This is a genomic window from Desulfosarcina sp., from assembly GCF_055467485.1.
The window spans coordinates 1-57671 of sequence record NZ_JBUOIV010000016.1; the positions used below are offsets into that span (position 1 = coordinate 1).

At 58.9% G+C, this 57671-nt stretch carries 45 protein-coding genes; 28 read left to right on the top strand and 17 right to left on the bottom strand.

Annotated elements, in window-relative coordinates; translation table 11 throughout:
• Positions 1-184 precede the first annotated feature (184 nt).
• The 7 genes from ACZCED_RS09800 (at position 185) to ACZCED_RS09830 (ending at position 8874) form a co-directional block, all read left to right on the top strand.
• Positions 185-1108: a hydroxymethylglutaryl-CoA lyase gene (locus tag ACZCED_RS09800; protein WP_462971899.1), complete on the top strand. Its 924-nt coding sequence runs from the start codon at positions 185-187 to the stop codon at positions 1106-1108.
• A gap of 165 nt (positions 1109-1273) precedes the next feature.
• Positions 1274-2848 (top strand): HD domain-containing phosphohydrolase, encoded by a 1575-nt coding sequence (locus ACZCED_RS09805; protein WP_464860705.1) that lies wholly within the window; start codon positions 1274-1276, stop codon positions 2846-2848.
• 268 nt (positions 2849-3116) lie between these two features.
• Positions 3117-3998, top strand: a complete 882-nt coding sequence (locus ACZCED_RS09810) for a hypothetical protein (protein WP_464860706.1) — start codon at positions 3117-3119, stop codon at positions 3996-3998.
• Positions 3995-5989, top strand: a complete 1995-nt coding sequence (locus ACZCED_RS09815; protein ID WP_462971896.1) for a transglycosylase domain-containing protein — start codon at positions 3995-3997, stop codon at positions 5987-5989. The genes ACZCED_RS09810 and ACZCED_RS09815 overlap by 4 nt, the downstream gene beginning before the upstream one ends.
• Positions 5990-5994: 5 nt before the next feature.
• A complete protein-coding gene (locus tag ACZCED_RS09820) occupies positions 5995-7458 on the top strand; it encodes an SPOR domain-containing protein (protein WP_464860707.1) in 1464 nt (487 codons plus the stop codon).
• Positions 7459-7561: 103 nt separating this feature from the next.
• Positions 7562-8584, top strand: a complete 1023-nt coding sequence (locus tag ACZCED_RS09825) for a GGDEF domain-containing protein (RefSeq protein ID WP_462971894.1) — start codon at positions 7562-7564, stop codon at positions 8582-8584.
• Between the two features lie 65 nt (positions 8585-8649).
• Complete coding sequence (locus ACZCED_RS09830) at positions 8650-8874, top strand: hypothetical protein (RefSeq protein WP_462971893.1); 225 nt, start codon at positions 8650-8652, stop codon at positions 8872-8874.
• A 118-nt stretch (positions 8875-8992) separates the two neighbouring features.
• Here ACZCED_RS09830 and ACZCED_RS09835 read toward each other — a convergent pair whose 3' ends face one another.
• Positions 8993-10639 (bottom strand): fatty acid--CoA ligase, encoded by a 1647-nt coding sequence (locus ACZCED_RS09835; RefSeq protein ID WP_462971892.1) that lies wholly within the window; start codon positions 10637-10639, stop codon positions 8993-8995.
• A 184-nt stretch (positions 10640-10823) separates the two neighbouring features.
• Entirely contained in the window at positions 10824-11111 is a 288-nt protein-coding gene (locus tag ACZCED_RS09840) for a hypothetical protein (protein ID WP_462971891.1), read from the bottom strand.
• Between the two features lie 210 nt (positions 11112-11321).
• Between ACZCED_RS09840 and dmeF the strand changes: the two genes are divergently transcribed.
• Both dmeF and ACZCED_RS09850 read left to right on the top strand, forming a co-directional pair.
• Positions 11322-12263, top strand: a complete 942-nt coding sequence (gene dmeF, locus ACZCED_RS09845; RefSeq protein WP_462971890.1) for a CDF family Co(II)/Ni(II) efflux transporter DmeF — start codon at positions 11322-11324, stop codon at positions 12261-12263.
• A gap of 60 nt (positions 12264-12323) precedes the next feature.
• On the top strand, positions 12324-12905 hold the full coding sequence (locus tag ACZCED_RS09850) for a DJ-1/PfpI family protein (protein WP_462971889.1): 582 nt from the start codon (positions 12324-12326) through the stop codon (positions 12903-12905).
• 289 nt (positions 12906-13194) lie between these two features.
• Here the strand turns inward: ACZCED_RS09850 and ACZCED_RS09855 are convergent, their stop codons facing one another.
• From ACZCED_RS09855 to ACZCED_RS09870, 4 genes are read right to left on the bottom strand one after another with little or no spacing between them, the layout of a single operon-like run.
• Entirely contained in the window at positions 13195-14250 is a 1056-nt protein-coding gene (locus tag ACZCED_RS09855) for a transporter substrate-binding domain-containing protein (RefSeq protein WP_464860708.1), read from the bottom strand.
• The gene (locus ACZCED_RS09860) at positions 14247-14486 is read right to left on the bottom strand and encodes a hypothetical protein (protein WP_462971887.1); all 240 of its coding nucleotides are present in this window, start codon (positions 14484-14486) and stop codon (positions 14247-14249) included. Before ACZCED_RS09860 ends, ACZCED_RS09855 begins: the two co-directional genes overlap by 4 nt.
• A complete protein-coding gene (locus ACZCED_RS09865; protein WP_464860709.1) occupies positions 14483-16225 on the bottom strand; it encodes a sigma-54 interaction domain-containing protein in 1743 nt (580 codons plus the stop codon). The genes ACZCED_RS09860 and ACZCED_RS09865 overlap by 4 nt, the downstream gene beginning before the upstream one ends.
• Complete coding sequence (locus ACZCED_RS09870; protein WP_462971885.1) at positions 16222-17802, bottom strand: ATP-binding response regulator; 1581 nt, start codon at positions 17800-17802, stop codon at positions 16222-16224. Before ACZCED_RS09870 ends, ACZCED_RS09865 begins: the two co-directional genes overlap by 4 nt.
• 351 nt (positions 17803-18153) lie before the next feature.
• Between ACZCED_RS09870 and ACZCED_RS09875 the strand changes: the two genes are divergently transcribed.
• From ACZCED_RS09875 to ACZCED_RS09895, 5 genes are all read left to right on the top strand, one after another.
• Positions 18154-18885: a GntR family transcriptional regulator gene (locus ACZCED_RS09875; protein ID WP_464860710.1), complete on the top strand. Its 732-nt coding sequence runs from the start codon at positions 18154-18156 to the stop codon at positions 18883-18885.
• A complete protein-coding gene (gene trpB / locus ACZCED_RS09880) occupies positions 18878-20104 on the top strand; it encodes a tryptophan synthase subunit beta (protein ID WP_464860711.1) in 1227 nt (408 codons plus the stop codon). Before ACZCED_RS09875 ends, trpB begins: the two co-directional genes overlap by 8 nt.
• Positions 20097-20864, top strand: coding sequence for a tryptophan synthase subunit alpha (gene trpA / locus ACZCED_RS09885; RefSeq protein ID WP_462971882.1), 768 nt, complete (start codon positions 20097-20099; stop codon positions 20862-20864). Before trpB ends, trpA begins: the two co-directional genes overlap by 8 nt.
• A gap of 17 nt (positions 20865-20881) precedes the next feature.
• Positions 20882-22060, top strand: coding sequence for an iron-containing alcohol dehydrogenase (locus ACZCED_RS09890; RefSeq protein WP_464860712.1), 1179 nt, complete (start codon positions 20882-20884; stop codon positions 22058-22060).
• 424 nt (positions 22061-22484) lie between these two features.
• On the top strand, positions 22485-22661 hold the full coding sequence (locus tag ACZCED_RS09895; protein ID WP_462969515.1) for a hypothetical protein: 177 nt from the start codon (positions 22485-22487) through the stop codon (positions 22659-22661).
• Positions 22662-22707: 46 nt separating this feature from the next.
• Here the strand turns inward: ACZCED_RS09895 and ACZCED_RS09900 are convergent, their stop codons facing one another.
• Positions 22708-22938, bottom strand: a complete 231-nt coding sequence (locus ACZCED_RS09900) for a KH domain-containing protein (RefSeq protein WP_462969514.1) — start codon at positions 22936-22938, stop codon at positions 22708-22710.
• A 640-nt stretch (positions 22939-23578) separates the two neighbouring features.
• On the opposite strand from ACZCED_RS09900, the gene ACZCED_RS09905 reads away from it, so the two are divergent.
• From ACZCED_RS09905 to ACZCED_RS09925, 5 genes are all read left to right on the top strand, one after another.
• Entirely contained in the window at positions 23579-24961 is a 1383-nt protein-coding gene (locus ACZCED_RS09905) for an efflux transporter outer membrane subunit (protein WP_462969513.1), read from the top strand.
• 19 nt (positions 24962-24980) lie between these two features.
• Positions 24981-26237 carry an efflux RND transporter periplasmic adaptor subunit gene (locus tag ACZCED_RS09910; RefSeq protein ID WP_462969512.1) on the top strand — a complete coding sequence of 419 codons (1257 nt, stop codon included), beginning with the start codon at positions 24981-24983 and terminating at the stop codon, positions 26235-26237.
• A complete protein-coding gene (locus ACZCED_RS09915) occupies positions 26230-29364 on the top strand; it encodes an efflux RND transporter permease subunit (RefSeq protein WP_464860713.1) in 3135 nt (1044 codons plus the stop codon). Before ACZCED_RS09910 ends, ACZCED_RS09915 begins: the two co-directional genes overlap by 8 nt.
• A 20-nt stretch (positions 29365-29384) precedes the next feature.
• On the top strand, positions 29385-30080 hold the full coding sequence (locus ACZCED_RS09920) for a YkgJ family cysteine cluster protein (protein WP_462969510.1): 696 nt from the start codon (positions 29385-29387) through the stop codon (positions 30078-30080).
• 134 nt (positions 30081-30214) lie between these two features.
• Complete coding sequence (locus ACZCED_RS09925; RefSeq protein WP_462969509.1) at positions 30215-30613, top strand: DUF2914 domain-containing protein; 399 nt, start codon at positions 30215-30217, stop codon at positions 30611-30613.
• An 87-nt stretch (positions 30614-30700) separates the two neighbouring features.
• On the opposite strand, the gene ACZCED_RS09930 is transcribed toward ACZCED_RS09925, so the two are convergent.
• The 8 genes from ACZCED_RS09930 to ACZCED_RS09965 form a co-directional block, all read right to left on the bottom strand.
• Positions 30701-31537, bottom strand: coding sequence for a nitrilase-related carbon-nitrogen hydrolase (locus tag ACZCED_RS09930; RefSeq protein ID WP_462969508.1), 837 nt, complete (start codon positions 31535-31537; stop codon positions 30701-30703).
• Complete coding sequence (locus ACZCED_RS09935) at positions 31534-31929, bottom strand: secondary thiamine-phosphate synthase enzyme YjbQ (protein WP_462969507.1); 396 nt, start codon at positions 31927-31929, stop codon at positions 31534-31536. Before ACZCED_RS09935 ends, ACZCED_RS09930 begins: the two co-directional genes overlap by 4 nt.
• Positions 31930-32103: 174 nt before the next feature.
• Entirely contained in the window at positions 32104-32421 is a 318-nt protein-coding gene (locus ACZCED_RS09940; protein ID WP_462969506.1) for a TusE/DsrC/DsvC family sulfur relay protein, read from the bottom strand.
• Between the two features lie 170 nt (positions 32422-32591).
• On the bottom strand, positions 32592-33437 hold the full coding sequence (locus tag ACZCED_RS09945; RefSeq protein WP_462969505.1) for an FAD/NAD(P)-binding protein: 846 nt from the start codon (positions 33435-33437) through the stop codon (positions 32592-32594).
• A 15-nt stretch (positions 33438-33452) separates the two neighbouring features.
• A complete protein-coding gene (locus ACZCED_RS09950; RefSeq protein ID WP_462969504.1) occupies positions 33453-34517 on the bottom strand; it encodes a 4Fe-4S dicluster domain-containing protein in 1065 nt (354 codons plus the stop codon).
• 74 nt (positions 34518-34591) lie between these two features.
• On the bottom strand, positions 34592-35539 hold the full coding sequence (locus ACZCED_RS09955; protein ID WP_464860714.1) for a 4Fe-4S dicluster domain-containing protein: 948 nt from the start codon (positions 35537-35539) through the stop codon (positions 34592-34594).
• Between the two features lies 1 nt (position 35540).
• Positions 35541-35972 carry a hydrogenase iron-sulfur subunit gene (locus ACZCED_RS09960; protein WP_464860715.1) on the bottom strand — a complete coding sequence of 144 codons (432 nt, stop codon included), beginning with the start codon at positions 35970-35972 and terminating at the stop codon, positions 35541-35543.
• Positions 35973-36051: 79 nt separating this feature from the next.
• The gene (locus ACZCED_RS09965; protein ID WP_464860716.1) at positions 36052-39096 is read right to left on the bottom strand and encodes an FAD-dependent oxidoreductase; all 3045 of its coding nucleotides are present in this window, start codon (positions 39094-39096) and stop codon (positions 36052-36054) included.
• A gap of 399 nt (positions 39097-39495) precedes the next feature.
• Between ACZCED_RS09965 and ACZCED_RS09970 the strand changes: the two genes are divergently transcribed.
• From ACZCED_RS09970 to ACZCED_RS10010, 9 genes are all read left to right on the top strand, one after another.
• A complete protein-coding gene (locus ACZCED_RS09970; RefSeq protein ID WP_464860717.1) occupies positions 39496-41193 on the top strand; it encodes a sigma-54 interaction domain-containing protein in 1698 nt (565 codons plus the stop codon).
• A 394-nt stretch (positions 41194-41587) separates the two neighbouring features.
• A complete protein-coding gene (locus ACZCED_RS09975; RefSeq protein ID WP_464860718.1) occupies positions 41588-42970 on the top strand; it encodes a sigma-54 interaction domain-containing protein in 1383 nt (460 codons plus the stop codon).
• Between the two features lie 282 nt (positions 42971-43252).
• Positions 43253-43750 carry an NADH-quinone oxidoreductase subunit NuoE family protein gene (locus ACZCED_RS09980; protein ID WP_462968067.1) on the top strand — a complete coding sequence of 166 codons (498 nt, stop codon included), beginning with the start codon at positions 43253-43255 and terminating at the stop codon, positions 43748-43750.
• The gene (locus tag ACZCED_RS09985; protein ID WP_464860719.1) at positions 43743-45644 is read left to right on the top strand and encodes an NADH-ubiquinone oxidoreductase-F iron-sulfur binding region domain-containing protein; all 1902 of its coding nucleotides are present in this window, start codon (positions 43743-43745) and stop codon (positions 45642-45644) included. Before ACZCED_RS09980 ends, ACZCED_RS09985 begins: the two co-directional genes overlap by 8 nt.
• Positions 45645-45685: 41 nt before the next feature.
• Positions 45686-46291 carry a 2Fe-2S iron-sulfur cluster-binding protein gene (locus ACZCED_RS09990; protein WP_464860720.1) on the top strand — a complete coding sequence of 202 codons (606 nt, stop codon included), beginning with the start codon at positions 45686-45688 and terminating at the stop codon, positions 46289-46291.
• Between the two features lie 15 nt (positions 46292-46306).
• On the top strand, positions 46307-48739 hold the full coding sequence (locus tag ACZCED_RS09995) for a hydrogenase iron-sulfur subunit (RefSeq protein WP_464860721.1): 2433 nt from the start codon (positions 46307-46309) through the stop codon (positions 48737-48739).
• A gap of 428 nt (positions 48740-49167) precedes the next feature.
• Positions 49168-50103 carry a tRNA (adenosine(37)-N6)-dimethylallyltransferase MiaA gene (miaA, locus tag ACZCED_RS10000; protein ID WP_464860722.1) on the top strand — a complete coding sequence of 312 codons (936 nt, stop codon included), beginning with the start codon at positions 49168-49170 and terminating at the stop codon, positions 50101-50103.
• Positions 50104-50334: 231 nt separating this feature from the next.
• Positions 50335-50718, top strand: a complete 384-nt coding sequence (locus ACZCED_RS10005; RefSeq protein ID WP_464860723.1) for a response regulator — start codon at positions 50335-50337, stop codon at positions 50716-50718.
• An 87-nt stretch (positions 50719-50805) separates the two neighbouring features.
• Positions 50806-53982 (top strand): PAS domain-containing hybrid sensor histidine kinase/response regulator, encoded by a 3177-nt coding sequence (locus tag ACZCED_RS10010; RefSeq protein WP_464860724.1) that lies wholly within the window; start codon positions 50806-50808, stop codon positions 53980-53982.
• A gap of 65 nt (positions 53983-54047) precedes the next feature.
• Here ACZCED_RS10010 and ACZCED_RS10015 read toward each other — a convergent pair whose 3' ends face one another.
• Both ACZCED_RS10015 and ACZCED_RS10020 read right to left on the bottom strand, forming a co-directional pair.
• Complete coding sequence (locus tag ACZCED_RS10015; RefSeq protein WP_462970220.1) at positions 54048-55220, bottom strand: sensor histidine kinase; 1173 nt, start codon at positions 55218-55220, stop codon at positions 54048-54050.
• Positions 55213-57543: a PAS domain S-box protein gene (locus tag ACZCED_RS10020; protein ID WP_462970221.1), complete on the bottom strand. Its 2331-nt coding sequence runs from the start codon at positions 57541-57543 to the stop codon at positions 55213-55215. The genes ACZCED_RS10015 and ACZCED_RS10020 overlap by 8 nt, the downstream gene beginning before the upstream one ends.
• Between the last annotated feature and the right edge of the window lie 128 nt (positions 57544-57671).

The following is a 57671-nucleotide window of genomic DNA, read 5'->3' on the forward strand; positions in this document are numbered from 1 at the left end:
AGTCGGAAGTCGGAAGTCGGAAGTCGGAAGTCGGAAGTCGGAAGTCGGAAGTCGGAAGTCGGAAGTCGGAAGTCGGAGGGCACAGGGCGCTAGCGTCTGTCGTTGTGGCATACTTTTAAAATGACCGATCTTCCCTGCGCATTCCGGGATCCGGATTGTACCTGAACTATTCTTTGGAGGACCTGTGGACAAGTCGATGCCCGATGCCGTGACCCTGGTGGAGGTGGGGCCGCGCGATGGCTTCCAGTTCGAAAAGAGCGTGGTGCCCACCGACCGAAAACTGTCCGTGATCGCCCGGTTGGTTGCCGCCGGGCTGAAACAGATCCAGGTGGCCTCTTTCGTTCATCCGCGAAAGGTGCCCCAGATGGCCGATGCCGATTCATTGATCAGGCAGCTTCCCCTTAAGGACGGCGTGGTCTACACGGCATTGGTGCTCAACCGGCGGGGGCTGGACCGGGCCGTGGCCTCGGGTATCGCGGCCGTGGAAATCTCCCTTTCCGCCAGCGACGCCCACAGCCGCAAAAATGCCGGCATGGCCCATGTCGACGCACTGGACCAGGGGCTGCGCATGATCGATCAGGCGATATCCGCCGGCCTTCACGTGCGGGCCAGTGTCCAGTGCGCCTTTGGCTGCGTGGATGAAGGGCGGATCCCCGCTGCCCGCATTGCCGGCATTGTCCGCCGGTTCGTCGATCACGGGGTTCATGTGCTGGCCCTGGCAGACACCACCGGTATGGGATCGCCGCCGTTGGTCGAAGCGGTCCTGGATGCGGTGCTTCCCCTGGCCGGCCGGTCGCCCCTGGCGCTGCACCTTCACGACACCCGCGGCCTGGGGCTGGTTAACCTGATGGCCGCCTTGACATACGGCGTTTCGATTTTCGACACCGCCCTGGGCGGAATGGGCGGATGCCCATTTGTTGCTGGCGCAGCCGGCAATATCGGCACCGAGGACACCGCCCACCTGCTGGAACGGTTAGGGGTTCACACCGGTGTCGACTACCGCCGGGTGGGTGCCGTCTCGCGCGAGATGGAGGCGTTTTTCCAAAAATTCTTTCCCGGCCGGATGCATCGAATGACCGCCTTTCCCCCCCCGCCCGAATCGATTTAAAACGGATTGCCCCGCCTCTCCTTTTTTTTCAGAATCCCTTTAGTTTGAAATCGGCCTGCCGATATCTGGAACATATCGGGCAGATGACTTTAGCGGGCACAGCCAAACAGCGGCCGGGTTCCGGATTCAGATACATTCATGGAAGATCGATCGACGATGACGCCAATGACAGACGCACCCAAAGAGACCTTATTGTTTGTGGACGACGAGGAAAGCATTCTGGAGGTGGCTTCGGAATATTTCATGGCAAAGGGGTACCATATCCTGACCGCTGAAAATGGCCGCCTTGCCGTCGACATCATCGAAAATGAAAAGATCGACTGCTGCTTCACGGACATCAACATGCCCGAAATGGACGGGCTGGAACTGGCCGAGTACATTCGCAAGGTGGACAACACCATTCCGGTGATCATCATGACCGGTTATCCGTCCCTGGACAACACCATCCGAACCCTGAAAAACGGTGTGGTCGACTTTCTGATCAAGCCGGTGAACCTGAATCAGCTGGAAATCTGTGTCAAACGGGTGCTGCGGGAGCGCCAGCTGTTTATCAAAAACATCTTTCTGACCCAGGAGGTGGAGGGCAAACACCGGATCGAGACGCTCAATCGGGAGCTGACCTACAAAGTCGAGGAACTCAACACCCTCAACCGGATCATGACCGATTTTGCCACCATCGATTCCAGCTTCGATCTGTTCAAGCGGGTGGTCGACCTGTCCACCGAACTGACCCATGCTGACGAAGCCTGTTTTTACGTGATCAACGAGGCGATTCAGCGACCGGTGCAAGTGGCCCGGTCCGTTGCCGGCGGAAACGGCGGGCCGCCGAAGCAGTCAGGCCGTCCACCCGTTTCAGGTGAAGCCGGTCAGGGTGCCTGCAGTCTGGATATCAGCCAATTGGTCCTGGACAATTGCGAAGAGGACAAGCCCCTGCTGATCCATGAAAACAGCAACATCAAAGGGATTCCCGAAGCCATCCGGTCCCTGATGCTGGTTCCGCTGAACATCCGTAAAAAGGTTTTCGGCATGCTGGCCGTGTCGTCGCTGAACGGGGATGTCCGGTTTTCGGAAAAAGACCTGTATTACATGTCATTCATGACCAACAAGGCGGCTTATGCCATCGAAAACGTCGCCCTTTACGAAAACATCTACGAGAACCTGCTGGCCACCTTGTATGCCTTCGTCGGGGCCATCGAAGCGCGTGACCCCTACACCGAGCAGCATTCCAACCGGGTCACCCGAATTGCCATCGCCCTGTGCCGGGCCCTGGGCGGCAGCCAGGAGGAGCAGGACATCCTGAACGTCGCCGGCCAGCTTCACGACATCGGGAAAATCGGTATCCGGGACGACATTCTGCTCAAGCCGGGCCGCCTGACCGACGAAGAGTTCCGCGCCATCAAGGAACACCCGGTCATCGGCGCCAATATCGTCGAGCGCTTGGGATTGTGGGACAGGGAAAAGACCATCATCAAATGTCACCACGAGCGGTTTGACGGCAAAGGCTACCCCGACGGCCTGGCCGGCGAACAGATTCCCATGCTGGCCCGGATCCTCTCCGTTGCCGACGTTTATGATGCCATCGCCTCCGATCGTGCCTATCGCAAGCGGATGGAAGAGGCCAAGATTCTCGAGATCATGTACGGCGGCTCCGGCACCCAGTTCGATGAACGCGTCATCGATGCCTTCCGGTCGCTCTACGACCAGGGCGTTCTGAAGGCGATCAACGACGCCACGCCTTGATGCCGTGCGCCGGTCCCCACGCAAAAATAGTGCCCGCAGCGGGTCATCACCGGCGGCCGCCCCTTTCCCCAGACCGGCCGACAACCTGATTTCGACCGTTTAACCGGGCATTGCATTCCCTTTTCTCCCTCTTTATCATTTGATCCGAATGGTGTAAAAGGCTGAGCATCACGAAACAGACCCATGAACGCCGGATTGCGGCGGTCGTGTAAAACGCTAAAGGTGCCTTATGCCGGCCTGGTCGGAGCCACAGGATCTGAAGACATGGATGGCGCGGGGGCTGAGCCTCCGGGGAACCGTCCTGTTCCTTTCCGTGCTGGCGATTCTGATTTCCGAAGTGCGCTTCAGCTGGGTGGAGATTCTGGTGGGACGCTATCTGGCGGTTACCAACAGCCACCGGCCGGAATCGGGCAACGTTTGGGAGCAGGGCCGCCTGAAACAGGTCGCCACCCAGACCCTGGAGCAGATGGTGACCCAACAGCTCACCGCCCAGCGTGAAGCCCGCGAGGCCAGCTCGCTGGCCCAGCTCATCGATGGCCTTTCCCCCTCCCAGGGGGCCATGATATCCGCCGAGCAGTTTAAAAGCCTTTACACACAGATCCCCGAAGCCGCCGCCCGGAACCTGTTTTCACCCATCCTCATGCTGCGCATCAGCGCCGAAAAGAGCTGGGACCGGGTGTATATGGAACGGGAAAACGGCCAGGTGGGCATCTACCTGCTGGATCGCGGAAACAATGTGCTCAGCTACAAGACACTGACCGACCAGCAGCTCAAATCCGCCGGCACCGAACCGCACATCCTGACCGGAACCCTGGACGAGCATGCGGAGTTTGTCGGCCGCATCTATCCGGCGGATCGGTTTTTCATGGCCCTGGACACCCTTTCCCCGGAGACCCAGCGGGGAGTGCTTTCCCAGCCGGGGACCCTGCTGTCCGCCCAGGGGACGCCCCTGCGTGTGGGGGTCAGCGATGAAGTCGAGGCCGATTTGATTCGTATCGGCATCGAGATGGATACCCCCCAGGGGCGGCAGGTCTTGCTGGCCATGGGGCAGGAGTGGGCCGTCTGGCAGGTTCGCATGCTGCTGGAGCCCCGGCTTTCCAAACCGCCGTCCAGCAAGGCGCGCTGGCCGCTCGGCCGGGAGGATCCATGACCGTCCCGCTGCGTTTTTTCCGGGCCCTGACCGCCTTTATCTACCTGGCGGCGGCGGCCGCGGCACTGGCCGGAATGGGGCTGTTCTGCCTGTTCCTGGTGGCGGTCGGGGACCTGCCCCGGGTTCCCGAACCCATCGGTCGCATCAACGACACACCGGCCACTGAAATTTTCAGTTCCGACGGCCAGCGCATTCTGACCATCGGGGGACGGGAAACGGTTGCCCTGGATGATGTCTCCTACCCGTTCATCCAGGCCATTCTCGCCACCGAGGACCACCGGTTCTGGGAACATCGGGGCGTCAACAAGATACGAACCGTCAAGGCCCTGTGGATCACCTTGTTCGAACCGGGAAAAATTCAGGGGGCATCCACCATCACCCAGCAGCTGGCCAAGAACCTGTTTTTCAGTTTCGAGCGCACCTGGCTGCGCAAGTTTCGGGAATTGCTGGTGGCCCTCCAGATCGAAGCCCAGTTTTCCAAACAGGAGATCCTGGAGGCGTACATCAACCAGATCCCCTTTGGTGTCGGTGCCTACGGCATCGGCGAGGCGGCGCGTACCTTCTTTGGCAAATCGGCCGGTGAACTGAACCTGGCCGAAGCGTCCCTGTTGGCCGGGTTGCCCAAATCTCCAACCCGGTACAATCCCTTTCGTTACCCCGAGCGGGCGCGGGCCCGGCAGCAAGTGGTGTTGAATCGAATGGTCACCGCCGGGATGATCAGCCGCGAAGAGGCCGTTGAGGCCGAAGCCGTGTCGATCGACCTGCGCACCCAGGGCCGGTCGCTGCGGGTGGACAGCTATTTCCTTGACGCGGTGATGAAATCGCTGGAGGAGACCTACACCCCTGAAGTCGTCTACCACGGCGGTCTGCGGGTCTACACGACCCTGGACGCCGGCATGCAGCAGCAGGCCGAAGCAGCCCTGCAGCAGGGGATTTTTGAGCTGGAGTCCCAGATGGACCTGACCGGCCGGACCGAAGACACCGTGGTGGAAGACGACAACGGGCTGCAGGGCGCGCTGGTGGCCGTGGATGTCAATACCGGGGCGGTGAAGGCCTTGGTGGGCGGGCGGGATTTCTTTCAAACCCCATATAACCGCGCGTTGCAGGACAACCGGCAGCCGGGCTCCGGCTTCAAACCATTCCTTTACTACGCGGTGCTGGAAAACCTGGACAAGACGCCGGCCGATGTGATGGTCGACCAGCCGGTTTCGATTCCCGTGGCCGGCAAACCGCCATGGAAGCCGCGCAATTTCAAGCGCACCTACGACGGCCCCATGGTGATCAAAAAGGCTTTCACGGAGTCGGTGAACACCGTTGCGGCGCAACTGGTTTCCGACCTCGGCCCCGAAGCGGTGATCCACACCGCCCGGCGCTGCGGTATCAGCAGCCCCTTGAACCCGGTCTATTCCGTGGCGCTGGGCACCTTCGGGGTCAGTCCCCTGGAGATGGCCGCCGCCTATGCCACCTTTGCCTCGGGAGGCGTGCGGCACCCGCCTTACTGGATCCGCCGGGTCGAGGATGTGAGCGGCCGGGTGCTGGAGGAGCACATCATCACCGGTGAACGGGTTTTGAATGAATCGATCAATTTTCAGCTGGTGGACATGATGAGCGGCGTCATCGACTCCGGTACGGGAAATGTGGTCCGGCGAATGGGCTTTGTCCTGCCGGCGGCCGGTAAAACCGGCACCACCAACGATTACAACGACGCTTGGTTCACCGGTTTTACCCCCAACCTGAGCACATCGGTCTGGGTGGGGTTTGACCGGGGCCAGGGCATGCGGGATAAAAACGGAGCAGGCATTACCGGCGGTCGCGGCGCTGCGCCCATCTGGGCCCGGTTCATGAAGCAGGCCACAGATGGGGAGCCACCCAGGGCCTTCATGGCACCGCCGGACATCTATTTCAAGAAAGTGAATCCGGAAACCGGCTCGGTGGCCGGATTCTGGACGCGCGACCCGGTCACCGTGGCCATGAGAAAAGGACATCCATAGGGGATATGGGATATCTGTTCAAACATCTGGCCGTCCGTCTTTGGACGGCCCTGGCCATCGGCAGCCTGGCCGGCCTGGTCGTACTGCCGCCTTTTGCCGGTGCCGTGGGACCCGGATGGATGTTCGTGCCCGGCCTCGGCCTGCTCGGCGCGGCATACTGGTTTACGGGCGTGGCATTTGCCGCCATGGGGCGCCGCCGGTTAGAGCGCCTGCTTGGCGAGGCCATGGTATGGGAACGGGCCGGCATGCCCCGGGAAGTTCGCCAGGCCCTGTCCCGGGCGTCGGCCATTGTGGACAGCTTCTTTTTCTCCCCACTTTCCCGGCGTCAGCCGGCCGGGCGTCTGCTGGCCCAAACGGCCCGGTTCCAGATGGCCCAGGCGGCCCCTGGTCCGTCGTCTGATGCTGTTTTCGGCGCCTATCTGCGCGCTTTTCCCAATGACCGGGACGCCGCTGTCAAATGGCTGGACGGGGTGCTGGCCGGAAGGGCGCTGACCGGTCAATCCCATGACATTGCCGCCAGGATCGGGGCTGCGCATCCACAGGATATGGCCATCCAGCGCATGCTGGCCCAGTTTTACCTCGCCGAACGGCGCAGCGACTTCGCCGCCCTGCAGACTTACGAGTTGCTGATGGATGCCGGAGAACCCCTGCCGGAGGAATTGATCGGCGACATCGCCGATCTTTTCCTGGCCGAGCGGCGCCCGGACAGCCTGGCCCTGAAGGTCTACCTGGACGTTTACCACCGCGGCGAGCGTGATAAACGCCTGCTTCACGGCATCGCCGCCTGCTGCCGGATGGTCCGTCCCAGCCCGCTGACCCTGCCGCTGCTGGAAAGGGCCGATGAGGTGCTGGTGGACATCGACGCATCCCAGCGCAGTAAAATGGCGGCCGCCTTCCTGCCCGAGACGACCGATGCCGGTACGGGGCGACCGGCCGGGGGGCACCGGATCGAGCGGCCGGCCATTGGTCCGATGATGCGCAGCGCATTGACCGGAATCAGCCGGCTGGCCTTCGGGTTGGTTGCCTCTGTTTCAGGCCTATTGCGAAAAATCAGGGAGGGATTGTCGTCCAGGCGGGGTAAATCGGTGTTGAAATGGTCGGCCATGGGGCTGTTCATGATCGGTGTGGGATGGCTGGTGATCAATACCGCCATTCATTTTGCCGACACGTTTAAAACGGTGGAAAAAGCGCCGCTACCGGTGGTTGCCCCGGCCACCGATCCCTTTACCCTTCAGGTGGCGGCGTATCTGAAAGAAAGCGACGCCCGGCGCTATGTGGACCAGCTGAAGGGCCAGGGTCTGGACGCTTACTGGAACCGGGCGTCCGGTTCCAGCAAAACCTGGTTCCAGGTGCGCATTTCCCATTTCAAGACCAAAGCGGAGGCCCGGTCGGTGGGCGAGGACCTGAAAGCGAGGCAGCTCATCGGCGATTATTATGTTGCCAATTACAAACGGCCTGACGTACCATAATCGCGTACAATCGTCGCTCGGCGACATCCCGCCCGTATTCGGTAATTATCCGGCGTATGGTAACTATTCAACCTGACTCGATTTCGCGAAAAGGGAGCTGAACATGAACGCCACCGCAATGACCCGAATTGTCGAACTATGCCTCAGACTGGACAATCACGCCTCCCGCTTATACCTGAGCCTGGCCCGCAATGCCGTGACCCAGGACCTGACAGCCTTCTGGCAGGATATTGCCGCCAAAAACGAGCAGCATCTGCTCTACTGGGACCGGCTGCTCAATTGGGCCGAAAAGGGGATGCTCAACAACCTGTTCGATGACCCGCAAAAAACGCTGGACGAGCTGACGGGGCTGGAGGAGAGAGTATACGACCTGGCCGACAGCTGTGCGCAGGTGCGCCAAAAGAAAAAAGCCTTCACCATGGCCTTCAAACTTGAATTTTACCTGTTGCACCCGGCCTTCGAGACCCTTTCCCAGTATGTGGCCACCTTCAACGGCGATGCCGGATCGGATTTTTCCTACGAGCGTTTTGTGAGCCGGCTTTTCGATGCCCTGCAGCAAAATGAGTTGGGCACACTGGAGTTGGAGCTGGTCGGTGAGGTCATCCACCGCCTGTGGAAAGAGAACCGGCGGATGGCCTTTTTGAGCAACTACGATGAGTTGACCGGTATTTTTAACCGGCGGGGGTTGTTCAATGCGATCACGCACCTGGCCCACCTGGCCCAGCGCAACGAGAACACCGTTGGCGTACTGATGGTCGATATCGACCATTTCAAGGCGATCAACGACAACTTCGGCCACCAGTACGGTGACGAGATGCTGCGCCGGGTGGCCGGAAGCATCCGCGAGGGCATCCGTGCCTCGGACGTCCTCGGGCGATACGGCGGCGAGGAGTTCCTGGTCTTCCTGCCCCGCGTCGAGCCGGTGTCGCTGGGAGAAGTGGGAGAAAAGATCCGGCGGGCCATTGAGACGATGCCCGACACGCGTGCATCCGTCACCGTCAGCATCGGCATTGCCCACGGTCATGTGGGAAGGGAGGTGGACGCCGACGTCAAGGCGCTCATCTACCAGGCCGATGAAAAACTGCTGGCGGCCAAGGCCGCCGGCCGCAACCGCATCGAACTGTGACAGTTGTCAAAAAGAGCTTGTTTCCCCGGGTCAAAGCGTTTAGACTGGCTTCATCTGGATACAGTATGGCCGACCGCCATAACGAACTGGAGGAGTCAAACATGGAAAAACAGGATGTCATCAGGATCGCTGAAGGTCTCAGGCTGATCGAGGAGGGCGTGGAAACCATTCAGGGCGTGATGAAGGAAAAGAATATCAAGTCGCTCAAAGACGTGGCAGCCGAACTGATTCCCTTTTTCAAAAAGGATGACGATTCACTCACCGAGTCCATTATCAGCCACCTGGAATAAAAAGACCACCCGAACGTGTTCCGCCGGCCCGGCATGCCGGGGAGAAAAGGCCGGACCCCATCTTGCGGGATCCGGCCTTTGAATTGACCCAACCACCTTCCGTCTTCAAGCTGACCCGCTATTTAAAATCCATGCGCAACTGCTTCTTGTTGATCTTGCCCACGCTGGTCTTGGCGATGGTCTCGACGATCTGCACGCGGTCCGGCACGCCGTACTTGGGGATGACGCCGTCGTCGGCAAACTGGGCGAAAAAGGCCTTCAGTTCCTCCGGGCTGGTTTCCTGCTCCGCCCCGGGTTTGAGCACCACCAGGGCCATGGGCCGTTCACCCCATTTGGGATCCGGCACACCGATCACCGCTGCTTCGCTCACGGCCGGATGGCGGCTGATCAGGTCTTCCAGGGTCAGCGATGAGATCCATTCACCACCGGTCTTGATCACATCCTTGACCCGATCGGTGATCTGCAGATAGCCTTCCGCGTCGATGAATCCGATGTCGCCGGTGTGCAGCCAGCCGTTGACCCACAACGCCTCGCTCTTTTCCGGATCCTGGCTGTATCCCTGGGTCAGCCAAGGCGAGCGCACCACCACCTCGCCGGCGGTTTTGCCGTCGTGGGGCAGGGGGTTGCCATCGGTGTCCACCACCTCCAGCAGCACGTTGGGCACCGGCAGCCCCGTTCGGCAGCGCATTTCCACCTGTCGCTGGGCGTCCCACGCGAGCATGTGGGGCTTGAGGTTGGACACGGTGAGCAAGGGGCAGGTTTCGCTCATGCCATAGGCGGTGTAAAGGTTGATGCCGTTTTCCAGGCCGGCTTTGCAAAGGCCCTGGGAAAGGGCGCTGCCGCCGATGACCACCTTCCAGCGTGACAGGTCCAGTTTCTTGATCACCGGGCTGGAGACCAGCATATGGATGATCGTGGGCACGCAGTGGGAGAAGGTGACTTTTTGGGAGACGATGAGCTTGAGCAGCATCTCCGGTTCGTATTTTCCCGGGTAGACCTGTTTGGTGCCCAGCATGGTGCACAGGTAGGGAATTCCCCAGGCGTGAACGTGAAACATGGGGGTCATGGGCATGTAGACATCGCCGGAATTGATGCCGGCCTGGGATTCGTAGGCGCACAGCCCGGACATGAGCCCGTAGGTGTGCAGCATGATCTGGCGGTGGCTGAAGTACACGCCCTTGGGAAGGCCCGTGGTGCCGGTGGTGTAGAAGGTGGTGGCCATGGCGTTTTCGTCGAAATCGGGAAATTCGTATTCAGGGGCCGCCTCGGCCAGCAGGTTTTCGTATTCGCCGTCCAGGGCCACCGGGGTCTCCGGGCGGGTCGGTTCGTCGGTGAGCAGAACGATCTTCTTGACGGTTTTCATCTGGTCCTTGACCGCGGCCAGCAACGGCAGAAAGTCGGCGTTGACCAGGATGACGTCGTCCTTGGCATGGTTGATCGTGTAGATCAGCTGTTCCGGCGACAGGCGGATGTTGATGGTGTGCAGTACCGCCCCCATCATGGGTACGGCGAAAAAACACTCCAGATAGCGGTGGCTGTCCCAGTCCATCACCGCCACCGTATCCCCCTGTTTCACGCCAAGTTTTTCCAGGGCGTTGGCCAGGCGCTGCACGCGCCGGTTCAGCTCGACATAGGTATACGTCATCTTGTCCCGGTAGACGATCTCCCGCTCCGGGTAGTAGGTCAGCGGGGTGCGCAGGATGTTTTTGATCAAAAGGGGAAATCCATAGGCAGACGGGGTCTTGGGGATGAGTCTGACAGGCATGATGGTCCTCCTTTAACGGTCGTCAAGCGGGTTTTGATGGATTCGACAGAAAACAGGAACGATTAGATTGTTCGGGTTCGGGGGATAGCCGTTCAATGGCAAGACTGTAGGGGCAACGCGTGCAGGATGTCAAGAAAAAGGAGCCGCGTGGGCAGGGCTGCCCGGGGGGGAGGCCCTTCAGCGGTTATTCGGCCGCAGGCAGGCAGCTGCCGCCGCCGATGGTCAACCTGTCGGCCAACCCGCGGGAAGCCAGCACCGCGTGCACCTGGCCGATCGCCGATTGGGCGTCAGGCACCTCGATGAAGAGGGTTACCACGCCCCGGGCATAGCGGCCGCCCCGCCAGCGGCCGGCACCCGATTCCTTCAGGGCTTTCTCCAGGGTGCGGGACAGATCCTGACGGAACACGGACATGTCGGGATCGTCGGCCGGGGGGTCCGAGGAGAAATCAAAATGAAGGGCCAGGGTTTGCATGATGACGAATCTATCATCCGGTTGTGACAGATGCGGTCACATCCGCCGACACGTTTTTGAGGCGACCCATTCATGCCCGGATCTGGCCAAACCGCTGCCGGATGGTTATGGTTCTTAAAAACCGTGACCGGTCCGCGAACCGATGACCTGCTCCGTTTGCCTGTCATCCGCAGATTTTGCCGACCTATCCAAAGGAGACGACCGCAGCCGATGACATCCACCGTTAAAACCGATTTGAACCACAGCCACAGCTTCGGCCAGGATCACAAGCGGCCGGGGGAAAGCCGCACCATCATTGTCATTGCCGTTACCGCTGCAATGATGGTGGTGGAGATCGCCACCGGAATCCTTTTTGGCTCCATGGCCCTGCTGGCCGACGGCCTGCACATGGCCTCCCACGCGGCGGCCCTTTCGATAAACGCCTTTGCCTACGTCTACGCCCGCCGCCATGCCCACGACGAACGCTTCAGTTTCGGCACCGGAAAAGTGAACGCGCTAGGCGGTTTTTCCGGCGCGGTCCTGCTGGCGGTGTTCGCGGTGATGATGGCGGTGGAGAGTGTCGTCAGGCTGTTCAATCCCGTGGCCATCGCGTTCAACCAGGCCATCCTCGTTGCCGTCATCGGGCTGGTGGTCAACGGTCTGTCCATGTTCGTCCTGGACCACAAAGACGGCGCTCATCACGACCCTGACCACGGACACGACCATCAGGGGCACGGTCATGATCATCATCACCACGACCACAATCTGCGGTCGGCCTACCTGCATGTCCTGGCCGATACGCTCACCTCGTTGTTGGCCATCGTGGCACTGCTGGCGGCAAAATACTTCGGCCTGGTCTGGATGGACCCGCTCATGGGAATCGTGGGCGCCATCATGATCTCGCGCTGGTCCATCGGTCTGCTGATCGGCACCAGCCATGTGCTGCTGGATCGGCAGGCACCGGCCGACATCCAGCAGAAAGTGGTGGACGGCATCCAAGAAAACGGCGATAATCGGGTCGTCGACCTTCACCTGTGGACTGTCGGGCCCGACATCTACGCAGCCATCGTGTCGGTGGTCACGGAAAACCCCAAACCGCCGCAATACTACAAGCAGCTGATCCCTGCGGATTTTAAATTCGTCCATGTAACCGTGGAGGTAAACCGAACGTAAGGGGTTGTCGGAAGCCTTCCGGCAACTATGCGATCAATCATTCATCCAAAGGAGGCAATAATGGCAGCCAAGAAAATTCTCATGCTGGTGGGCGATTTCGTCGAGGACTACGAGGCCATGGTTCCGTTTCAGGCCCTGGGCATGGTGGGCCACACGGTCCACGCGGTCTGCCCCGATAAAAAGGCGGGCGAGACGGTGCGGACTGCCGTTCATGACTTTGAAGGTGACCAGACCTACAGCGAGAAGCCGGGGCACAATTTCGGCATCAACGCCACCTTCGACGAGATCAGGGCCGAGGATTACGACGCCCTGGTGATTCCCGGCGGCCGGGCCCCGGAATATATCCGGCTCAATCCCAGAGTGCTGGAAATCGTGCGCCACTTCTCCCAGGCGGGCAAGCCCATCGCCGCCGTCTGCCACGGCGCCCAGGTGCTTGCCGCCGCCGGTGTGCTCAAGGGGAAAAGCTGTTCGGCCTATCCGGCGGTGGGACCGGATGTCGGGTGTGCCGGCGGCACCTTCGCGGACATCCCCGTGGACCAGGCCCACGTCGACGGCAACCTGGTTACCGCCCCGGCCTGGCCGGCCCATCCCCAATGGCTGGCCAAGTTTTTGGAGGTGCTCGGCACCCGCATCGAGCTGTAAAACGGTTAACATTTCAGAAAGAGATGGACAGGGACGGTGCGCGTCCGCAGATGGTGCATGCGGGTCAAGATCGGGGCCGAAGCGACGGTGCACATGCAGGTGGAGAAGCGCCGCGCCACGACCCCTTGACGAAGGCCGGTCAACGCTTTCTTAACGTGAATGCCGCGCTTGAGCCGTCGGCGGCAAATGGGCGCAAGCGCCACTCTGCATGTTGATCCCGCACCTCGATGAATGTTCTTTTTTCAATGAAATCAGGATTTAAAATGGTATTCGGCCTGCGCTACTCGCGTCAAAACCATTTGCCGTAAATCTTCTGATAGTCACCGTTGATGCGGCTGGTCATGATCTCGATATCGAACAGTTCCTTTAACGCTTCTGCGCCTGTGTTTGGAAAAACGATCCCGTAGCGCTGATCGGCAAACATCCTTCCGACGACCTTTATGGTCGGGTCCAGTTTGGCTGCGTACATCAATGGTGGGGCATCGTAAACGATCGCATCCGCGCGGCCCTCTTTCAGGTTGGCGAGCAGCTCGTCGAACGAACTGGTCAACACGATTCTCACGTTGTGATAGCGCAGGAAATCCTCACTGGTGGTGTCCATGATGACCGCCACTTTTTTGCCGTACAGGTCGGGCAGATCGGCAATCTCGCCGTGCTTGATGCGATCCACGGTCAACGCAGACGAGAGCGTGGCCGTCAGACCGGCAAACCAGATGATGCCGATGAACATCCAGATGGCGGCGATGACCCGCCCGCCGATTTTTTTCGGACGTTTGTCGCCATATCCCACGGTGGACATGGTCACCACGGCCCACCAGTATGCGTCCATTATCCCTCTGGCATAGGCGGCGGGGAACCCCAACGGGTCTTTGTCATCCTTTTCGATCCACCAGACCAGGTGGGCCACGACGGTCAAGCCCACGAAAAACAATACGACGGAAAACCCAATCATCCGGAACACGGCGCTGCCGATGGATGTGATCTGGCTGATGGTTTCATTTCTGACCGCGATCATCAGGCCGGATTCAAAAAAAGGCTGGGAAAAGTCCACCCGTTTTTCGCGCTCGGCGGTGATGGTAATGCCGGCAAATCCCAGGTCGCAAGCCCCTGACTCCACTGCCTCCAGCAGGTCCGGGACGCTGCTGTACATGATGAACTCGGGGTCCAGATTGTTTTTTTCGCAGATGATGGTGGCGACATCGATACAAAAGCCGCTGAAATCCTTGAAAACAAGGGGGGGGAACTCCTTGACGGCGATTTTTATCGGTGCAGGGGTCGTGTCGGCGGCGGCGATGGGGACAAATCCCGCAACGAGGATCAACAGGAGAATGAGCGGCTTTTTCATGATTTCCTCTTCCGGCGTCGGGCTAAAAAGCCGATCAGCAGCGGCACGGCAGCCATGCCGACGCTCAGCAGCATCACCCAGGACAACCGCACCGCCCAGACGATCCATTGGTCATCGCCGAGGCTGCGGGCGTACTGCGGCATGGGCAGGATCACGGCTGCCACCGAAGCCAGGACGAACGCTCTGGCCGCCAATCCGGCCAGGCGCCCGGGTCGGTCTTTGCCGGTGTCGATCATTGGCCGGCGATGCCGTGTTTTTTCATTTTGCGCCACAAGGTGGTGCGATCCATTTTCAGTTCCCGGGCGGCGTTGCCGCGATGGCCGCCGCTTTTCTTTAAAGCCGCCAGTATCCGCAGGTGCTCCCGGTCGTTCGACCCTGCCGGGGTGGCGTCAGGGGTGGCCGCGGCAACGGATGGCTGTTCCTGCCTGACATAGTCCGGCAGGTGGTCCGGCTGGACCATGGCTTCGCGGCAGATGATCAGGGCATGCTCCAGGATGTTTTCCAGTTCGCGGACATTGCCCGGATAATCGTAGTTGAGCAGGATCTGCATGGCCGTTTTGGAGATGGCCGGCGGGGTCGCCGCCCGGGCGGCGCACAGGCCGCGGACGATGTGGCGGATCAGCAGGGGCAGGTCCCCTCGTCGCTGCCTTAGCGGGGGCAGTTCGATGCGCATGACGTTGAGCCGGTAGAACAGGTCTTCGCGAAACAGCCCCCGGTTCACCAGGTCGTTGAGCTGCCGGTTGGTGGCCGAGATGATGCGCACGTCCACCTTGCGGGTGCGTCGGGAGCCCAGCGGGTAAAACTCCCTGTCCTCGAGCACCCGCAGCAGCTTGACCTGGAGGGAGAGCGGCAGGTCGCCGATTTCGTCCAGGAAGATGGTGCCGCCCTCGGCATCGGAGAAGCGGCCCGGCTTGTCCCGGTCCGCCCCGGTAAATGCCCCTTTGACGTAGCCGAAAATCTCCGACTCGATAAGGTTTTCCGGAATGGCGGCACAGTTGACCTTGATCAGCGGTCTGGCGGCCCGCGGGCTGGCCGAATGGATCACCTTGGCCAGCAGGTCCTTGCCGGTACCCGTTGCTCCTTCGATGAGCACGGTGGCCTGGCTGGGGGCCACGACCGCCACCATCTCGAATATCTTGCGCATGGACGGATCTTTGCCGATCATGTCGTGGTAGGTGTAGCGGTTGCTGATCGCCCGGTTCAACTGGTGGGCCAGGGTCATGTCGTGAAAGGTGGCCAGGCCGCCCACGATGACGTTTTTCTCATTTCTCAAGGCCATGTAATTGGCCCGGATGGGAATGGTGACGCCGTCCCTGTCGGTCATGCGGCCCTGGTGGCTGCTGCGGGTCTCGCCCGATGCAATGGATTCCTTCAGCAGGCAGACGTCCGGGGAACGCTCACCCGAGAAGATCATCGCGCAGGACTGGCCCAGGACCTGATGCCGGTCGTAGCCGGAAATGGTTTCCGCCGCCCGGTTGAAAAAATTGATCAGCCCGCCCCGGTTGACGGTGAAGATGCCCACATCCAGATTGTCCAGGATAATCTTGAGACTTCTCTCCTCGTAGTGCAGCCGGTCGATGAGCTGGGTGATGGGGGAGTGGTCCTGCAGGATGGTCATGCATCCGGCGATTTCGCCGCTGCGGTTGTATATGGGAGTGGCCATGCGTGTGATCAGGTGGCGCTGGTTTTCCTCGTCGGTCACTTCCATGTCCGGGTCCCGGTCCCCGGCGGTTTCCGGGTGGTGCATGACGCATTCGACCGAGCAGGGCACCCCGGTGAAGACTTCACGGCAGTCCCGGTCGACCACCTCTGGCTCGCGCAGTCCCAAAAGGGCCTGGGCACTGAGATTGATGGCCGTGATCCGCCGGCTGCCGTCGGCCACGAAGGCGCCGATGTTCAACTCGTCCATGACGTCCAGCCAGTGGTCGCAGCGGATGCCCAGGCGATGGTGGGGCGTCGTCATGGCTGCTTTCATGCCGTCCCTCCGGGAGAACGTGAACCGGGCGCCTGGACCGGCAGCCTGATTTCGAAGGTGGTTTCCCGTCCCGGTTGGCTGGCGGCCGTGAGCGTGCCGCCGTGACGGTCGATGATGCCGTAGGTGGTGGACAGCCCCAGACCGAGGCCGTGGCCCTCCCGCTTGGTCGTGAAGAACGGCTCGAAGATCTGCGCCATGTCCGCTTCGTGAATGCCGTGGCCGGTGTCGGTAACCCGGATGACCACGGTCGCAGGCTTATCTTCCAACGTTGCGCTGAGTGTCAGTGTGCCGCCGTCGGGCATGGCATCCACGGCATTGAAAATCAGGTTGAGCAGGCATTGCTGCAGTTGGTTGGCGTCCCCGCTGATGTCGGGCAGATGGTCCGCGATGCAGGTGGCCAGCGTGACGTTGCCCAGTTCGAGCCGATGCCGGGCCAGCACGATGCTGCGATCCACGATCTCGCTGATCGACACGGGCCCGACCGACACCGGCGACCGGCGCGAAAAGGTGAGCAGGCTGGCGACGATTTTCGAGCAGCGGTCGGTCTCGGTTTCCACCAGCGACAGGTAGCGGGCGAACTGGGCATGCTTGTCCGGGGGCAGGGGGCCTTTATTGACGGTGCGCAGCATCAGCCGGATGTAGTTGAGGATGCCGGCCAGCGGGTTGTTGATCTCATGGGCTACGCTGGCGGCCAGGCGTCCTAAAGACATCATCTTGTCCTGGTGCAGCAGGCGGGCCTGGTCGGCCATCTCCTGCTCCAGGCGATGGATGCGCCGCAGGTCGCGGAAAAAGCAGACGGTACCGGCAGCCTGGCCGCCTTCCATCAATACCGCGGCCGACAGCTGCACCGGCACCGGTTGTCGACGGTGATCCAGCAGGCAGGTTTCGTAGAGCATCAGCCGATTGGGGCCGCCGTGACCGGATGCGGCCAGATCTTCCCGGACGCGGCGGTATTCCGCCGGGCTGAAGAAGTGCTCCAGGGTGGCTTGATTGAGCACCGACGCGCGGTCGAGCCCCAGCATGCGCTCCATGCTGCGGTTGAAGGTGACCACCTTGCCGCTGCCGTCGCAGCCGCAGATACCGTCCATGGAGCTTTCGATGAGCCGGTCCTGAAAGGCGACGGTCTCCTCCAGCTGGCGGGTGGTGCGGGAGAGCCCCTTTTCCAGATGGCGGGTGTAGTCCTTGAGCTGCTGACGGGTGGCGTAGCGGTGACGGGCGCGTTCGAGGGCAACCATCATGGCTTCGGTGTGGATGGGCTTGGTGATGAAGTCCGAGGCGTCCAGCTGCAGGGCGCGAATGGCGGTCTCCATTTCGCCGAAAGCGGTGGCCACGATGACCTCGGTGTCCGGAAAACGCTGCTTGACGGCTTCCAGCACCTGGATGCCGTCCATGCCGGGCATGCGGATGTCGGTGATGACGATGCGGGGGGAGAACTGCTCGCAGCGGGCCAGCCCCTCGGCGCCGTCGGCCGCGGTGTCGACCACGTAACCGGCATCCGTGAGGGTCAGGGCGGTGACCTCGCGGATGTCTTGTTCATCGTCGATGATCAGCACGGGCCATGGGTCGGTAGAGGTCATCGTTGACCGCTTTCGTTGGTTCGTAGAAACCGCAAGGGTTAAAAGTAGGCACAATTACGGACGGAGTCGCACAGGTTCCAAAAACTGCATTCATCATAGGCAATCCCTTCCTGGTCGTCAATATTCCACTCTATGGGCGCTGACCACCATCCATATCCGTAACCGTTTAGAACCTTGAAGGCATAGAAGAGACGAAAATGGTTGGCTATCCTGGATAGAAAAAATGCGTTGGGCGGCCTTAATGCAGTGCGAAACTGGCGATTTGCAATTTCACGCCATAATTTCGGAGCATGCTTTTGTATTGACAACTTAACAGGTAGCTGGCATGCTTGCCTGAAGTCAGGAGATTCAATGCTAAATCCACAGTCACCCATCCCATTATATCACCAGTTGGCCGACATCCTCATGGAGGGGATCCGTTCCGGCGAATACCCGCCGGGCGTGCGCATTCCATCGGAGCCCCAGTTGGCCAAGGATTACGGCATCGGGCGTCCCACGGTGCGCCAGGCCATCGACGTGCTGGTGCGCAAGCGCCTGCTGTCCCGGCGGCGGGGGTCGGGGACCTACGTGCGTGCACCGGAGCAGGAGATCGACCTCTTTTCCCTGGCCGGCACCAGTTCGGCTTTCCACAAAAAGGGGATCGCCGTCGAGGTTCAACTGCTCGATAAAACCAAGCGGGTAAAAGTTGCGCCTGATGCGGAGAACCCATTTGCAGGCGGGTTGGCTTTTTTTCTTTCACGGTTGAACCGGGTGGCCGGTGTGCCGGTGCTGCTGGAAGAGATTTATCTGCACCCGGTGTTGTTCAAAGGCATTGAGATGATCGATCTCACCGGGCAATCCCTGTCCCAGGTGGTAGAATCCAGCTATTACATGCGACCGGTGGGGGGGCGGCAGACCTTCCGCATCGGCTGCCTGGATGCCGGGAAAGCGACGGTCATGGCGATAGATATCGACACGCCGGTGCTGGTGGTCCACCGGCTTCTCAATTTCAAGCAGTCGCGCAACGCCGTTTTCTCGGTGCTTTACTGCAATACGGACACCTTTGTTTTCTCTCAGCAGATTGGAGGCCTGAGCCATGATTAAGCGAGGCTATTTCGGCAACTTCGGCGGGGCGTTTCTACCCGAGATCCTGGTCGCCACTTTCGACGAACTGGAAGGGGTATACAACGACGCCAAGAACGATCCGCTCTTCTGGCATGACTACGAACAGCTCATGTCCAGCTATTCCTGCCGGCCGACGCCGATCACCGATGCCCGGAACCTGACGCGCCACTTCGGCGGAGCCCGGATCTTCATCAAGCGCGAGGACCTCAACCACACCGGCGCCCACAAGGCCAACAACGTCATGGGGCAGGGGCTGCTGGTCAAACGCATGGGCAAGACCCGCGTGATCGCCGAGACCGGGGCCGGCCAGCACGGGGTGGCCACGGCCACCATGGCCGCGCGCTTCGGTTTCGACTGTACCATTTACATGGGCGAGGTGGATGTCGAGCGCCAGCGCCCCAACGTCTTCTGGATGGAGCAGCTGGGCGCCACGGTGGTGCCGGTGACCGACGGCACACGGATTTTAAAGGACGCCATCAACGAGGCCTTCCGCGACTGGGTGACCAACATGGATTCCACCCACTACGTGCTGGGTACCGTCTGCGGGCCGCATCCTTTTCCGGAAATGGTCTCCTGGTTCCAGTCCATCGTCGGCAAGGAGGCCCGCCGGCAGTTCATGGAAACCTTAGGGCGGCTGCCCTCCCGGGTGTTTGCCTGCGTGGGCGGCGGATCCAACGCCATGGGCATCTTTTCCGGGTTTTTCGATGACGATGTCGAACTGGTGGGCGTCGAGGCCGCCGGCCGGGGCTTGGATTCCGGCGAACACGCCTCGCGGCTTTGCTCAAATGATGCCAGCGTGGGCGTGGCCCAGGGGTACAAGACCTATTTTCTGCAGGACGGGGACGGCCAGATGAGGGAGACCCACTCGATTGCCGCCGGCCTGGACTATGTCGGCGTTTCGCCGATCCTGTCGGACCTGAAGGAGAAAGGACGCGTGCGCTTCGAAGGGGCCACGGACGATGAGGTGGTCGAAGCGTTGCGTCTGACCATGAAAAAGGAGGGTGTCATCCCGGCCCTGGAGTCGGCGCATGCCTTTGCCCGGGCCTTCAAGGAGGCGCCGGGGATGTCGCCCGACGAGACGATCCTGATCAACCAGTCCGGCCGGGGAGACAAGGACATCTTCACCATCGCCGATGCCTTTAACGATCCCAAATGGAAACAATTCATCATTGAAAAGGCCAAACAATACCATGCTTGAAACATACATTCGCTCGCGGCTGGCCGAGAAGAAGATTTTGCTGATGACCCACATCGTCATCGGGTATCCGTCTCTTGCGGCCTCCCTGGAGATCGTGCGCACCATGGTCGAGGCCGGGGTGGACCTGATGGAACTGCAGATCCCCTTTTCCGAACCCATCGCCGACGGCCCGGTGATTTTGAAAGCCAACCAGGCCGCCCTGTCCAACGGGACCACGGTGGACCAATGCCTGGATTTCGGCCGCACGGTGGCCCGGCAGTTTCCCATCCCCTTTCTATACATGACCTACTACAATATTTTGTTCAAGCACGGCGTGGAGCCGTTTGCCGAGGGTATGCGGGCCGCGGGCCTCAAAGGGGCCATCGTGCCGGACCTGCCGCCGGAGGAGGCCGCCGATTATCTGGCCGCCATGGGCGGGCACGACCTATCTCCCATTTTCATCTACTCGCCCACCACCTCCGATGCGCGCATGAAAACCATCGCCCGGGTGGCCGACGGTTTTGTTTACTGTGTGGCCCGTAAGGGGGTCACCGGCGACCAGACGGAATTTTCCCGGCAGATCGGGGACTACTTAGCGCGATGCCGGGCGGCCACGCATTTGCCTCTGGCGCTCGGGTTCGGGGTCAAAGACAGGACGGATGTTGAATTTTTGACGGGGAAGGCGGATATTGCCGTTATCGGCTCCCAGACACTGAGGGTCGTTGAAGACGCGGGGGTCGAGGCGATGGGACAATTCATCCGGCAGGTTGTCGGCGGATAGACAGATCAGGTGCGACCATGATTCAAGCTTTCAGATTTTCCAGGATGCCGCAGTTGATCCTCGGTCCGGAAACCGTCGGCGGGCTCGGAAAAATCGCGGCATCTTTCGGCCGTACGGTGGTCCTGGTGGTTGGATCGAGTGCGATCGAGCGATCCGGCCACCTATCCCGGATACTGGACGATCTCAACGGGTTTGGCGTCAAGGCGCTTCAATGCCGCGTTGCCGGGGAACCGTCCCCTGCCACAGTCGACCAGGCAGTGGCTGATTTGAAGGGTAAGCATGTCGATGTGGTCCTGGCCGTCGGCGGCGGCAGTGTGCTGGATGCGGGTAAAGCCATTGCCGCCATGCTCAAGGAAAATGGGTCGGTCGTCGATTTTCTGGAAGGGGTCGGTCAACGAACGCCATCGGGTGAGTCCGTGCCCGTGGTTGCCGTGCCCACCACCTCGGGGACCGGCAGCGAAGCAACCAAGAATGCGGTCATTTCCCGGGTGGGAAGCGGCGGTTTCAAGAAATCCCTGCGGCATGACAACTATGTCCCCCGGTTGGCCATTCTGGATCCCCGTTTGTGCGTTTCCGCCCCACCACCGGTGACTGCGGCCTGCGGCATGGACGCCCTGACCCAATTGATCGAAGCCTATGTTTCCACCAAGGCTTCGCCCTTGACGGATGCCATGGCCATGGACGGGATGCGGCACCTGATCCCGGCGCTTCCCGACGCCTGCGGCAAGGGTGCCGCAGATACCGCCTGCCGCGGCGCCGTGGCCTACGGGGCTTTTTTATCCGGCGTCACGCTGGCCAATGCGGGCTTGGGCGTGGTGCACGGCGTGGCCGGGCCCATGGGCGGTGTCCTGTCGATTCCCCACGGCGTCGCCTGCGCCAATTTGCTGCCCTATGCGGTGAAGGCCACCGTCGGGAATCTGGCTGCCATGCATCCGCCACTCAGCGACACGGCCGTCGGAAAATTTGCCCGCATCGGCAAACTATTCGGCGCCAGACAGGAAGATCCCCTGGATTGCTGTCACCATTTGGTGGATTGCCTGTACGGATGGCTCGATCTGCTGGACATTCCCCGATTGGGGCAGTTCGGTTTGACTTCTGCCCATGTCGACTATCTGATGAAGGCGGCTTCCAACAAGAATAATCCGCTGCCGCTGTCCGCCGATCAGATTGGCCGGATGATTCAGGATCGGTGCTGAGCGGGTATAAGATCCGGTTTTTTCTCATATGGATCGAAAACCCCGCATCTCGGAGGGTTTACTAGTTCCTGACCATTTTCCGGGAAATCGTCCTGAGGCCTTTCATTCCTTTATGCTCCGAAAACTGGCGCTGATTGGAGCGTCCCTCCGCCTGTTTATTTAAAAGACGCCAGCATCCTGCCCGCTTTTCCGGCCAATCTGTGCAAATTTAGGTGGGTTCAGTGAATAAATGCTTGGAAAATGCCTCTCCGCCAACAATTTGGCGGTGCACTTCGAATGAGAATTAAAAGTAATTATAAATATTTCAAAATGTTGGAGTCATTCGGGATTGTGGTATGCACGTTGCATTGTAACAGGCACACGATATTGATGGTATGGTGATGAAGCACCATCGACCATAATGCCGGGAATGGGACTACAACATATGAAAAACATGATGGCAGCCAGATGCGATGAGGATTTCTCCCGATTGAGAAAACAAAAGCCCTTTTCTCTCGAAGAGGAAAGGGCCAATGTTTTTCCGATGGGAAAAGATGAGATCGGACTTCTGGATATTGTACTCTTAGATGCAATCGCTAAAAGCGAAGCCTGTATCCGCTGAATTTACGAATGCACGCATACAATCAACAGGCGGTGCATCAATGCCGCTATTCGATGATTTCAAGAACTGTTCGTTTTTTAACCTTTGAAGAGACGGCACCCAAAATGGTTCGCATGGCCTGGGCCGTTCTGCCTTGTTTGCCGATGACCTTCCCCAAATCTTCTTTGGCCACCGTGAGTTCCAAAACGGTGGTTTGATTTCCTTCCACTTCCGCTACGGAAACCTGCTCGGGTTTGTCCACCAGTGACCGTGCTATATAGGTGACTAATTCTTTCATCGCATTTTCCTTTCAGTGAATCCCGCCGTTGTGTCCAATTGAGTTCCCGCGCCCATTCAATAGGGTACAAAGATCCTTCTGCGTTTCCACGCATGGACCTGTTCCAGTCGATTTGTCATCTTGAATCAAAGAATTAATTGCAGTCAGGTAAATTATATATGAGTTAAAGCAAATCACAATACTAAAAAAATTCGTAAATACCACTTAATTAAAGTAAGTGGTTTATGAAAAAAGTTGTCGCGAAAAACCGTTCCTACCCGGTCACCGGTCTGCAAAACCGACCGACCCGATGACCGCTTCCGGCGGCTGGAATCCTAAATCGGGTTGGTTTGCGCTTGTTTCCACTTATCCGCGGTGATAAATCAACTAATTGACCTTGTGGCCGGCCTGATCACGATTATTTTGTGTGTGGCATTTGGTGATGCCGGCAATTGAAATGGATCGAACGGCGGCAGCGAGCGTTAACCCCGTCGCTTGTCGCGGGCAAGGTTTAATGTGGATCGGTCATCACCTTCCTTGGAAGGTGGAAAGCGCAAATGGCAAAGAAGCTTTGGAGCTGCTTTGCCGGATAATGCCTAAAGTGCGTCAGCATATGAAAAACGGTTACCACCACCGGTATTTTTTGCTTTTGGGTGTTTGGATGTTATTTTCCTGCAACCCTTATCAGCCGTCGGTGATGCCGGATGCGGCGGGTAAAATTCCCGGCGCCTATTCCCTGTACGGCGAAGAACCGAATCCGTCCTCGTTGTGGTGGCAATCCATGGGTTCCACGGAACTCAGTCGATTGATCGATACGGCGCTATCCGACAGCTTTACGCTGAAAGAAGCCTGGGCCCGGCTTCAACAGGCCAGGTCACTGGCTGTTCTGGCCGGCGCAGCGCGTTACCCGGATCTGGCTGCGACCGGTTCCGTCGAATATACCCGGCGTCGATCAGAAACCCTTTCCGGCGGTTCCGAAGGTGACGGGAATTACGCGATGGGTCTGGTCAGCAACTACGAACTGGACCTGTGGGGGAGGCTTCGAAGCCAGCAGGAAGCGGCACGGATCAACGTGGAGGCGACCCAGGCGGACCTGCAGACGGCCGGTATCACGGTGTCGGCCGAAGTGGCCGACCGTTGGGTGCGGATTATCTCCCAACGCCTGCAGAAGCAGCTTCTGGAAAAGCAGTTGGCGAACAATCTGATTTTTTTAAACCTGATCGAACTGCGTTTCCGCAAAGCCATGGTTTCCGCCCTGGATGTCTACCAGCAGAAACAGGTGGTGGAAAACGTCCGGGCGAGAATCCCTCTCGTGGAAGCCGAAACCCAGTTGTTGATGCATGAGCTGGCCGTGCTGCTGGGGCTGCCGCCGCGGGCGGATCTCAGTTTGAGGCAAACCGACATGCCGGTTGTCGGCAGGCTTCCGGCATTGGGCCTGCCTGCCGATCTTCTGGCCAACCGGCCCGATATCAGGGCGGCCGGCATGCGCCTGAAGGCTGCCGAATGGCAAGTGGCGGCTGCCCGGGCCAACCGCCTGCCTGCGCTTCGCTTGACCGCCGGTGCACAATACGGTCGCAGCGACCTGGACTTGCTCTTCGATACCTGGTTGCTGAGCCTGGCCGCCAACCTGACGGCACCTATTCTGGACGGCGGCCGGCGCGCGGCGGAGGTGGACCTGGCCCGGGCGCAGGCGGATGAAGGCCTCTGGTTTTACCGCCAGGCGGTATTGACCGGCGTCAAAGAGGTCGAGGATGCCCTGGAGAGCGAAAACCGGCAGCGGGAGCATATCAGCGGGCTTGAATCAGTGATGGCGGCGGCCCGCAAAGGGCTTGAAGAGGCCATCCAGAGGTATCGGCGAGGGTTGAGCGATTACCTGCCGGTCCTCACCCAACTGATCGCCGTTCAGGATCTCGAAAGGGATTTGATCCGGCAGCAGGAGACGCTGATTCGATATCGCATCGCTTTGCACCGCGCGTTAGGCGGCGGTTGGATCGGGGACACCGAACCGCCGGAGGCCGCTATGGGAAATGGGCACCGGGGATAAGACGAAATTGGACAGAGATATGGATTACCAGCCAGATAAAACCGAACCCGTCCGTGCCAGCGGTAAATCCTGGGTGCGGACACTGATCGTTTGCGCCATGATCATAATGGTCGGCATTGCCGGTGCCAGCTACATCAAAAAGACAGCGCCTCAAGCCCAAAAACGGCCGCCGGAGCGCAGCGTTGCCCTGGTCAAGACCCAGCCTCTTTTTCCGGACAGCCACCAGGTGACCGTCGCGGCCATGGGTTCGGTGGTTCCGGCCAGGGAGATTACCCTGAAATCCCGGGTGCCCGGAGCGGTTCAATTGATTCATCCAGAGTTCGTCGAGGGCGGGTTTATCCGCGCCGGAGAAAGGGTGCTGAAGATCGACGCCGAGGACTACGAGCTGGCCATTGCCCGCAAGGAAAGCGCCGTGGTCAACGCCCAATACGCGCTCCAGGTGGAGATGGGCTACCAGGATGTGGCCCGGCAGGAATGGTCGCTGCTCTACCCCGAGCGAACAACCAATGCGCAGGAAGAGGAATTGGCCCTTCGAAAACCTCATCTGGCCAAAGCCCGGTCCGACCTGGCGGCTGCCCAGGCAGAACTCGAACAGGCGCGCTTGAGCCTGGCTCGAACCGATGTCTTCGCACCCTTCAATGCCGTCGTGCGCAGCACCCGCGTGAACGTGGGCTCCCAGGTCTCCACCCAGGATCCGTTGGCCCAGCTGGTGGGCACCGATGAATACTGGATCCAGGTGTCACTGCCCGTGGAGCGACTGGCATGGATCCATATCCCGCGGACCAATGCGGAAGAAGGCGCATCGGTCACGATCGTCTACCGGGGCAACCAGCGGCAGGGAAGGGTGGCCAGATTGCTCAGCGACCTGGAAACCGACGGCCGCATGGCCCGTATCCTCGTGTCCGTCAAGGACCCGCTCGGGTTGAATACCAGGACCCGGGAGAGCGTTCCACCCATGCTGATCGGTGAGTACGTCAGGGTAATTATCCAGGGACAGCGGCTGACAGATGTCTATCGCATCCCCAGAAGTGCCCTGCGGGACAACAGCACCATCTGGCTGCTCACCGATGACGAAACCCTGAAGATCATGCCAGTGGAGACCGTATGGCGCGATGCTGATCATGTGCTGATGAAAAACGGCATCGTTCCCGGCCAGCGACTCATCGTTTCCGACCTCGCCGCACCGGTCGACGGGTTGCCGTTGAAAGAGAGCGATGCCGGGCCAGCGGACGAATCTTTGCCAACCCCTCCAAGCAGCGTAAACTCAGATGGATAACCCGATTCTCAATCCTGCCCCCGACAGTGATCGCCGCCGATACGGCCCCATTGCATGGATGGCCGGGCACTCGGTAGCGGCCAACCTGCTGATGGTGGTTTTTCTGGTGGGCGGCCTGATTTTCGCCGGCCAGATCAAAAAAGAGGTCTTTCCCGACTTTGAGCTGGACTATGTGACGGTCTCCGTGTCCTATCCAGGGGCCAGTCCTGAAGAGGTGGAGCGCGGCATCATCCTGGCCATCGAAGAGGCCGTTCAAGGCCTTGACGATGTCAAACAGGTTACCGCGGTGGCCAGGGAAGGCTCCGGTACGGTGACCGTCGAGGTAATCGAGGGTAAGCATATCCAGCGGGTCGCCCAGGATGTCAAGAATGCGGTGGACCGGATTACCTCATTTCCCGAAGAGACAGAGGACGCCCGGGTAACGATTGCCCAGCGCAGGCGCTACGTGGTCTCGCTGGCGCTTTTCGGCGACCATGGGGAGCCGATTCTCCGGGAGACGGCGGAGATGGTCCGTGATCGGCTGCTTCAGGATCCGGGTATTACCCAGGTGGAGCTTTCCGGAATAAGGGACTACGAGATCAGCATCTCCGTACCCCAGGACAAACTGAGGACCTACGGGTTGTCCCTGGAGCAAGTCGCCCAGACCATCCGGCGGGCGGCCGTGGAACTGCCCGGCGGGTCCATTAAAACCGACAGTGGGGATGTGCTGGTGCGCATGACCGAACGGAGGGATTTCGGGCCTGAGTTCGGTCGTATTCCCATCATAACCACCAATGACGGCACGCAGGTGCTGTTGGCGGACATCGCCGAGGTGAAGGACGGTTTCGAGGATACGGACCGGTTCGCCACCTACAACGGCCATCGGGCCATTCTCGTCGACGTTTACCGCATCGGTGACCAAACCCCGCTGGAGGTTTCCGATACCGTCCGGAAAAAAGTGGCCGAGATCCGGCCGGACCTGCCGCCTGGCATCGACCTGGTGGCCCGCAACGACCGCAGCGACATCTATCGCCAGCGCATGGACCTGATGCTGCGAAACGGTTATTTCGGGCTCGCGCTGGTGTTCATTCTGCTGGCCATATTCCTGGAACCGCGCCTGGCCTTCTGGGTCAGCCTGGGCATTCCCATCTCCATCCTGGGATCATTGTTTTTCCTGCCGGCGGCCGGGGTGAGCATCAACATTATTTCCATGTTCGCCTTCATCATCACCCTGGGCATCGTGGTGGACGACGCCATTGTGGCCGGTGAAAATATGTACCACCACCGCCAGGCGGGGAAACCCTGGCTTCAGGCGGCGGTGGCGGGCACCCGCGAAATCGCCATGCCGGTGACTTTCAGCGTGCTGACCAACATCGTGGCCTTTGCCCCGCTGTTTTTCGTCTCCGGCTTCATGGGCAAGGTGTTTCACCAGATTCCCGTGGTGGTAGTGGCCGTGTTCGCCGTCTCCCTCATCGAAAGCCTGTTGATTTTGCCGGCCCATATCGGCCATCGCAAACCCCGTCCCGAAACCGGTCTTTTCGGCTGGGTGCTTAGGCAACAGCAGCGCTTCAGCGACCGTTTTGCCCAATTGGTCCATACTCGCTACGGCCCCTTTCTCGATCTGGCCCTGCGTCATCGCTACGTTGCCATCAGCATCGGTGCCGTGGTGCTGATGCTCACACTCAGTTACGTGAAAAGCGGGCGGATGGGCTTCGAACTGTTTCCCAAGATCGAATCCGACTACGCCATGGCCACGGCGGTGTTGCCCTATGGCACGGCCGTTCAGAAAACCGAAGCCGTTCAGCAGACCCTGGTGAAAACGGCCCAGCAATTGACCGCCGAGCACGGCGGCACAGACCTGGTCGAGGGAATCTTCGCCGAAATCAACGGCAACTGGGCAGAGGTGCGCATCTACCTGACACCCCCAGACGTGCGGCCCCTGTCTACGGCCCGGTTGACTTCGCTGTGGCGGGATCGGGTCGGGCACCTCACCGGACTGGAGTCGCTCAAATTCGAGTCGGATGCCGGCGGGCCGGGACGCGGGGCGGCCATTGCCGTCGAGCTGAGTCATCGCAAGGAGGAGACGCTCGCTCAAGCCAGCGCGGAAGTCGCCGAGTCATTGAGCTTCTTTCCCAACGTGACCGATATCGATGACGGCTATTCGCCGGGAAAACAGCAGATCGATTTCAAAATCCGCCCTGAAGCGCGCAGTCTTGGCCTCAGAGCCCAGGAGGTGGCCAGGCTGCTCCGTCACGCCTACTATGGGGCCGAAGCCCTGCGTCAGCAACGGGGACGCAATGAAGTCAAGGTGATGGTTCGTCTGCCAAAAAATGAACGGGTGTCCGAGCACAACCTGGAGGAGATGATCCTGCGCACGCCGGCCGGCAAGGAGATACCGCTGCTGGAAGCGGTGGACATCGAGCGAGGCAGAGCCTACACAACCATAAAACGGCGCAACGGCCGGCGAGTGGTGACCGTGACCGCCGATGTCCGACCCCGCAGCCAGACCGACCAGGTGTTGAGCGCCCTTACCGGAGAGACCCTGCCGGCCCTTCAGGACAAATACCCCGGCTTGACCTACAGCTTCGAGGGCCGTCAGGCGGATCGGCGCGAGAGTATGCAGAGTCTGATGCGGGGCCTGATGATGGCCCTTTTGGTGATCTATGCCATGCTGGCCATTCCCTTCAACAGTTTTATCCAGCCGGTGATCATCATGATCTGCATCCCCTTTGGCATCGTTGGGGCGGTGATCGGCCACTTGATCATGGGATACAGCCTGAGTGTGATGAGCATGTTCGGCGTGGTGGCCCTATCGGGGGTAGTGATCAACGATTCGCTGGTGCTTATGGATTTTGCCAACCGTAAGCGGCAGGGCGGTGAGAGCTGCCACGATGCCATTCACCATGCGGGCATACACCGCTTCCGCCCCATCCTGCTCACTACCCTGACGACGTTCGGCGGCCTGGCGCCGATTATGTTCGAGACGTCCCGCCAGGCGCGTTTTCTCATCCCCATGGCACTCTCTCTTGGCTATGGCATTCTGTTCGCCACGGTGATCACCCTGGTCCTGGTGCCCTGCCTGTATATGGTGGTGGAAGATCTGCGCCAGGTGATGGGGGCGTCCGAGACCTGCGATGCAAATCCATAGATAAGCGCGGTGGCCATGCAATGAACCCTGAACGCTCCCCGTATCCATGCCAACGTTGCGGCACCTGCTGTGAAAAGGGCGGGCCATCCCTGCACCGGGAGGACCGGCCCATGATCGATGACGGCCGTATTCCGGCCCGATGTCTGTTTACCATTCGGCGGGGTGAACGGGTCCGTGACAACCTCAAGGGCGACCTCGTCCCGTTGACCGAAGAGATCATCAAAATCAAAGGGTGCGCCGACAGATGGACCTGCCTGTTTTACGACCGGGCAACCCGAGGGTGCGGGATCTATGCGCATCGTCCCCTGGAATGCCGGGCGCTGAACTGTCGGGACACCCGGCGCATCGAAGCGGTCTATGACAAGACCCGGCTGGCGCGGCAGGATTTGCTGTCGGGCGTCAATGGCCTCTGGGACCTGATCGAAGACCATGAGCGGCGCTGCAACTATGAAGCACTTCATGCCCGGGTGGAAGCGGGGATCCACGAGGGCCGGTTGAAACAGGAAAAGGCGATTCTGGAAATCCTCCGGTTTGATGCCCATGTCCGTCGGCTGACGGTGGAAAAAGGGGGCCTCGACAGCCGGATGCTGGATTTTGTTTTCGGGCGCCCGCTTTGCGACACGATCAAGATGTTTGACATTGAATTGGCCAAGAAAAACGGGGTATACGAATTGGCAGTCACACCGGCATTCTCCAGAGAGCAGCCGATCGGCTGACGATTTGCCATACCCTTGCCAACCTGCTATAAACCTGGCCCACCGACGGTCCCAGCCCCTCGAACAAGGGCTGAAACCTGTTTTACATGAAACCAGAACGTTAATCGCTCAACGTGCTCGAACAGGAGGGACAGATGAACACCCGTCACGTATTGACCTTGATCGTTTCCCTGACACTGGTCGCTCTTTTTTCTGCCGGGGCCTTGGCCCAGGAGATCACCGTGTCCCAGGCCGTGGTCTGCCAGGAGATCGTGGACCGGATGCCCGTGGGTTCCGGTGACGTGATCCCTGCCGGAACCGAGCGGGTCTATTGCTTTACCCGGATCGACGGCGCCCAGGCGGAGACCGAGATCACCCACAACTGGTACTACAAGGGTGTCCTGAAGGCATCGGTGGTGCTGCCGGTACGCACGAGTGAATGGCGAACCTGGAGTTCGAAAACGCTGCTTCCGGAATGGACGGGTGAGTGGATGGTGGAAGTTCTTTCCAAAGACGGCACGCCGTTGGAGAGCCTTATTTTCTTCGTTCAGTAGTCACTGGCATCATTCAGTCCGCATGCCGGATCCGGAGACGGTGCGGCTCACCGAGAAGAATCGGCAATGCCCGTGGTGAATCGGGGATCAATCGTCAAGGTCGGCCACCGTCGGTGCCATGCTGTAAATCCCGGGGCGCCGATTGGGCAGGAAGTACCGCATCCGGTGATTGCGGACATGGCTGAGTTGGTCGGCCGTCAAATCGGCCACCAGCATTCCTGATTCGCCTGACAGTCGTGCCTCGATGATCTCGCCGGATGGGGAAAATGCCACGGCATTGCCGGGAAAGACCAGGCCGTTTTGGTTGTTTCCGACCTGGTTGCAGGCAACCACGAAGAGGCCGTTGTCAAATGCCCGGGCGGGCAGGTGACGCATCCACGACTGATGCTTGTCCGTCGCCTGGCCACGCGGCGAGGCATGGGGGATGAAGATCATGTCGGCATCGGCTTCTGCCATCCGTGTGGAAAGTTCGGGGAAGTGGGCATCGTAACACAGCTGGATACCGAAACGGACTCCTGACCAGCGGAACACCGGCAGGGTTTCACCGGGGCTGAAATGATCCGCTTCCGGTGGGGCCAGGTGGAGTTTCCGGTAGACACCGGTCCGACCCTGCGGGGTGATTGCCATGTGGCTGGCAAAAATCCTTCCGTCTTCGGATCTTTCAGCAAACCCTACAAGCAGCGCGACTTGCTGATCGACGGATAGACGAACCAGCGTCTCGATCTCCGATCCACGGGCATTAATGGCATGGTCGGCAATTTCTTCCCGGTTGCTGTAGCCGGTAAGATTGAGCTCGGGGAAGCAGACCAGCGATGCTCCCTCTTTTCTGGCCCGCAGGGTCCAGTACCGGGTCCGCTCCAGGTTGTGTTTGACCTGACCCACCGGACACCGGCAGACCACCGCCGCGATGCGCATGTCTTTCATTGTGACCGAAGCAGCCGGACATCCAGCTTGCGGGTCCGGGGCCCGTCGAACTCGCAAAAGAAGATGCCCTGCCAGGTACCCAGCACCAGTCGGCCCTTTTCGACGGCAATGGTTTCCGATGATCCGATGATCGAGGTTTTCAGGTGGGCGGGGGAGTTGCCTTCCGTGTGCCGGTAGGCTTCTTTCCACGGTACGATCTTGTTGAGCACCATCAGGATATCCCGGGCAACGGCCGGATCGGCACTTTCGTTGATGGTGACGGCAGCTGTGGTGTGGGGGACGAAGACCATGCAAAGGCCGCTGTCCATTCCGCTTTCAGTCACCTGCTGCTGAACCAGCGGGGTGACGTCGATCATTTCCGTCTGCGAATGGGTTTTTACGGATAGGCGCACCGGGGCCTCGCTTGTCGTCTGTTTAGCCTGCAGGCCGAAGGGGGGGCGGCGAACGATTCTCTTATGGTTTTCAGGCCGGATACGGCCCGAAAACCTTCAACCGTCGGCCTGATCACAAAAAAAGGCCCCGCTTGGTGTAAAGCGGAGCCTTTTTTTAAGCTGGGTTCGGTGTGATTAGACACAACCCGTGGGTTTCGGAAGCCCCGCCATTTTACAGGCTCCTTTTCCGGGTCCGGAGGGGAACAGCTCATAGATGTGTTTCAGTTTGAAGCCGGTCACCTTGGAAAGCACGCGGACCATGGGGGCGATGCCGTTCTTTTCATAGTATTCGCGAAGCACTTCAACGACTTTCTTGTGCTCGTCGTTCAGTTCATCGATGCCTTCTTCTTTTTTTACGTACTGCACCCATTCTTGTGACCAATTGGTGTAGTCATCGATGAAACCGTCTTCATCTACAGTGAAGCTTTTCCCACCAAATTCGATAGTCGGCATGTTACTCAATCCTCCCTTTACAGATTTGTTAGTATTTCCGGCACACTGCCGTTTAAGTTCTCTTATAGAATCTACGCTTAGTAACGGATTAAGTCTTTTATGTCAATACGAAATCCAAAAATTAGCGGTGTCAAAAACAACTTCAAACCACCGTTGCCGGTCATGGCCGGTTAATATTCCCTGGGTGTTTTATTGATCTGATCCAGGGTAAACACCGGCCCGTCTTTGCAGACCAGCTCTTTGCCGATGCCGCAGCGACCGCACATGCCGAATCCGCACTTCATGCGGTTTTCAAGGCTCATGATGATGTGGTCATGGGCGTATCCCAGCTTCTCGAGCACCGGCTGGGTGAATTTGATCATGATAGGGGGGCCGCAGACGATGGCATAGGTGTCGTCACCTCCCTGGGGGGCCTTTTGCTCCGTGATGGGGGGAACGAAGCCCACGTTGTACTTCCAGTCGGGATCGTCGGTGGCGTCTACGGTGATGTGCATGTTGATGTCATCGCGCTTCTCCCATTCCACCAGCTCGTTTTTGTACAGCAGCATGCCCGGTGAGCGGGCGCCGTAGACCACGTCGATGTTGCCGAATTTCGGCCGGTTGGACGGATCCAGCATATAGACGATGGATGAACGCAAGGTGGTGAAAGCAAATCCGCCGCCGACGATGAGTACGTTCTTACCCTCCAGACCTTCCCAGGGGTACCAGTTGCCCAGCGGTCCCCGCAACCCCATGATGTCCCCGACCTTCATGTTGTGAAGGTGCGTGGTGACCACACCGGCACGGTTGACGGTGAACTTGACAAACCCTTTTTCAACGGGGGACGAGGCGATCCCGATGGGTATTTCCCCCTTGCCGGGAATGGACAGTTCGGCAAATTGGCCGGCCCGGTAAGCGAACTTCTCTTCGTCGCCCTCGTTGAGGAAGACGAATTTGAACGTCTTCAGGCTCTTGTCTTCGGCCTCGACAGTGATGTCGTCAATGCGGACCGGATAGGGTAAATATGGATTTTGCACGTGTTCCTCCCTCTATCAACCCTGCACGGCGCAGGCGTCTGCAGGTTTGAAGCTGTTCATCTTTTCGCACACCCGGCGGATGTCGATATTTACCGGGCACTGGCGAACGCAGCGGCCGCAGCCCACGCACATGATGCCCGTTTCGTATTTGTCCACGAAGTACTTGAGCTTGTGCATGAAGCGTTGGCGGACCCGCTGGGTTTTGGTGTCCCGGGGGTTGTGCCCGGTGGTGTGGACGGTGAAGATGGGGAACATGCAGCTGTCCCAGTTTTTCATGCGCACACCGGATTTGCCGTGAACCTCGTCCTGGATGTCGAAGCACCAGCAGGTGGGGCAGGAGAACGTGCAGGTGCCGCAGTTCAGGCAGGCAAAGGCGAGATCTTCCCAGAAGGGCGCGCCATGCAGCTCCAGCAGATCGGTGTCGGCCAGGTTGTCGGCTTCGATTTTGGAGACGATGCGCGCTTCGGCGGCATCCTTGGCGGCCATGAAGGCTTCGGCTGCTTCGGGGGTGGCCTGGTTCCAGCCGGCGACCTCGGCGAAGGCCTGGCCCTTGTCGGTGAGGATCTTGGCCAGAAAGCCATCTTCGCGTTCCATCGCCAGAATATCCAGGCCGTCCGCGTTGTAGGGCCCACAGCCGGCACTGGTGCAGAAACAGGTGGACAGCGGCGTGTCGCAGGCCACCCCGACGAAGGTCGTCGCCTCGTAGGCCTTGAGCCAATACGGATCTTTGACGTCCGGGGTGTCGAAGTTCAGTTTCACCAGTTCGGTCGCTTTGGCATCGCAGGGCCGGATGCCGACCACGGCGCGGGGCGCGTCGTCCCTTGGCACCTCTTTCATGATGTGGTGGTCGTCCCGGGACTCGTCCAACGAGTATTCAAGCATATCTTCGGATTGGGGAAACAGCAGTGCCTTGGGCGACAGGCGGGTGTTCACCATGTCAAGATCCGGCATTTCGCCCTTTTCCAGTTCCTTGAACTGGTGGTAGTCCTTCTCCTTGGCCGGCCCATACAACCGGTAGGCATCGGCGGCGGCCGTCAATCCCTCGGTCCAGTTTTTTTTGTCGATTCTAACGAGCGTCATAGCGTTAACCTTTACAGCCTTAAAGAAAGTTGCAGACGGGGGCACGGCAGCCCCCCGGGACCTTTCGCCATCATCTATTTGATGAAGGCCTCAGGATCATTGGCTCGGTAAACATCCAGTGCCGGACGCTGATCCAGGGAGAGCCCGGCTTCCCAACCGAACTGTTCCTGACAGTCCTTTTCCAGCTTGCGCGTGAGCAGCCGCATGTTGATGCCCACCGGGCAGGCCCGTTCACAGGCACCGCAGTCGGTGCATCGGCCGGCGCAGTGGTAGGCCCTCAGAAAATGGAACGTTCGCACGTCCATGGGATCCTGGCCCTTGCCCATCCATTGGGGCTTGGCCTCATCCACGAAACAGGTGGGGCAATAGCACAGCGGGCAGGCGTTGCGGCAGGCGTAGCAGCGGATGCAAGGCGACAGCAGGTCATCGAAAAACCGCCATTTGTCTTCGGAGTTCATCTCTTCGATCTTGCGAATGTCCGCATAGCGGTCGGCGACCGCCTGCTCCGGTATCGCATCGGCCACCCTTTCATCCACGATCACCGGGTTGCGGTGGATGCACAGCGCACAGTTTTGCTGGAGCACTTCGGCCTTGTCGAAGAGGGTCTCCGCATCGGCAGTCTTGACCTTGATGGTGGTTTCGGTTTCGGCAACCTCGAGGATCTCACCCTTCACCAGGCCGGTGATCCTGCGCTTGTCGATCATCCCCGTGCAGGGAACACCGATAATGGTGAGCTGATCGCGCTTGATCTTGTTTTCGAGGATATGGGTGACGATGTTGCGCGAGTCGCACCCTTTGGCGATCACAGCCACTTTTTCTTTCCGGTTGGTCAGATAATTGGCCAGGTTGATGCCGCAGTTGCTGTCCCACACCAAAGTGTCGACCGCATCGGGCGTGGTGGCAAAGCAGGGTTCGTTCATCATGGGCATGGTTCCCTTGCGGAATCCGATGACCATATCCACGGTGCATTCCTTGAGCAGCCGACCGGCAATCTCTCTTATCTTTTCAGTGTATCCTACCATGTTATGCTACCTTGGCCGTATTTTTGATGAAATGGGTGTTAGGCCCGATGGCTTTGACCTTTTCAGTCACTTCCTTGACCACGTTCACGAACTTGGTGGATTCCGCCGAAGAGATCCAGGAGAAGTGCAGGCGGTCCGGCTCGATGCCCATCAGTTCCATCAGGTTTTTAAACAGGGTGAATTTCCGTCGTGCGTAGTAATTACCTTCCAGGTAATGGCATTCGCCGGGATGTCACCCGCTGACCCACACGGCATCGGCCCCTTCCCGCAGCGCCGTCAGGGCGAACTTCGGGTCCATGCGGCCCGTGCAGGGAATGCGGATTACCCGGATATTGGACGGGTATTGCATTCTGCCGACACCGGCAAGGTCCGCTGCCCCGTAGCTGCACCAGTTGCAGAGAAAACTGACGATTTTCGGTTCCCAGTCAGACATGCGTTTGTCTCCTTTATATAGTCACTTGTCCATCTTCGTTGGCATTGTTTCCGCCCCGTTGGGGTGATCGCGGGTAGGCTTACACCGCTTCGTTCAACGAAAAGATCTGGGCAAAGATCTGGTCGTTGTCGAACCCTTTCAGGTGGATGGCACCGGAGCGGCAGGACGCCACACACAGGCCGCAACCCTTGCACAGCACCGGGTTGATCGATGCCTTGCCGGCATGCATGCGGGCATCGGCATCGATGAAGGACGGCGCCGAATAGGGGCAGATCGACACGCAGACACCGCAACTGCTGCATATGGCCGGTTCCGTTTCGGCAATGGTTCCGCTGGTGTGGATGGTTTCTTTGGCCAGCAGGGTGATCGCCTTGGATGCGCTTGCCCGGCCCTGGGCGATGGCTTCGTCTATGGGTTTGGGGTAGTGGGACAACCCGCACAGAAACACACCGTCCGTGGCGAACTCAGACGGTCCCAGTTTGGCATGTTTTTCAACGAAGAATCCGTCGTCATTGAGAGGAACCTTGTAAAACTGGGCCAGGGCCTCATCCCTGTTGGGAACGACCGCTGAAGCCAGCGTGACCAGATCCGCCGTTATTTCGACCGGGCGCTGCAGGACGTGATCCGTGGCCTGGATGCGGACCGCGTCATCGTGGACCGTCAGGGCCGGTTTATTCTGGAGGTCGTAACGGATGAAGATGACTCCCGCCTGCCGGGCTTTCTTGTAAAGGTATTCGCGTTCTCCGTAGGTCCGGATGTCGCGGTAAAGGATGTAGACATCCATGTCCGGGTTGAGTTTCTTCAATTCCAGCGCATTGTCGATGGAATGGGTACAGCAGACCCGGCTGCAGTAGAGGCGATCCGGCTCCCGGGACCCCACACATTGGATGAAGACAGCCGACTTCATCGTTTTCAGGGCAGGATCGCCGGCGATGAGCTTTTGATCCAGCTCCAGGCTGGTGAGAATCCGCGGGTCCTTGCCGTAGCTGTACTCATCGGGCTTTAAGGCCGTGCCGCCCGTAGCGATCACCGCGACGCCGTATTCCAGCTCGCTTTCCGAATCACCATTTTTCAAGGTCGACTTGAAATTGCCCACAAAGCCTTCCACGCTGGACAGGCGGGTGTTCAGGTGGACCTTTATATTGTCGCTCCCGGTGACCGAATCGACCAGGGCGGCCAGCTTGACGCTGACGAGATCCCCTGAAACGGTTTTATAGATGTTATGGGCATTGCCGCCTAATCGCTCACCCGCTTCCACAATGTGGGTGGTATACCCCTGGCTGGCCAGGCTTTTGGCGGCCGTCATGCCCGAGATGCCGCCGCCGATGACCAGGGCCGTCTGGTTGACATTCAGCTCGGCCTCTGGCAGGGGCTGCATCAGGGCGACCTTGGAGACGGCCATGCGCACCAAGTCCTTGGCTTTTTGCGTGGCCAGGTCGGGATTGTTTTTGTGCACCCATGAGTCGTGGTTGCGGATGTTGCACATCTCGAACAGGTATTTGTTCAACCCGGCATTGATCAGGGTTTCCTGGAACAGGGGCTCGTGGGTCTTGGGTGTACAGGCGGCAACCACCACGCGGTTGAGCCCCTTCTCCTTGATCAGTTCGGACATGGTTTCCTGGCTGTCCTGGGAGCAGGCGTACAGGTTCTTTGCCACATACTCCACATAGGGCAGACCGGCCGCATAGTCCCTGACTGCCGGTACGTCGACGACCCCGGCGATATTGATGCCGCATTCGCAGACGATTACCCCAATTTTGGGCCGGTCACCGACCACATTGGTCTGGGGTACCACTTGTGGCTCTTGGGTCAGCGTATTTCTGGCGGTGCTCAGGGATTCTCCGGCAGCAGACGCCGCCGCACTGGCGTCGACAACCGACTGGGGGATGTCCTTGGGCCCCTGAAAGGCGCCGCAAACGAAAATGCCTTCTCGGGAGGTTTGCACCGGACTGAAGGTCTCGGTCTTGCAAAAGTTGCCTTCGGTCAATTCGATGCCCAGCCTGTTCGCCAGGCCGAGGACCTCCGGGTCGGTTTGCAGGCCGACGGAAAGCACGATCTGATCGAATATCTCCGTCTTGGCCTCACCTGCTTCGGTCACATAGCGAATCGACAGGTCATCGGAATCCGGTATCGGGTCGATGGTGTGGACCCGGCTCCGGATGAAGCGGATGCCTTTCTGCTTGGCATTTTCATAGAAACGCTCAAACTCCTTGCCTTGGGTGCGCATGTCCATGAAGAATATCGAGCACTCCAGGTCATCCCCGGCGTGCTCCTTGGCGATGACGGCCTCCTTGATGGCATACATGCAGCACACCGATGAACAGTAGGCGTTGTCGCAACGGTTCAGGTCCCGGGATCCCACACACTGGAACCAGGCGATCTTTTTGGGTTCCTTGTGATCGGACAGACGCACCAGGTGCCCCATGGTGGGACCAGATGCACTCAGGATGCGCTCCATCTCCATTGAGGTGATCACATTGGGATGGTTGGCATAATTGTAGGCGTCGAACCTGGATGGGTCGAAGGGGCTGAAACCCGGTGCGAGAATCACGGAGCCCACCTTGAGGGTCACATCCTCGGGCTTGTCCTCGTAGTTGATCGCCCCGGTGGGACAGAGCTTTTCGCAGTTGCCGCATTTGTTCTTGGTCAGTTTGATACAGGCATCCCCACGGATAGCATATTTCAGCGGAACGGCCTGGGCGTATTCCACATAGGCGGCCTTGCGCTTGGAAAGGCCCATGTTGTAGCTGTCGATCACCTTTTTCGGGCACTTTTCTGCACACGCCCCGCAACCGATGCATTTGTCCATATCGATATATCGCGGCTTTTTGACGATTTCGACGCTGAAATTACCCGCTGTGCCCTTTATCTCTTTGACTTCGCTGAGCGTTACAAGCTCAATGTTCAGATGCCGGCCGACCTCGACCAGTACAGGGGAGATAATTCACATCGCACAGTCATTGGTGGGGAATGTCTTGTCCAATTGAGACATCACCCCACCGATGGAGGCAGATTTTTCGAGAAGGTAAACGTAGTACCCGGAATTTGCCAGATCAAGGGCGGACTGCATGCCGGCAATACCGCCGCCTACGACCAGAACAGAACCAATTACATCCTTTGCCATTGTTTCGTTCTCCTGATAAGATGAAATCGCTTGATCGCCTACCTTTAAGGTGCAGAATCGATTGAGATTCCAACATTTGATATGTTACAAACCAAATGAGTTTCCTATATGCCACGCATGGGCTTGTCAATAAAATTCGCCAGATGTAAATGGTTTCCTCGAGTCTTTTTTTGTGGGCATATGCATTAAAAACGCCTATTTCGATCTTCAGATGATAGCTCCCAGAGCGCCGGCACTAAAATCCAGGCAACAATCGGTAACCATGGAAGAACGTGCTATTGCCGGATGGCGGCATATTGTTCAATTTGAGCATTTGATTATTAAAACAAAATGTGCCATGAAGCAAGCATGCTTGGAATCATGGGCGAAGAAGTTTCCATCCACCATTAATCGAGCCGCATGATGGCGATTCAGGGGAAAAAAAACAGCAGCCAGATCATCGTCATCGACAATCGGCTGAATGTCCGAAATGGCACGCCAGGAACCGGACATCTGTTCCACCTGGTTTCCGGAAATCCACTGCCATTGGATGCAATTTACTGCAGTGAGGACCGTTGCAGGCTTGAAGCGGCCTTGAAAGGCGCCATCACATCAGGCGTTAGCTCTGGTGAAATGGTGATCCGGTTCAAGAGTTCAGGTCAAGCACCTGTTGCGATGACGGTCATGGTGTCTCCCCTGTTCAAGGATCTGTCAATTGTCGATGGCGCCATCCTAAGCTTTCATGAATCCCATTCTGCATCCAAATCGTTTCAGAAAACACCCATCAAAGCCTTAGGTGAGGCCATTAACGTCCCGGTGGCCCATCAAACGCTGGTGGAGTCCATCCCCGAAGGCGTGTTCACCATTGACCTGCAATGGCGAATCATCTCTTTTAACCGGGAAGCAGAAGTGATCACCGGTTTCAGCAAAAAAGAAGCCATTGGCAGACATTGCTGGGAGATTTTCCAATCCGACATGTGCAACCTTAACTGCCCCCTGCGGCAGGCCATGGAACAGGGGCGTTCCCATATGGATCAGGATGTGCGTATGATCCGCAAGGGCGGTGAAGCGCTGACCATACTGGTCAATGCCGGGTTGCTTAAGACAATGACCGGCAAGGTGATCGGTGCCGTGGAGACTTTCCGGCCATTGGCCAATAAAGAGGCCCGGACAGAAAAAACAAAAAAAATATCCTTCCCAGACATCATTGGTCAAAGCGCTGTCATGAAACGGCTGTTTTCGATGTTGACGGATATTGCGGCCAGCGACGCCAACGTGCTTCTTGCCGGTGAAAGCGGGACCGGCAAAGAATTGGTTGCGCGGACCCTGCACAACCATTCGCCGCGTGGCCGTAAGCCGTTTGTGGCCGTCAATTGTTCTGCCCTGGCGGAATCCCTTTTGGAATCGGAGCTTTTCGGCCACGAAAAAGCGGCCTTTACGGGTGCCGCCGAAGGTAAGATCGGGCGGTTTGAAATGGCTCGCGGAGGGACCCTATTTCTGGACGAGATCGGTGACCTGAAGCCAGAATTGCAGGTCAAACTGTTGCGCGTATTGGAGCAGCGAGAATTCGAACGCGTGGGGGGCACCCGCACCCTTCCCATGGATGCCCGGATCATCAGCGCCACCCACCAGGATCTTCGCGTGGCCATGGCTAACGGCACCTTCCGCGAAGATCTCTATTACCGTCTGCGAACGGTACCGTTGACCATCCCGCCGCTCAGGCACCGGTTGGAGGATATCCCCTTGCTGGTGGATTTTTTTATCCACCGCTTCAACCGGTCTTTAGGAAAACAGGTCAGCGCCGTTGACGATGCCGTCATGGGGCTGTTCATGCAATATCACTGGCCGGGCAATGTGCGTGAACTGGAAAGGACCTTGGAGCACGCCTTTGTATTTGTCAAAGGCCGGACTATTCAGCCCCATCACCTGCCTGCACCGGATGAATTCAGCCCGGTCAAGGGATTCGGAATGCCGGAAGAAAGAGCCTGCAAACCTACCCGTGAAGCCATTGTAAAGGCTCTCGCCCAGACTGATGGCGCTCGCGCTGATGCGGCCAGGTTTCTGGGCATCAGCCGGACCTCACTTTGGCGGCGCATGAAGGCTTTCAAGATCAGTTAACGCTGCCGCACTTCCTATGCTCAGTCCCCAAAGCCAAATCGATCCGTTTTATCAACAACCCGCTGTTTCAGCAGCTGAAACGTTTCAGGTGCTGAAACGCTGCATTAAACGTTGTAATGCAACCACTTAGGTCTATACTCGCCCCCAATGTTTCAATTCTGTTTCAGCGGTCGCCCGGCTAACCGGTGCCCATTCGAGGACATTCAGCTCTACCCCGTCGGTAATCTTTCCTCTACAATACATGAATCTACCATAATATCTGACGGTTAAAAATTATTCCAGCGGCTGTATGATCGGCGGTGGAATGCGGCAACGGGTTGGCCTGTCAATTGCTGTTGCATGGGTTGACACCTGTTTCAACCCTCAGCCTTGCCCGTCAACCGTGGAGCCCGTGATGAACCCCTCGAATGATAAACCGTCTGTCGACACCGATACCCGATCGATTGAACCGGTGGATTACCGGCACCTGGTTGAAACCCTTCCCGAAGGCGTTTTCACGGTCGATGACCAGTGGCGAATCACCTCTTTCAACAAAACGGCTGAAACCATCACCGGTTATTCGCAGCCGGATGTGTTGGGGCGGCGATGCTGGGAAATTTTCCGCGCTGACGTATGTCGTTGCGACTGCCCCATGGCCATGGCCATGAAAACGGGTAAGACACGGTTCGATCAAGAAGTCTGCACCTTCAATCGCCACGGGAAGCGCCAGACCCTGATGGTCAACGTCAGTGCGATTCAAAATGAAAAGGGCAATGTCGTGGGGGCAGTGGAAACCTTCCGCGCGGCGCTGTGGGATGCCCGCAAAAATGCCCTGCTTGGTACCAACGCATATGGTATCAAGGGAATAGTGGGAAAAAGCGAATCCATGCGGTCGGTCTTTTCCATCCTGCCCGACGTGGCAGCCAGCCTTGCCAGCGTGTTGATCTGTGGAGAGAGCGGAACTGGCAAGGACCTGGTTGCCCGGGCCATTCACGACATGTCACCTCGACGCAAAGGACCGTTTGTTGCCGTCAACTGCGCATCCCTGGCCGAATCACTGCTGGAATCGGAATTGTTCGGCCATGAAAAGGGGGCCTTCACCGGGGCTGAACGGGCCAAGCCGGGGCGTTTTGAAATGGCCAACGGGGGGACGCTGTTTCTGGACGAAATCGGGGAGCTGAAACCGGAACTGCAGGTCAAGCTGTTACGCGTCATCGAGCAGCGCGAGTTCGAGCGGGTGGGCGGCACCCGCGCCATCCCCATGGGTGCCCGCATTATCAGCGCCACCCACCAGAACCTGTCCGCGGCAATGATCGGAAACCGCTTCAGAAAAGACCTGTATTATCGCCTGAGAACCGTTCCCATAGACATTGCCCCCCTGCGTGAGCGGCCCGATGACATCCCCTTGCTGGTTGATCATTTTATCCGGCAATTCAATTGCCGGTACGAGAAAACCGTCCGTTCCATGGACCCGAAAGTACTGGACAACCTGCAAACATACCACTGGCCAGGCAATGTGCGCGAACTGGAGCGCTGCATCGAACATGCCTTCGTCTTCGTCAAGGGACCGGTTATTTTTGCCCGCCACCTGCCGGATCTTCGCGAAATGGAAGACGCCCCGCCACCTCCCAGACATCCCCAATCGCGCCGCATTTCATCTCCCCCGTTCCGGATCGATCGCAAGGCGATCATGACCGCATTGGCCGATACCGGCGGCCGCCGGGAAGCGGCCGCCCGTGCCCTGGGTATCAGTCGGACGTCCATGTGGCGTCGAATGAAACAATACGGCCTGCTGTAACCGGTTTCATTTGTTTCGCTGTCTGATGAAACGCCGTCACATTTAAACAATATGATTTCAGATAAATGAAAGACTCCACCCACACCGGTTGAAACCGTTTGAAACGTGAAAAGCGTTTCATTGCCGCTCAAACAGGTCTCCGAACGATCGAAGAATCAACAGGACAGAGGAATATAGATAAATTTCAATATTTTATAATCTTGGCACAACGATTGCCATGTGATCGTCAAACCGCGGGCAGCTGCCCGATCAACACGACACCGAAAATAAAGGAGGTTGGTAATGGCCCATGTTGGCAAAGATATGGATACGATCTTGGAACAGTATCCGACAAAACCTGAATACTTGATCTTCCTTCTCCAGGACATCCAATCCAGTTACGGCTATATCTCCCAGGAATCCATGCAGCAGGCCTGCGACCATGCCGGGGTGCCGCTGACCCAGGCCTATTCCGTTGCCACATTTTATCAGTCCTTTCGCCTGGCTCCCTCCGGCGAGCACGAAGTGCGCGTCTGTCTGGGAACGGCCTGCCATCTCAAAGGCGGGCAGCGCATCGTTGAAGAACTGGAACGCCGGCTGGATGTGGAGGCCGGTGGAACCACCGCCGATATGCGCTTCACCTTGAACACGGTCAACTGTGTCGGCGCCTGCGCCCTGGCACCGGTGGTGGTGGTTGATGACGATTATCATGCCAACACCACGGCCCGCAAATTGGAAAAACACCTCAAGAAGCTTGAGTACGATGCCACGGTGGACGGGGAGGGCCAGGGTCATGTTTAGTCGCAGCAGCGCATTGAAGGTGGACAGTCCGCGTCTTGAATCCGCCGGGGCCTTGAACGCCTTTCGTAGCGATCTGATTGCCAGGCAGGATCCAGACCAGACCCTCGTCGTGGTCTGCCACGGTACCGGGTGCATGGCCAACGGCAGCACCAAGGTGACGGCGGCCTTTCAAAAGGCCTTAGCGGGCGCCGACATAAAAGCCAAGGTGATGCCCGGGATCAAGACCACCGGCTGCCAGGGATTCTGCTCCCGGGGGCCGCTGGTGCTGATCCGACCGCAGGGTTTGTTTTACCAGCGGGTCAAGGAAAGGGATGTCGAAGAGATCATCCAGCGCACCCTGATCGAAGGTCAACCGGTGGAACGGCTGCTCTACAAAGACCCCCAGACCGGTGAACGCATTCACACCGAGCAGGAGATTCCCTTCTACAAACTTCAGCAACGGGTCGTGCTTCACAATATCGGCAAAATCGACCCCACCGACATCACCGATGCCATTGCCGCCGGCGCCTACCAGGCATTGGCCAAAGCACTGTCCGGCATGACACCGGAACAGGTGCTGGCCGAAGTGGAGCAATCAGGACTGAGAGGCCGCGGTGGGGCCGGGTTTCCTACGGGTCGCAAGTGGCGTTCGGCGCTGGCCGCCATCGGGAAGAAGGGCCGCCCGGTATATGTGGTGGTCAACGGAGATGAAGGCGATCCCGGTGCGTTCATGGACCGTACCATCATGGAAGGCGATCCCCATGCCGTTTTGGAGGGGCTGATTCTCGGCGCCTATGCCCTGGGTGCCGAACAGGGCTACCTGTACGTGAGAGCCGAGTACCCCCTGGCGATTCAGCACCTGGAGATCGCCATGGCCCAGGCCCGTGAACTGGGCCTTTTGGGCGACAACATCCTCAATTCCGGTTTTTCCTTCGATGCCCGCATCAACCGTGGCGCCGGTGCGTTCGTGTGCGGTGAATCGACGGCGCTCTTTACATCCATCGAAGGCAAGCCGGGCAATCCCCGGCCCAAATATACCCGCTCGGTGGAAGAGGGCTTGTGGGGGCGGCCCACCATTCTCAACAACGTGGAAACCTGGGCCAATGTGCCCCTGATCATCGACAAGGGCGGCGACTGGTATGCCGGTCTGGGTGTGCCCCACAGCACGGGGACCAAAGTCTTTTCCTTGGTGGGAAAGGTCAACAATGTCGGCCTGGTGGAAGTGCCCATGGGGGTTCCCGTATCACGCATCGTCGAAGCGATCGGAGGCGGCGTACCCGGCGGGGCGCCGTTCAAAGCGGTCCAGACGGGCGGTCCATCGGGCGGCTGCATTCCCTATGATCTCAAGGAGACGCCGGTAGACTTCGACTCGCTGACCCGAGCGGGCTCCATGATGGGATCCGGCGCCATGATCGTCATGGATGACAGTGACTGCGTGGTGGATGTGGCCCGCTACTTCCTGCGTTTCCTGGAAGAGGAATCCTGCGGCAAATGCCTGCCTTGCCGGCTGGGTCTGACCCGCATGCGCGAAATGCTGGACGCGTTCTCCAAGGGTATGGGAACCGAACAGGACATCGAGGATCTGATCAGCCTCTCCCAGGCCATCCAGGACGGCGCCCTGTGCGCCCTCGGTTCCAGTGCGCCCAATCCGGTATTGACCACCATCAAGTATTTTAGGGACGAATACCGTGCCCATTTCAGGGACCACAAATGCCCGGCGGGGGTTTGCAAGGATCTGATCACCTTCGCTATCGACCCGGAAGCCTGCACCGGTTGCCGCAGCTGCGCACGCCAGTGCCCCAACGACTGCATTTCCGGGGAAAAGAAACAACCCCACGTGATCGATGCCAGCCGATGCATCCGCTGCGGCATCTGCAAAGAGACGTGTAAATTCGATGCGGTGCGGGTGAGTTGAAGGGCGGCAGCCGCACCCAACCAATTGAGGAGCGAATTCAAATGATTCAATTTACGATCAACGATCAGCTGGTGGAAGCGCAAGCGGGGTGGACCGTCCTGGAGGCCGCCAGGGAGCACGGGATCGACATCCCCACGCTCTGCTATCACGAGGCCGTTGCCCCATCCGGTGCCTGCCGGCTGTGCATGGTGGAACTCAAAGACGGCAACTGGTCCAAATTGGTGGCCAGCTGCATCTATCCGGTCGCCGAGGGAATCCACATCTATACGGAAACCGAACGCGTGCAAAACGTCCGCCGCTGGATTTTTGAAATGCTGCTGGCCACCTGTCCGGCCAGTCCGGAAATCAGCGCCCTTGCCGAGCGGTATGGCGTGACATCGACCCGTTTTGCCGCCGCCGATCCGGACCGCACCTGTATGGTATGCGGACTGTGCTCCCGGGTATGTGAAGAAGTGGTCGGCCTGTCGGCCATCGCCACGGTGGACCGCGGTGTCTACAAACGGGTCGGCGCACCATTCTCCCGGCCGACGGATGTATGCGTGGCCTGCGGGTGCTGTGTGAGTGTGTGTCCCACCGGCGCCATGCAGTCCATATTCGATTCGGTTCGGGGCCTGCCGGCCACGTCGATGACTCAGCTAACCGCATGAAAAAGGAGAAACAAGATGAACGATAATGCCAGAATCGGGGTTTTTCTCTGCAGATGCGGTGAAAAAATTGACCCCCTCGTGGACCTGGAGACCCTGCGCGAGGACATCCGTACGGAAGACCAGGTGACCCATTGTGAAGTCCTCGCCTACCCCTGTCTGGGGCCTGGATTGGATCGTATCCGTCAGGCGGTGCTCGATGGTGGATTGAACCGGCTGATCATCGCCGGTTGTGAAGGTCGACTGATGTTGAAAAAGTTCGAAACCAATCTGGCACCCTGGAATTTTTTCAAAGGGCAGATTGACATGATCAATCTGCGCGGCCATGTGGCAGCGGTGTCGGACCTGTCGCCGGCAGACAAGGCCCGCAAGGCGGGCAAGCTGGTCCGGGCCAGTATTGCCGAGATGCGGGTGCTGACGCCTACCAGTCAGACCGTGAGATCCTTCGATGGCCCGGTGATGATTGCCGGTGGGGGAATTGCCGCGTTTGCGGCGGCCCAGCAACTGGCGCGCAGGGGCGTCGATTATCTCCTGGATGTCACGGCCACCGACCTGGAGGCCCTGATTCGCAAGGTCCATGAAAGCTATCCGGGGGAATGGGGCTACGATGAGCGCATGAAAAAAATGGTCTATGAAGCCATGACCAGCGACCATGCCACGGTCCTTCCCCCAGGCCAGTTGACCGGCCTGGCCGGCGTTACCGGGGATTACACCCTGACCGTCGAGAGCCCTGAAGGCGGGTTGCCGAGAAAGTACCGTGCCAGTGCGATCATTGCCTGCATCGACGCCCAGCTGCAGGCACCGGGGCCGGATTTCGGACATGACGGCCAATCGGTGATGATTCAATCGGAAATGGAAGCCTTCATCTTTCGACAGGGTGCACCCAAAGGAAGGGTGGTTTTCTGGGTCAGCGACTATGAAAGCGGCCAGGCTGAATTTGCGGCCCTCTCCGCCAAAAGTGCCTGGCGAATGGCCTGCCACCTGCGCGAAAGCGACCCGCCGGCGGATCTGACCATCCTGTTCAACCGAAACATGGAAATTCCGCTGACCGCAGCGGAACGCGCCGTCAACCGCAGGATGGACATCATGTGGGTGCCCTACGATCCTGCCGTCCGCCCCACGGTACAGTCCGGATTCATTACTTTCTGCGACCTGAAGGACCATGTGGAACATGAGATGGCCTGGGACCGCCTGGTCCTGTCACCGGTACGGGCGGTCGCCGGACCACCGCTGGAAACCGCCCGCGTCTTGGGGCTGGTTCACAAAGGGGGGCGTTTTCTCACCGGCCATCATGCCAAAGTGCGCCCGGAAATGATCGGCCGCGAAGAGACATACATGGCCGGCAGCGGCCGCTACCCCTGCAATCTGGAGGAAGCCCTGAACCAGGGGCGCCGCGCCGGCAACCGAACCGCTGCGATGATTGAGAAAGCCGCGGCCGGGGAGATCCAGATCCCTCGTATCGTCTGTGTGGTCGACCCGGACTTGTGTGTGGGGTGCGGCCAATGCCAGGAATTGTGCGACTGCGGCGGTATCGGAGTGGCTGAAGGGCCCGGTGGGGGACTTCCCCGGGTGGTGGATCCCATGGTTTGCACCGGGGGCGGTACCTGCGCCGCCGCCTGCCCGTATCACGCGCTGGTACTGCAGAACAACACCAACGACCAGCGTGAAGCCCGGGTGGCCGCATTGGCCGGGCAACTGGCAGCTGACGAAGTCATGGCTTTCGGCTGCGTATGGGGTGGTTTGCCTGCCGCGGACAATGCCGGCAAAATGGGGCTGAAGTATGATCCGCGCCTGCACCTGCTGGGCGTCCCCTGTGTGGGGCAGATCGACCCGTCCGTCATGGCCCGTGCGCTGAAAGAGGGTGCATCGGGTTTGATTCTCATCGGCTGCCTGCCCGAGGAGTGTCATCATTCTTATGGATTGGATCACGCATGGAGCCGGGTCAATGTCGTCAAAAAGCTGCTCACCCTGGCCGGCATCGACCGCCGCCGGATTGCCCTGGCCCACGCGGACCTGAACAAACCCGACGAATTTATTGTCACCGTGGATAGCTTCGTCCGCAATATCAACTCACTGGGCCCGCTGGAACGGACCCCCGCAGCCAAGAGCAGACTGCAGACGGTCTACGACCTGATTAAAACCAACACCCGGGTGCGGGCCCTGCTGTCCGCCAGCCTCCGCCGGCCATGGGAAGATGCGTATCGTGGCGATCAACGCCACGCCCTGGAGTATGACCGGGATTTCAGTGCTGTGCTGGAAGAGGAATTCATGAACCAGCAATTGCTTCAGTTGCTGCGCAAAGAAAAACGCCCCTTGAGACTGCGTGAATTGGCCAGCGAGCTGTGCAAAAGTGAATCCCGGGTGGCCGAAGGACTTCTGGAACTCGTATCCGGGGGTATGGTCAACCTTTCTCACAAGGAGCGAGAAGCCATTTACAGGGCAGTCAACTGATCGATTCGAATCCAGATTTCCTGCGCCGGTTTTCCCGCGTTCGGGAAAACCGGCGTCCTTTGCCGGACCAGTGATCCCACCATCCTGCTCGATCCATACTCCATCAGCCCCATGCCGATAACAATCGTGAAGACCATGTGATCTTTCTTAACATGTTTGACCAGCCGTCTACACGGCCTGCGCATTGATCGATATACAGGCCCTATGCCTTTTTGCTATTTCATCAACATGCCGGGGGCGCAGCGGTTGCCCCGTTCCGAATGCAGCCTTTCTACCCAGGCCGATTTTAACAGAATGCCGAGCGCTGGGTTGTCATTCTGATGATCGTGCCGACTTGACGAGGCAATCGAATAGAGATAGAAATCTGGATAGTTGTGATACATTGACAGGCAGCGCAATCATCCAGATCGCACAGATTCGGGAATCCCATGACTGACATGCCAGCGGTCGAGGCGCCCAAAATCATCCTCATCGTCGGACCCACCGGCGCCGGCAAAACCACCTTTGCCATCGACCTGGCCCGGCGGTTCAACGGCGAGATCGTCGGGGCCGACTCCATGCAGATCTATCGCTGCATGGACATCGGCACGGCCAAGCCCACGCCGGCGGAGCGGGCGGCGTCTCCCCATCACATGATCGACATCGTGGATCCGGACCAGGATTTCGATGCCGCCGCCTATGCAGACATGGCCACCGGCATTATCCGACAGGTGATCGATCGGGGGCGCACCGTGTTTGTCGTGGGGGGGACCGGGTTTTACATCAAGGCGCTGACTCATGGCCTTTTCGAGAAAGGGCCCTCGGATCCGGCGGTTCGCCGGCGCCTGAAACAACAGCTGGAATCGGAAGGGGCCGCCGTGCTGGCCCGCCGGCTGAAGGAGATCGACAGGCCTGCGGCCGAAAGGATTCACCCCAATGATACCTATCGCATCATCCGGGCGCTGGAGGTGTTCGAGGTCACCGGCGAACCCCTGACGGATTTTCACCGGCGACACGGGTTTCGAGAACAGCGCTTCAACACCTTGGAATTCGGCCTCTCCTGGCCCCGGCCGGTGCTTTACGACCGCATCAACCGGCGGATTGACGCCATGATGGCCAACGGCTTTCTGGATGAGGTGCGGCGGTTGATGACCAGTGGCTGCGGCAGTGACCTCAAATCCATGCAGAGTTTGGGATACCGGCACCTGGCTGCGGTGGTCAGGGGCGATACCCGCCTGGCGGATGCGGTGACGATGATGAAGCGGGATCACCGCCGCTACGCGAAACGGCAGTTGACATGGTTCGGTGCCCGCCCGTCGGTCCAGTGGTTGACCCCGGATCAAACAGAGCCGGCGGCTGAACGGATCCGTGCATTCCTTTCATGACCGGCGAACATTCTGCTAAAGGCGTGAGCGAAAAAACCGATGATAGAACCGTGGCGCCGAACAACGCTGCGGTCGGCAAATGGCGGCCGGAACAACCGCCTCGGGTTCTGCCTGCGATTGACCGGTAAGACCGTTGGCCTGTTTTTAGTCGTATGGATGGGTGAGGTCACCCTTAAAGACCGGCGCAGGTGAATTGGTCAAAAAAACGGTTCCAGCAACCTGGAGGAAGACATGACATCCCCCATCCGTGTGCTGGTGGTCGACGATGAGCCGTCCATCCGCAACAGCCTGGTTGAATTTCTTGAAGATTGCCAGTTCGAGGTGTCGGCTGCGGACAGTGCCGAAGGTGCGCTGGACCTGGTTGCCCGTTTCCCTTTTGATGTAGCCCTGGTGGATATCCGCCTGCCCAAGCTGGACGGCGACTCGCTGATCCTCCAAGCGCATGTGCTGCGCCCACGGATGCGCTTTCTGATCCACACGGGATCGGTGGAATATAAACTGCCCGATGAATTGAAAACCGTCGGGGTGGCCCAGGAGCATATTTTCCTGAAACCGCTGATGGATTTATCGGTGTTCAAGGATGCCATCTGCAAACTGGTATCCCCGGACGGCTGATCCGCCCCTACCGGCCAACCCGCAGACAGCCGCTGCCCGGCGGTCAGACGATCTGTGTACCTGCATTCGTTCGAATCGGAGTCCGCGTTGACCTTCGCCAACATCCCTGAACCTGTCGACACCATGCGGGTCTGTCCAGCCACCGGACTGCCGGTAATATCGCGGCCGGATTGGACCGATCGCCCCTTTGGCAGCGACTACCGGCTGACCACCCGGGTGATCGGGGATCGTATCCTCTTAAACCAACCCTCCGGTCATGCCGAATTGAAGGACATTGTCGAATCGCTGGCCCTGACGGATGCCATTGTCAGCGAACATATCGATCCGTCGGCCGGTTACGTGCACATTTCCAACTACTCCGGCATGCGCGGCATTACCCACGAGGCCCGCAAGTACTATATCCGTCATATGGAGCGCCGGGAGCATATGTTGGGGCTGATCTATTTCGGCGTCAGCCCGCTGTTCAGCGTCATGATCAAGCTGGCCAAGCGGTTGAGCATCGTCCGGTTCAACGTCCAGATCGCCAAGGATTACCATGCCGCCATGTCGGCGGCCATGCGACTGACCGGCATCGATGCGGTGCGCACGCCGCCCGATGAATGCGAACACCGGCTCCGGGATGCCGGGATTACCGAGCATTACGAAAAGGGTCACCACATCCTTCGCTGCGACCGCTGGCGCTTGACGCTGGACGACTACTCACTGATCGTGGAGGTGATCGACCGGCGCATCTATCATGCCTTTTCCTCGGGGGTCTTGAGGGGTTGCCACGTTGAACCCGTGGCACGGCTGCGGGAGCGGGTCCGCCAGATGATCGGCCTCGACAAGGGGTTTTGCGCCATCGTCACCGGTACCGCCGATACCCACGCGACCGACCGTAAGGCCAGACGGCAGTATATGGCCTCGCTGAAGGATTGGCATCGACGATACCCCATGGCGCTTTACGTCTTTTACAATGCCAAGCGGTTTGTCCGCACCGCGGCCATGCTGGCCATTCCCTTTATGCCGTTTGCGGTTAAAGTCTCCCGGGATCTGGCGGGTGCGCTCGACCTGGTGGACCGGTTCGCCTATCCTTTTGCTGCGGGTGCCGGGGATGGTTTGGCCGCGGGGAAGACCGTTGCCGAAGACCCGGTTCATGTGGTTCATCAACTGCTCCAGTTCATTGGTGACATCGACTGGGAACAGTCTGGATCGCCGGCTCCCGACCGCGTGGGCAGGAACCACCCCTTTCGCCCCGTGTTCGATGCCATCGCCCTGATCAAAGGGGAACTGGATGGACTTTTCGAGGAGCGCAGCCGGGCTGAAAGGGCGCTCCAGAGGAACCGCCAGCGCTTCGAGGAGGTGTTGAAGCACTCCCGGGATATTCTCTTCAAGCGGGATCTTCGAAACGGCGCCTACGAATACGTCAGTGAAGCCAGCACCCACTTGCTGGGGCTCAGCCCCGAGGCCATCTGCCGGATGGGCTTTGCCGGCGTGCAGTCCATGGTTCACCCGGAGGACCTTCCCCGTTTTCTGGCATTCAACCAGAAACTGAGGGAATCTGCCGATACGGCCAAGGACGGCCATGTGATCGAGTACCGCCTGCGCGACACCCATGGACGGTATCACTGGTTCAGTGACAGCCGCGCCATTGTCCGGAATGCGGGGGGGGAGCCGGTTTTTGTCATCGGCAGCAACCGGGATATCACCGACCGGAAGCTTGCTGAGAATGAACTGAAGACGTCCCACGAACGATTCACCACGGTGCTGGACAGCATCGGCGTCCACATATACGTGGCCGACATGGAGACCTTCGAAATCCTGTTCATGAATCGGGCCATGCGTGATGATTTTGGTGACGCCCACATGGGTGACCGGTGTTTCGAAGTCTTTCGCAACGCCACGGAGCGCTGCCCCCATTGTACCAACGACAATTTGCTCGACGAGAATGGCCAGCCCACGGGCGTTCACACCTGGGAAGGCCTCAATCCCTTATTAAACCGGTGGTATCTCAATCACGACCGTGCCATCCGGTGGGTGGACGGACGCCTGGCACGGCTTCAGATCTCCATGGACATCACCCGAATCAAAACCCTGGAAGCGGAGCGACAGGAGGTCGCCGAACGGTTGCGCCACACCCGCAAGCTCGAGGCGGTGAACACGATGGCCGGTGGCGTGGCCCACAATTTCAACAACCTGCTGATGGTGGTGCTGGGTAATCTCGAGTTAATGAGAATGAACGCGCAGGAAGGGAGCAGCCTGAGCCGCAGGATCGATGCCGCCGAAAAAGCCGCTCAACGGGCTGCCGACCTGAGTACCCTCATGCTTACCTATGTCGGGCAGACCCGCATCGATCCCCAGACCATTGACCTGAACACCGTTTTGTCAGAAATGGTGGATGTACTGAAAACCACCGTGGCTGAAAAGGCTGCCCTGGTGCTGGCGCCGGTCGACCGCGGTGCATGGATCCATGCCGATGCCTCCAAGGTGTGCCAGGTGATCACCAACCTGGTTACCAATGCACTGGAAGCATCAGGCGACCGACCCCTTGAGATCCGTCTCGGCGTTGGGTCCCAGTACTGCGATGACGCCCAGCTTTTCCGGCTGGCGCCGGGAGAAAACTTGCCCGCGGGCCGCTATGTCTGGTTGCGGGTCTCCGACAATGGCCGGGGCATGGATCAGGAGACATTGGAAAAGGTGTTCGATCCCTTCTTTACCACCAAATTTACCGGCAGAGGCCTGGGAATGGCCGCCGTCATGGGCATCATGCGGGCCCACCGGGGTGGCGTGCGCATTGACAGCCGGCCCGATGCGGGCACCACCGTTACCGTCTATTTCCCTGAATTCGAACAAACCGCAGCCGTGCGGTTACCGTCACGGGGGGCGACTGCCCGAGCCGTCCGTCAGCGCCGGGGGACGGCGCTGCTGGTTGACGATGAACCCCTGGTACTGGAACTGGGCACACAGATGCTTGCCCTTTTGGGTTTCGATGTGCTGACTGCCATGGACGGCATCGAGGCGCTGGCGGTCTACGAAGCCGACCGCGATCGAATCCGCCTCGTCGTGTTGGATATCAACATGCCCCGGATGGGGGGACGGGAAACGCTGGATCGGCTGCGCGGCAGGGATGCCTCGCTGCCGGTGCTGGTAACCAGCGGCTTCATCGAATCCCAGGCCCGGGAAAAGCTGGGGGGGCTCAGGGTGGATGGTTACATCAAAAAACCGTTCCGTGTTGACCAGCTGCAGGAAAAAATCGACGCCATCTTCAGCCGACCGGTCAAATGATCCCGGCCAGGTGGATATGGATCCGGTTGGACGGCCGAGTCTGGTCCATTTATCATGCGGTTTGATTATTTTTTCAATGGTTGAGCCGCGGGTTCAGGGTTCCTTTCAAGGTGGTGCTTGGGAATTCGGACCCTGAAGACCGACCCCTCGCCCGGTTTGCTGGCCACCTTAATCGTGCCACCATGCTGGCCGATGACACGGTTGGCGATAAACAATCCCAGACCCGTACCCCTTCTCCCCTTGGTCGAGTAAAAGAGGCTGAACACCCGGTCGCAACTGTCCTTATCCATGCCGATGCCGTCGTCGGCAATGGAAAAAACGATTTCATCGTCCGAATCAGTGATGTTTAAATCGATCTGGTGGGTCGGCATGCGGTGGTCTTTCAGACAGGCGTCCACGGCATTTTCCAGGATGTTGACCAGGGCCGCCTGCAGGTAATCGGCGTCCACTTGCATGGTGCCTTCGGTTTTGTCAAAATCACAAACCAGCCGGATGCCGCATCCGTCAATGCGGGGCTGGATGACCCGGACCAGATCCTCGGCAAAATCGCTGATCCGGACCGGGGCTCGCTTCAGTTCCCGTTCCTTGGCATAGTAAAGGATGTCCAGCACCATCTTGCGGATGCGCTGGACCGTCTCCTGGGCGGCCTGGCAGCCTTCTTCCGCACGCTGGTAGTCTTTTTTGTTCAACCCCGATGACACCAGGTAGAGACCGCCGTCCAGGCTGGTAAGCAGCCCCTTCATGCCATGGGAGACGGACCCGATCCTCAGGCCCAGGGAGGCCAGATGATCCTGGAGTTCGGTCTTCTCTTTCAACAGCTGCTCCAAACTCCGGGTATAGTCCTGCAGCTTCCGGCGCATGGCGATCTTTTCCCGAGCCCGGCGCAGAGCAATTTCCAAGGCATCCACATTGATGGGTTTGGTTATAAAATCAGTTGCTTCGTATTTCAGGCTGCGAATGGCCAGGTTCATGTCTCCATGGCCGGTAATCATGATGACTTCGGTTTCCGTATTTTCGTGCTTGATTTTTCGCAGCAGTCCGATGCCGTCACCTCCGGGCATCTTGATGTCGGTGATCACGATCGGGGGATGCTCCTCCTGAAAGCGGTCGAAGGCCATTGCAGCGTTTTCCGCCTCCACGGTTCGGTAGCCCATGTCTTGCAGGGAGATGGCCAGGACCTCCCGGATATCCGGTTCGTCGTCGACGATCAGGATCGTTTTGTCATTGATATCATTCATCGGGGGGCTCCGTCTTGCCGTGGGTGGAAGCGGTCGTGGCGTCCGTTGAATCGACCAGTGGAAATCGCAGGATGAAGCAGGTGCCATGGGGGGTGTCGGGAACGGCCTCGATGCTACCGCCGCACTCCTTAACGATGCCGTAGCTGATGGAAAGCCCCAGCCCCGTGCCTTTGCCCACCTCTTTGGTGGTGAAAAACGGTTCGAAGATTTTCTCCGCCAAATTGTCCGGTATGCCCGTACCCGAATCGCAGACCCGGCATACCACCCACGGACCCTCTATACCTGTCCACAGGCGGATGGTTTTTTCTTCGCCGGCTTCACCCGCCGGCCGGTCTCCGCATCTGGATTCGATGGCATCACGGGCATTGAGCAGCAGATTGATGAACACCTGTTCCAACCGGCTCGGGTCGGCATGGATGCGCGGCAGCGGTTCCCGGATCTCCCACACCACCCGGATGCCGCGTACCTTGAGCTGCTGGCTGAAAATGTCAAAGGCGCTTTTCAAGACCTCATTGAGCTGAACCATGACCATCTCCATGTCCGATTTCCTGGCAAACTGGCGCATGTGGTTGATGATCCTGGCGGCCCGGTCCACGTTGCCGTCCACCTTGGCCAGCATGGTGGCCAGCACGTCCGGAGCGATGGCTTCCGATGCGTTGAGCTTTTTCATGAAAAAACTGCTCACCGTTTTGATCACGGAGAGGGGCTGGTTCAGTTCGTGGGCGACACCCGTGGCCATCTCCCCCAGGGTGGCCATCTTGCTGGCCTGGATGAGCTGTTGTTCGGTCTCGAGACGCTTGGTAATGTCGCTGGTGGTTACCAGAAACACTTTCTGGCCGGAGTATTCCGACGGGGAGATGCGGATGTTGACGAACAGACCCTTGCCCTGTCGATTCAAGTGGCGGGCCTGGTTGATGACCGAACAGGTGGCGACCTTGAAGGCGTAGTGATCCTGTTCGTCAGGCGAGAACAGGGTCATGAAGGAACGGCCGATCATCTCCTCAACGCTGAAGCCGTAGACGGCGGTGACGCTTTGGTTGCAGTCGACGATCTGCAGGGTCGCCACGTCCAGTACGAACACCGGGTTGGGAATGTTGCTGAAGATGGCGTGGTATTTCTTCTCCGATTTTTCCAGGTCCACTTCCAGCTGCCGGCGCTGGGTGATGTCCAGGGAGATCTCCATGGCGGCGACGATCTCGCCATTGCCGTCTTTGATCGGCGATGTGCGCACCAGCCAGTGCTTGGGTGAGCCGTCTTTGTCCAGCCCGCTCTCTTCGGCCTGGTGAGACAGGCCGTCGGCAAAGGTTTTCTCCACCGGACAGGAAACGCACCGCTGTCTTCTTCCCTTGTAGGCGTGGTAGCAGAAGTCACCCGGTTCGGGGGCAAAGCGTTGATAGAACTCCCGGTTGAATCGCAGCAGCCGGTAGTTGCGGTCCTGGACAGTGATCAGGCAGGGGACCCGTTCGAAGAGGTTCTGGTACTCGTCCCGCTGTTTGTTCAACTCCTTCTGATTCGAAGCGATCTCGTCGGACATCTGGTTGATCGCCACCGCCAGTTGCCCCAGTTCGTCGGCCTGGGGCATGTGAACTTTGCTGGCGTAGTCGCCCCTGGCGATGTGGCGCGTCCCGTCGATGAGGCGCTTGATCGGGTAGTTGACGAAGCGCAGCACGAACACGAAGATGATGGCCGCGGTGATGAGAAAGACAAAACCGGCCAGGCCGATAATTCCGCGCTCTTCCATCAGGATCTCGCGGTCGGTGTTCTCCAGGGAGATGACCACATCCAGAGCGCCGAGGATCTTCTTGTCTTCGGGGTGGATGTGGCAATCAGCGGTGCTGCAGCCGGGTTCGTTGCAGATGGGGCTGATGATGCCCAGGAGACGAAAGCCCGATGGGGACAAAAAAATGCGGGTTCGCTCTTCCAGCGGAACCGCCGCCATCGGGGGGTCGGTGCGATGGCAGATGTGGCAGGCTTCGGCCTTGATGTTGGTCGTCTGCTCCACTTCGGCGGGGTTGTTGGAGTATTTGATCTCCCCATCCTTGTTGTAGATGCGGATGTTCTTGATTTCGGGCTGGCGGCCGATGTTGTTGATGATCTGGTTGATTTCGTCCCGGGAGTTGAGCATCATGGCGTAGTGGGTACCCAGCCGGATCGTGGTGGTGAGCCTGTCCGTGCCGGTCAGCATATTTTTCACCATCTTCTCTTTCTGGTAGCGGATGTTGAAAAACGCCCAGGTAGCGATGGTGACCAGCAGCACAATGCCCACCGTAAGGATGAGTTTGGCGGCCAGGCTGTTGCGCAGGTTGTCGAAAAGACGGATCATGGGAACCCCTTCGGAAAATGACGATTGGGGGAATGCCGAATGTCAAAACCGAAATGTCAAATGAAGGACGGGTATCTGATTTCACTTTAACATCGGCAGGACACCTTCAACCGGCATTCGCCGTTCGG

What these genes read in the sequence shown, in the direction of transcription:
- ACZCED_RS09805 (WP_464860705.1), top strand. Translation starts at nt 1,274, where the DNA reads ATGACAGACGCACCCAAAGAGACCTTATTGTTTGTGGACGACGAGGAA.
- ACZCED_RS09860 (WP_462971887.1), bottom strand. Translation starts at nt 14,486, where the DNA reads ATGATCGACACCGGCAAAGACCGACCCGGGCGCCTGGCCGGATTGGCG.
- ACZCED_RS09955 (WP_464860714.1), bottom strand. Translation starts at nt 35,539, where the DNA reads ATGGTAGGATACACTGAAAAGATAAGAGAGATTGCCGGTCGGCTGCTC.
- ACZCED_RS09865 (WP_464860709.1), bottom strand. Translation starts at nt 16,225, where the DNA reads ATGAAAGCAGCCATGACGACGCCCCACCATCGCCTGGGCATCCGCTGC.
- trpA (WP_462971882.1), top strand. Translation starts at nt 20,097, where the DNA reads ATGCTTGAAACATACATTCGCTCGCGGCTGGCCGAGAAGAAGATTTTG.
- ACZCED_RS09940 (WP_462969506.1), bottom strand. Translation starts at nt 32,421, where the DNA reads ATGCCGACTATCGAATTTGGTGGGAAAAGCTTCACTGTAGATGAAGAC.
- ACZCED_RS09930 (WP_462969508.1), bottom strand. Translation starts at nt 31,537, where the DNA reads ATGAAAGACATGCGCATCGCGGCGGTGGTCTGCCGGTGTCCGGTGGGT.
- trpB (WP_464860711.1), top strand. Translation starts at nt 18,878, where the DNA reads ATGATTAAGCGAGGCTATTTCGGCAACTTCGGCGGGGCGTTTCTACCC.
- ACZCED_RS09915 (WP_464860713.1), top strand. Translation starts at nt 26,230, where the DNA reads ATGGATAACCCGATTCTCAATCCTGCCCCCGACAGTGATCGCCGCCGA.
- ACZCED_RS10020 (WP_462970221.1), bottom strand. Translation starts at nt 57,543, where the DNA reads ATGATCCGTCTTTTCGACAACCTGCGCAACAGCCTGGCCGCCAAACTC.
- ACZCED_RS09900 (WP_462969514.1), bottom strand. Translation starts at nt 22,938, where the DNA reads ATGAAAGAATTAGTCACCTATATAGCACGGTCACTGGTGGACAAACCC.
- ACZCED_RS09835 (WP_462971892.1), bottom strand. Translation starts at nt 10,639, where the DNA reads ATGCCTGTCAGACTCATCCCCAAGACCCCGTCTGCCTATGGATTTCCC.
- ACZCED_RS09890 (WP_464860712.1), top strand. Translation starts at nt 20,882, where the DNA reads ATGATTCAAGCTTTCAGATTTTCCAGGATGCCGCAGTTGATCCTCGGT.
- ACZCED_RS09990 (WP_464860720.1), top strand. Translation starts at nt 45,686, where the DNA reads ATGATTCAATTTACGATCAACGATCAGCTGGTGGAAGCGCAAGCGGGG.
- ACZCED_RS09895 (WP_462969515.1), top strand. Translation starts at nt 22,485, where the DNA reads ATGAAAAACATGATGGCAGCCAGATGCGATGAGGATTTCTCCCGATTG.
- ACZCED_RS09875 (WP_464860710.1), top strand. Translation starts at nt 18,154, where the DNA reads ATGCTAAATCCACAGTCACCCATCCCATTATATCACCAGTTGGCCGAC.
- ACZCED_RS09925 (WP_462969509.1), top strand. Translation starts at nt 30,215, where the DNA reads ATGAACACCCGTCACGTATTGACCTTGATCGTTTCCCTGACACTGGTC.
- miaA (WP_464860722.1), top strand. Translation starts at nt 49,168, where the DNA reads ATGACTGACATGCCAGCGGTCGAGGCGCCCAAAATCATCCTCATCGTC.
- ACZCED_RS10005 (WP_464860723.1), top strand. Translation starts at nt 50,335, where the DNA reads ATGACATCCCCCATCCGTGTGCTGGTGGTCGACGATGAGCCGTCCATC.
- ACZCED_RS09825 (WP_462971894.1), top strand. Translation starts at nt 7,562, where the DNA reads ATGAACGCCACCGCAATGACCCGAATTGTCGAACTATGCCTCAGACTG.
- ACZCED_RS09910 (WP_462969512.1), top strand. Translation starts at nt 24,981, where the DNA reads ATGGATTACCAGCCAGATAAAACCGAACCCGTCCGTGCCAGCGGTAAA.
- ACZCED_RS09995 (WP_464860721.1), top strand. Translation starts at nt 46,307, where the DNA reads ATGAACGATAATGCCAGAATCGGGGTTTTTCTCTGCAGATGCGGTGAA.
- ACZCED_RS09830 (WP_462971893.1), top strand. Translation starts at nt 8,650, where the DNA reads ATGGCCGACCGCCATAACGAACTGGAGGAGTCAAACATGGAAAAACAG.
- ACZCED_RS09950 (WP_462969504.1), bottom strand. Translation starts at nt 34,517, where the DNA reads ATGACGCTCGTTAGAATCGACAAAAAAAACTGGACCGAGGGATTGACG.
- ACZCED_RS09840 (WP_462971891.1), bottom strand. Translation starts at nt 11,111, where the DNA reads ATGCAAACCCTGGCCCTTCATTTTGATTTCTCCTCGGACCCCCCGGCC.
- ACZCED_RS09815 (WP_462971896.1), top strand. Translation starts at nt 3,995, where the DNA reads ATGACCGTCCCGCTGCGTTTTTTCCGGGCCCTGACCGCCTTTATCTAC.
- ACZCED_RS09855 (WP_464860708.1), bottom strand. Translation starts at nt 14,250, where the DNA reads ATGAAAAAGCCGCTCATTCTCCTGTTGATCCTCGTTGCGGGATTTGTC.
- ACZCED_RS09810 (WP_464860706.1), top strand. Translation starts at nt 3,117, where the DNA reads ATGGCGCGGGGGCTGAGCCTCCGGGGAACCGTCCTGTTCCTTTCCGTG.
- ACZCED_RS09980 (WP_462968067.1), top strand. Translation starts at nt 43,253, where the DNA reads ATGGCCCATGTTGGCAAAGATATGGATACGATCTTGGAACAGTATCCG.
- ACZCED_RS09850 (WP_462971889.1), top strand. Translation starts at nt 12,324, where the DNA reads ATGGCAGCCAAGAAAATTCTCATGCTGGTGGGCGATTTCGTCGAGGAC.
- ACZCED_RS09870 (WP_462971885.1), bottom strand. Translation starts at nt 17,802, where the DNA reads ATGACCTCTACCGACCCATGGCCCGTGCTGATCATCGACGATGAACAA.
- ACZCED_RS09820 (WP_464860707.1), top strand. Translation starts at nt 5,995, where the DNA reads ATGGGATATCTGTTCAAACATCTGGCCGTCCGTCTTTGGACGGCCCTG.
- ACZCED_RS10015 (WP_462970220.1), bottom strand. Translation starts at nt 55,220, where the DNA reads ATGAATGATATCAATGACAAAACGATCCTGATCGTCGACGACGAACCG.
- ACZCED_RS09970 (WP_464860717.1), top strand. Translation starts at nt 39,496, where the DNA reads ATGATGGCGATTCAGGGGAAAAAAAACAGCAGCCAGATCATCGTCATC.
- ACZCED_RS09905 (WP_462969513.1), top strand. Translation starts at nt 23,579, where the DNA reads ATGTTATTTTCCTGCAACCCTTATCAGCCGTCGGTGATGCCGGATGCG.
- ACZCED_RS09920 (WP_462969510.1), top strand. Translation starts at nt 29,385, where the DNA reads ATGAACCCTGAACGCTCCCCGTATCCATGCCAACGTTGCGGCACCTGC.
- ACZCED_RS09985 (WP_464860719.1), top strand. Translation starts at nt 43,743, where the DNA reads ATGTTTAGTCGCAGCAGCGCATTGAAGGTGGACAGTCCGCGTCTTGAA.
- dmeF (WP_462971890.1), top strand. Translation starts at nt 11,322, where the DNA reads ATGACATCCACCGTTAAAACCGATTTGAACCACAGCCACAGCTTCGGC.
- ACZCED_RS09975 (WP_464860718.1), top strand. Translation starts at nt 41,588, where the DNA reads ATGAACCCCTCGAATGATAAACCGTCTGTCGACACCGATACCCGATCG.